A 57401-nucleotide genomic window follows, 5' to 3' on the forward strand; every position below is an offset into this window, starting at 1 on the left:
CCGCCACCGGCCTCACCGTCGAGGGCGCCATTCCGCCCGAGCTGACCGGCCGGCTCATCCGCAACAGCCACAACCCCAAGCCCGGTGTCACCCCCACCCACTGGTTCAAGGGCAGCGGCATGGTCCACGGCATCCGCCTGCGGGACGGCCGCGCCGAGTGGTACCGCAACCGCTGGGTCCACACCCCCGCCCTCGACGGCGCCCCCTACATGACCGAGAAGGGCCCCGACCTCACCGCCAGCACGGCGGGCACCCATGTCATCGAGCACGCCGGCCGGCTCCTCGCCCTGAGCGAAGCGGCGTTGCCCTTCGAGCTGACGGCGGATCTGGAAACCGTCGGGGCCTACGACTTCGAGGGCAGGCTGACCTCTGCGATGACCGCCCACCCCAAGGAGGATCCGGTCACCGGCGAGCTCCACTTCTTCGCCTCCTCCCCCTTCCCCCCGTACCTGGTCCACCACGTCGCCTCCGCCGACGGGAAGGTGCTGGAGAGCCAGGAGGTCCCGGGCGCGAGTGCGGCACTCAAGCACGATTTTGCGATCACCGAGCACTACGTGGTGTTCCTCGAAGGCTCGGTGACCTTCGACCCGGCCGAGCACTCGGGCATCCCGTACCGCTGGAACGACGAGCAGATCTGCCGGATCGGCGTCATGCCGCGCACCACGGCGGGCTCGGGCGGCCGGGCCCACGCGATCCGCTGGTTCGAGATCGGGCAGGGCTACGGCATGCACTTCGCCAACGCCTACGAGGACCCGTACGGGCGGATCGTCGTCGAGGGCCCCTCCGTGGGCCGGGACGGCTGGCAGCGCTCCTGGAACTGGTGGGTCGGTGCCGAGGACCGCGGGGCCGAGCCGAACTGCGGATCGCGTAGCACCCGCTGGACCGTCGACCTGGCGGCCGGATCAGTCAGGCAGGACGTGACCGACGACCTCACCGTGGAATTCCCGACCGTCAACGACGCCTTCCTCGGCATCGAACACCGCTACCAGTACGCCCTGGCCTTCCCCGACGACAGGGGGATCGGCGCCCACACCCTCGTCAAGTACGACCGCACCACCGGCGCCCGACAACTGCTGCCGTTCGGGGCCGGCCGGCTCCCGAGCGAAGCCGTGTTCGTGCCCGCCGACGGCGCGAGCCCGTCGCAGGAGGACGCCGGGTACCTGCTGACGGTGGTCAGCGACGTCAGGGCGAACGCCTCTCAGCTGCTCGTGCTGGACGCCTCCGACCTGACCCTCCCGCCGGTGGCCACCGTCCACCTGCCACGCCGTGTCCCGGCTATGATCCACGGCTCCTGGATCCCCGACGCCGCCTGATCCCGCCCCCTCGGGCAGGCGGCTCCTTACGAAGCCCCGAACGCGCGACCCCGCGCGCTCGGGGCTCGCGGCCGCTCGGGCCCCTGCGGGCCACTCCCCCGACGCCCGCGGGGGTGAGCCGCGTCTCACCTGTGGACCACCGCTTGTCTATGCAACAAATTGCATAGCAGGATCGAAGCATGGCGCTCGAACACGCGATCCTCGTCTCCCTGCTGGAGAAGCCGGGTTCCGGCTATGAGCTGGCCCGCAGGTTCGAACGGTCGATCGGTTACTTCTGGACCGCGACGCACCAGCAGATCTACCGCGTGCTCAAGCGCATGGAGAACGACGGGATGCTGGCCGTCCGCACGGTCCCGCAGCAAGGCCGTCCCGACAAGAAGGAGTATTCGGCCGCGGCCCCCGGCCGGACCGCGCTCGCGCGGTGGCTGCACGAGCCAATCGAACCGGAGAGCCTGCGGCACGATCTCGCCGTGAAGATCCGCGGAGCGGCCTTCGACGACCCGGCCGCCCTCATCCACGAGGTCGAACGGCACCAGCAGGCCCACCGGGACCGTCTCGCCCGCTACCTCGCCGGCGAACTGCGCGACTTCACCGGCCCCGACGCCCCCGCACCGCTCGACCCCGGTCAGGAACTCCAGCACGTCGTACTGCGCGGGGGGATCGCGCAGGAGCGGATGACGATCGCCTGGCTCGACGACGTCCTGAGCACCCTCCACCGGCTCAGCCGGCCGGCACCGCCGCCCGCGACCGCCTGAGCGTACGGCCGTCCCGGGCCCGCCGTACGGTCCGGCGCCCCCTCCGCTCCCCTCCTCCTCCCTCCGCGCACCCGCGCGGACTTCGACCCCGACCCCTCGGAAGGTGATCCGCCGTGTCCGACCCCCTGCTGTTCCACCCGCACACCTACGACCCCGCCCACTTCGACCCGGAGACGCGCAGGCTGCTGCGCGCCACCGTCGACTGGTTCGAGGCCCGTGGCAAGCAGCGGATCATCGAGGACTACCGCACGCGTGCCTGGCTGGCCGACTTCCTCGCGTTCTCCGCCAAGGAAGGTCTCTTCGAGACCTTCCTGACCCCCGCCTCCGCCGCCGGTGAGGCGAAGCCGGACAAGCGCTGGGACACCGCACGGATCGCGGCCCTGAACGAGATCTTCGGCTTCTACGGCCTCGACTACTGGTACGCCTGGCAGGTCACCATCCTCGGCCTCGGCCCGGTGTGGCAGAGCGGCAACGCCGCCGCCCGCGAGCGTGCGGCGCGACTGCTGTCGGAGGGCGAGGTGTTCGCCTTCGGCCTGTCCGAGAAGACCCACGGCGCCGACATCTACTCCACCGACATGCTGCTGGAGCCCGACGGCGCCGGCGGCTTCCGCGCCACCGGCTCCAAGTACTACATCGGCAACGGCAACGCCGCCGGGCTCGTCTCGGTCTTCGGCCGCCGCACCGACGTCGAGGGGCCCGACGGGTACGTCTTCTTCGCCGCCGACAGCCGCCACCCGGCGTACCGGCTCGTGAAGAACGTCGTCGACTCCTCCAAGTACGTCAGCGAGTTCCGCCTGGAGGACTACCCGGTGGCGGCCGAGGACGTCCTGCACACCGGGCGCGCCGCCTTCGACGCGGCGCTCAACACCGTCAACGTCGGCAAGTTCAATCTCTGCACCGCCTCGATCGGCATCTGCGAGCACGCGATGTACGAGGCCGTCACACACGCGCACAACCGGATTCTGTACGGCCGGCCCGTCACCGCCTTCCCGCACGTGCGCCGGGAGCTGGCCGACGCCTACGTCCGCCTCGTCGGGATGAAGCTGTTCAGCGACCGCGCCGTCGACTACTTCCGCTCCGCCGGCCCCGACGACCGCCGATACCTGCTCTTCAACCCGATGACCAAGATGAAGGTCACGACGGAGGGCGAGAAGGTCATCGACCTGATGTGGGACGTCATCGCCGCCAAGGGCTTCGAGAAGGACAACTACTTCGCCCAGGCGGCCGTCGAGATCCGCGGGCTGCCGAAGCTGGAGGGGACGGTCCATGTCAACCTCGCGCTGATCCTCAAGTTCATGCGCAACCACCTGCTGGAGCCTGCCGAGTACGCGCCCGTCCCCACGCGCCGGGACGCGGCCGACGACGACTTCCTGTTCCGGCAGGGCCCGGCCCGCGGTCTGGGCTCCGTACGCTTCCACGACTGGCGCCCGGCGTACGACGCCTACGCCGCCGTGCCGAACGTCGCCCGCTTCCGCGAACAGGCCGACGCGCTGGCCGAGTTCGCCGCCACCATCGCGCCCGACGAGGCCCAGGGCCGCGACCTCGACTTCCTCCTCGCGGTGGGGCAGCTGTTCGCCCTGGTCGTGCACGGACAGCTGATCCTGGAGCAGGCCCGCCTCACGAACCTGGACGAGTCCGTGCTGGACGAGCTGTTCTCGGTGCTCGTGCGGGACTTCTCCCAGCACGCCGTCGAACTGCACGGCAAGGACTCCAGCACGCCGGAGCAGCAGGCCTGGGCCCTCGCCGCCGTCCGCCGCCCGGTCGTCGACGAGGCCCGCGCGGCCCGCGTCTGGGCCCGCGTCGAGGCCCTCTCCGGCGCCTACGAGATGGCGCGGTAGCGGCACCCCGCCGTCCCGGCGGTCCGGACCCCGACACCGTACGGGCCGACCGGGACCTCGCCCGCCACCAGGGCGGCCCGCAGGCCGCGCGGGACCGGCCGTCCCGGCGGGACCCCCGCCGCCGCCCGCCGCGTAGGCTCGACCCCGTGCAAGCCTCTCGTCTCCACCGCGTCGCCGTCCTCGTCCTCGAAGGTGCGAAGCCGCTCGACGTCGGCATTCCGGCGCAGGTCTTCACGACCCGTGCGAGCATGCCGTACGAGGTGCGGGTGTGCGGTGCGGCGCCCGGGCTGGTGGCCGGCGGCGACGGCCTGTCCTACCACGTGACGCACGGGCTCGACGCGCTGGCGTGGGCCGACGTCGTCTTCGTCCCCGGCTACCGCTTCCCGGACCGTGAGGACCCACCCCGGCCGGTCCTCGACGCGCTGGTCGCCGCCCACGAGCGCGGGGCGCGGCTCGCCGCCATCTCGACGGGTGCGTTCGCGCTCGCCGCGACGGGCCTGCTCGACGGCAAGCGCGCCACGACGCACTGGCACTACGCCCGGGCCCTCGCGGCCAAGCACCCGCTGGTCCGGGTCGACGAGAACGTCCTGTTCGTCGACGAGGGCAGCGTCCTCACCTCGGCCGGCGCCGCCTCCGGCATCGACCTGTGCCTGCACATCCTGCGCGGCGACCTCGGGGTGGCGGCGTCCAACCACGCGGCACGCCGCCTGGTCGCCGCCCCTTACCGCAGCGGCGGCCAGGCCCAGTACGTTCCGCGCAGCGTGCCCGAGCCGCTCGGCGAGCGGTTCGCCGCCACGCGGGAGTGGGCGCTGATCCGGCTCGGGGAGCCCCTGACCCTGGAGTCGCTGGCCCGGCACGCCGGGGTGTCGCCCCGTACGTTCTCGCGGCGGTTCGCGGAGGACACCGGGTACACGCCGATGCAGTGGGTCATGCGCGCCCGCGTCGACGTGGCGCGTGAGCTGCTCGAACGCTCCCAGCGCGGCGTCGAGCAGATCGCCGATGACGTGGGCCTGGGCACGGGGGCGAACCTGCGGCTGCACTTCCAGCGGATCCTGGGCACCACCCCGACCGAGTACCGGCGCACCTTCACGAAGGGCGAATAGGCCGGTGGGAGGCGCGCAGGGGCCGTGAGGATCCCGCCACCCCCGTTGGCGAGATCCTTTTGAACAGTGGCGATCACGCCGCTGTCGTGGGTGGGCGCGGGCGGCGAACCTGATGGCGAACGAAAGGGACTCGCTCATGACTCGCATCGCCATCAACGGATTCGGCCGCATCGGACGCAACGTGCTGCGCGCGCTGCTCGAACGCGACAGCGACCTCGAGGTCGTCGCCGTCAACGACCTCACCGAGCCGAAGGCCCTCGCGCGGCTGCTGGCGTACGACAGCACCTCCGGCCGCCTCGGCCGCCCGGTGAGCGTCGACGGGAACACCCTGGTCGTCGACGGCCGCCGCATCACGGTGCTGGCCGAGCGCGAGCCGAAGCAGCTGCCGTGGGCCGAGCTGGGCATCGACATCGTGCTGGAGGCCACCGGCCGCTTCACCTCGGCCGACGCCGCCCGCGCCCACCTGGCGGCAGGAGCGAAGAAGGTCCTCGTCAGCGCGCCCTCGGACGGCGCCGACGTCACGCTGGCGTACGGCGTCAACACCGACGCCTACGACCCGGCCGTGCACACCATCGTCTCGAACGCGTCGTGCACCACCAACGCGCTGGCCCCGCTGGCCGCGGTCCTCGACAAGCTCGCGGGCATCGAGCACGGCTTCATGACGACGGTGCACGCCTACACGCAGGAGCAGAACCTGCAGGACGGTCCGCACCGCGACCCCCGCCGTGCCCGCGCCGCCGGCGTCAACATCGTCCCGACCTCGACGGGCGCCGCGAAGGCGATCGGCCTGGTACTGCCGCAGCTCGACGGAAAGCTGTCGGGCGACTCGATCCGCGTGCCGGTCCCGGTCGGCTCCATCGTGGAGCTCAACACGACCGTGTCCCGCGAGGTGACCCGCGAGGAGATCCTGGAGGCCTACCGCGCCGCCGCCGCGGGGCCCCTGGCCGGTGTCCTGGAGTACTCCGACGACCCGCTGGTGTCCTCCGACATCACGGGCAACCCCGCGTCGTCGATCTTCGACTCGGAGCTCACCCGGGTCGACGGCCGCCACGTCAAGGTCGTCGCCTGGTACGACAACGAGTGGGGCTTCTCGAACCGCGTGATCGACACCCTCACGCTCCTGGCCGCGGGCTGAGCAGCAGCCCCGCCGTCAGTGACCCGCGCTCCGGCCGGCCCCTCGGGCCGGCCGGAGCGTGCCGTTGTCAGCGGTCCCCGTAGCGCATCCGCCCCAGGGCGGTCATCGGCCGGTCGTGGGCCGCGACCGGGGCCGGCAGGCACGTGGAGCCCGTGAGGTAGCGGTCCACTGCCGCGGCCGCCGCCCGGCCCTCGGCGATGGCCCACACCACGAGCGACTGGCCGCGGCCCGCGTCGCCGGCGACGAACACCCCGGGTGCCCGCCCACCGCGGGCGGCGAAGCCGGCGTCCCGTGCGTAGTTGCCGCGCTCGTCGTACTGCAGACCCAGCTGCTCGCACAGGCCGCCCGCCCGCTCGGGGCCGGAGAAGCCGAGGGCAAGGAGGACCAGCCCGGCCGGAATGACCCGCTCCGTGCCCGCCAGCGGGCGGCGGCCCACCGGTTCGACGGCGGTCAGGTGGAGGGCGCGTACCCGGCCCGAGGCGTCCCCCTCGAAGCGCAGGGTGGCGCAGGCGAACAGCCGGGGGTCGCGGCCCTCGCGGCCACGGGCTTCGTCGTGGGCGTGGGAGATCCGGTACGTCCTCGGGTACACCGGCCAGGGCTCGTCGTCGGTGCGGCCCGGTCCGGGCTCCGGGTTGATGTCGAGCTGGACCACCGAGACCGCGCCCTGACGCAGAGCCGTGCCCATGCAGTCGGATCCGGTGTCGCCGCCTCCGACGATGACCACGTGCCGGCCCTCGGCGGTGATGGGCGACTCGGCCCAGTCGCCCTCCCGCACCCGGTTCGCACAGGTCAGGTACTCCATGGCCTGGTGGATGCCGTGCAGCTCACGGCCCGGGACCGGCAGTTCCCTGCGCTCCCCGGCCCCGGTGGCGACGACGAGGGCGTCGCACGCGCCACGCAGCGCGGCGGCATCGGTTTCGGCCGCCGCACCGGTGGCGGCCGCGGGGCCGCTCGTGCCTCCGACGTCGTGGCCCGTGACGAACACCGTCCCCTCGGCGCGCATCTGCTCGATGCGCCGGTCCAGGTGCGCCTTCTCCATCTTGAACTCGGGAATGCCGTAGCGCAGCAGGCCGCCGATCCGGTCGGCCCGCTCGTGGACCGTGACCGCGTGCCCGGCGCGGGTCAGCTGCTGGGCGGCGGCGAGTCCGGCCGGTCCGGAGCCTATGACGGCCACGGCCCTGCCGCTGTGCCGCTCCGGGGGACAGGGCCGCATCCAGCCTCGGCGCAGGCCTTCGTCCACGATGGCCTGCTCGACGTTCTTGATGGTCACCGGCTCCGCGTTGATCGTGAGGACGCAGGCATCCTCACAGGGGGCTGGGCAGAGCCTTCCGGTGGCCTCCGGGAAGTTGTTGGTCGCATGGAGCCGCTCGTACGCCGCGCGCCAGTCGGCGTGGGCGGCGTAGGCGTTCCACTCGGGTATGAGGTTGCCGAGGGGGCAGCCGGTGTGGCAGAAGGGGATCCCGCAGTCCATGCAGCGGTCGGCCTGCCGGGAGACGAGCGGGAGCAGGGCCTGCCCGGCGTGGACCTCCTGCCAGTCGCCGAGCCGTTCCTCGACGGGCCGGGCCGGGACGGGCTCGCGGGGGATCTTGAGGAAGCCGAAGGGATCGGTCACTCGCCGCCTCCCTGGATCGTTCGCGGCGGGGTGTGCGGGGTGCGCACGCCGGCCCCGGCGCGCGCTGTCAGTGGCGGTCCGACCAGGTTACGCCGCCCGTGTCGCGGGCGCCCGAGACCGCGCGGCCCCGGGCGCCGGTCGTGGTCAACCGCGGAGCAGAGCGCAGACGAAGTCCTCCTGGACCTCCCGGACCCGCTCCAGCAGCCTGGGGTTGTCGGTCAGGGACGTCTGGGTGGTGAGGGAGAAGGTCAGCGAGCGCCGGCCGTCGGCCGTGGCGGCCGCCAGCTGTGTGTAGCCGGGTGTGTTGCCGGTGTGGCCGTACACGGTGCCGCAGCGGGTGGCGTAGCGGTAGACGGCGAGGCCCGCCGAGGTGCGGCCGGGGCCGGGGGGCTGGGAGAGCGCGCCCTGGATGAACCGGAACTGCTGGCGGCGGGTGCGGTCGGAGACCAAGGCTCCGCCCGCGTAGCCGCGGATGAAGGCGGTCAGGTCCTGGGGGGTCGACACGATGCCTCCTGCGGCCCAGGCTCCCGAGGCACTCACCGCCTCGCTGACGTCGACGGGGCCGGCCTGCGGGTCGATCTGGTAGCCGTGCAGGTAGGGCTCGGGAAGCCGGTAGCCCTGCGGCAGGCTGGTGGCGGTGAGGCCGAGCGGCCGGTACACGAGCTCACGCAGCAGCGTCTCGTATCGGCGCCCGGTGGTGGCCTCGGCCATCAGGGCGACGGCGATGTTGTCTGAGTTGGAGTACTGGTAGCGGCTGCCCGGCCGGAACGCGAGGTCCTCGTCGGCGACGAAGTCCAGCAGGTGCCGGGAGTCGAAGTGGTGGCGGGGGTCCGCGGAGACGATGTCGAGGAACCCTGGGGAGGCCGAGTAGTCGGGCAGCCCACTGGTGTGGTTCAGGAGTTGACGTAGCGTCACTTTGCGCCACCGGTACGGCTGGGCGGGCAGCACCTCGCCGATCGTGGCGTCCAGGCTCAATCGGCCCCGGTCGACGAGGCTCAGGGCCACCGCACCGCTGAAGGCCTTGGCCACGCTGGCGATCCGCATGTGGTCGGTGGCGCCCGGCGGCCTGCCGCTGTCCACGTCGGCGACGCCTGCGCGGTAGACCTCCGTACGGTCCCCGTCGCGCAGGACGGCGATGATTCCGGGGGGCCCGTCGGGGCGCTCGACGAGTTCCCGGAGCTCCTGGCGGAGGAACGCTGCGCGGTCCGGCGGCGGGTTGCGGTCCGCCGCCTGCGCGGGCAGTACGGAGGCGCCGAGCAGGGCGCCGCACACGGCGGTGGCGGCGGCCAGGCGCAGCAGCCGGCGGATCCGGCGGGATTGGCCGTATGGGCGTGGGGACACGGCGGAACCTCCAGGAGACGACACGGAGCGCGGCGGCCCACGATGGCAGGGGGCGCCGCGGTGCCGGTGCCGACACGGCCGGGAGCGGGCGGCCCGTGGCCCGTACGGCCGTGGCGGGCGTCCTCGGAGCGCGCCCAGGATCGCGTCCGCACCCGCCGGACGGCAGGTTTCAGGCCTCGGCGAGCGAGCAGGCGCCAGGTGACGGAACCCCGATCGAGGAGGCGTGCCGCATGGCGGACGAGGGCAAGGACCAGGACGTGGTCGCGGTGATTCTCAAGGACCACCGGACGATGGAGGAGCTGCTGCGCCGGATGCGCAGCGTCGAGGCCGACCGAGCGGCCGCCCGGGCGCAGTTCTCGGCACTGCTCGTCGCGCACGGCGAGGCCGAGGAGGCCAGGGTCTACGGCGCGCTCAAGCGCTTCAGGGACATCGACGACGACGAGGTGGAGCATGGTGAGGAGGAGCACGCCGAGGGCAACGAGGCGCTCCTGAGGCTCCTGGAGGTCGACGACGTCGGCTCCGGGCAGTGGGACGAGCGCCTGGAGGAGCTGGTCAAGGCGGTCACCCACCACCTGGACGAGGAGGAGCGCACCATCCTCAACGGTGCCCGGGAGAACGTCCCCGACGAGCGCAGGGCCCAACTGGGGGCCGCCTTCCTGGAGGAGCGGGAGAAGCAGCTCGCGTCGGACTGCGGCAGCATCGGCAACGTGCGCAGGATCGTGGGCGGGTAGGATCGGGGACCCGCCGCGCAGGCGGGACGGCCGGCGGAGGAAGGCTCGGGAGGTCCCCCGGAGCCCGCGCGGGGCCGGAGGGTCGTCCACCCGGATGATCCGGCCCGCGCGGCCGAAGGTACCTACGGGCTGGCGCATGTCCGCACGTCGGCGGCGTCCGCCCGCACGGCGAGGGAGCGCGGGGCGACCGGCAGCGGCCCGGGCAACCGGAGCGGGCGGCAGCCCGGGGTGATCGATCCCAGGACGCGGGGGCCGACGGCGCCGGTGCAGCCGGGAGCGTTGCCCGGAAGGCCGTGCAGGGTGAGGTACCCGAGCACCGCGAAGGCGTACGCCTCCTTCGCCGCGGCGGGCAGCCCGAGCTCGTCGGAGGTGCGCAGCGGCGTACCGGCCAGCTCGGCCCGGAGCATCGCCGTGAGGACCGGATTGCGCACCCCGCCTCCGGAGGCGAAGACCTCGGTGGCGCCCAGCGGCCGCAGCGCGTCGGCCACGGTCCGGGCGGTGAGGCGCGTGAGCGTGGCGACGAGGTCCTGGGGCGGGAGTTGCGCGAATTCCGCCAGGTGTGAGCGGAGATATCCTTCGTGGAAGAGTTCCTTGCCGGTCGTCCTCGGTGCGGGCAGCCGGTAGTACGGCTCTTCGAGCATCCGCCGCAGCAAGCCTTCGTGCACCCGCCCGGCGGCCGCGAGCGCGCCGTCCTCGTCGTACGCGAGCCGGCCGGCGCTGAGCTCGCGTACCGCGGCGTCGATCAGGGCGTTACCCGGGCCGGTGTCGAAGGCCACGGGGTCCGCGCGCCGGGGCACGACGGTGACGTTGGCGATTCCCCCGATGTTGAGGGCGGCCGGTACTCCTGGACGGCCGCGCAGCAGCATCAGGTCGACGAGGCCGACCAGTGGTGCGCCCTGCCCGCCCGCCGCGACGTCGCGCGGCCTGAAGCCGGAGACGACCGTGCGACCGGTGGCCTCGGCGATCCAGGCGGGTTCGCCGAGCTGCAGGGTGCCGTGGACCTGTCCGCCCGCCGCCCAGTGGTACACGGTCTGTCCGTGCGAGGCGACCAACTCGGCTCGGCCACGGCACAGTTCGCGGACGGCGCGGACGGCGATCCGTCCGAAGGCCTGCCCAATGCGGGTGTCCAGGCGGCAGACGTCGGCGAGTGTGGTGCGGGCGGGCGGCAGGGCCTCGGCAAGCTCGGCCCGCAAGGGCTCCGGATACGGCTCGCTGACCATGCCCAGCGGGATCAGGTGCAGTGCGCCGTCCGCGGGCCCCTGGACGAGATCGCAGGCGGCGGCGTCCACGGCGTCGCAGGAGGTCCCGGACATGAGGCCGATCACTCTCATCTCAGCGGCTCCCGGTGGTCGTTGCCGCGCAGGCTCAGCAGCGCCGGCACGCTGAGGGCACAGGCCGCGGCGGCGTAGTGGGCGGGTACGGCGGTGTCTCCGGTGCGGGCGGTGAGCGCGGTGACGATGAGCCCGGCACAGCCGGAGAAGACGGCGTTGGCCAGGGCATAGGAGAGGCCGAGTCCGGTGCAGCGGACGCGTCTTGGGAACATCTCGGCGAGCATGGCCGGCCCCGGTCCGGCGAGCAGGCCGACCAGTGCGCCCGCCGTGAGCACGGCCGCGACCCGGGCCGGTGCGGGCGCACCCGGCGCTTGGAGCACATGCAGGAGGGGGATGGCGAGCACGGCGACACCGGCCGCACCACCGAGCATGACGGGGCGCCGCCCGATGCGGTCGCTGAGCAGTCCTGCGGGCAGGATCGCCGCGGCGAAGCCGAGGTTGACGAGGGTGGTGGCCAGCAGCGCGTCCCGGAGGGATGCTCCCCGTGCGGACTGGAGGTGGGACGGCAGCACGACCAGGAAGGCGTACCCGGCCGCCGACCAGCCCATGATCCGCCCGATGCCGAGGACGACGGCGCGGGCCTGCTCCCGCAGGCCGGCCGTCGCGGCGCGGCACGTCGCGACGGGCTCGACCGGGGGCTTGGCCGGCGCCTCCTCCAGCGCCGTACGCAGCCACAGCGCGACCGCCCCGAGGGGCAGGGCCAGCAGGAACGGGATCCGCCATCCCCACGCGTTGAGGGCCTCGGCGGGCAGGACCGCGGCCAGGGCGGCCGCGGTGGCGGCGGCGGTCAGCAGGCCGAGGGCGACGGTGAAGGACTGCCACGCACCGTAGAGGCCTCGGCGTCCGGGCGGCGCATGCTCTGCCATCAGGGACACCGCGCCGCCGAACTCGCCGCCCGCGGAGAGTCCTTGGAGCACGCGCAGCAGCGTGAGCAGCCAGGGGGCTGCGACGCCGATGTCGGCGCGCGTGGGCAGGAGTCCGATCAGCGTGGTCGCCAGCGTCATCAGGCCGATGACCAGGACGAGGACGGGACGGCGCCCGAACCGGTCGCCGATGCGCCCGAACACGAGGGCGCCGACGGGCCGGAAGAAGAAGGCCAGGGCGAACGAGGCGTACGTGGCGACCAGTGCTTCGGCACCGCCCTGGGGTCCCGCTCCCGGGGCCGTTCCCGCCTGCGGGGTGAAGAAGTTGGCGGCGATGACGGTGGCGAAGCAGCCGTAGACACCGAACTCGTACCACTCGACCAGGTTGCCGGCCGAACCGGCGAGCAGGGCCCGGCGGGCCGCGGCGCGCGAGGCCGGCACCGGGAGCAGGTCGGTCGTGGTCACCTGTGCTGCGTGCCCGTTCCGCGGCGCGCCGATACCTGTCGGTGCGCCGATTCAGCACATCGGCGGTGGCACCGCCGCCGAGCCGTGGCCGGTGCGTACATCATCCCTACTTATCATCTCGAATCGAACGCAAAATCGGGACAAATCACTCCGTGTCCGATGCGGCTACGACGGGACGTCCGGGAAAACTGGTCCGCCGTCAGAGCCAAGACGACTGCCACCGAGAACAGGACCAGGCCGCTGAACTGAACTGTCGCCTGCCAACCGATTGCGGAGGTGTCACGATGTCCTGCTCCAGGACCGACTTCCGAAAGGCCCTCAAGGGCACTTGTCCGACGTGCTGTTGCCCGAGAGTGCGAGCCGTCTTCCTCATACTGCTCCTCGCGGCCGGCGCACTGACCGGCCCCACGGATCCGGCTCACGCGGCACCGTCGTACGGCGAGAAGGCCGTCGCGGTGGCCGCCTCCAAACAGGGCGCGCCGTACGCATACGGCGCCACCGGCCCGAAACGCTTCGACTGCTCAGGACTGACCCTCTACGCCTTCCAGAAGGCCGGCAAGCGCCTCCCGCGCACGGCCGAGCAGCAGTACAAGCACACGCGACACATCCCCAAGGCCGCTCGCACGGCCGGTGACCTGGTCTTCTTCCCCCGGGGAGCGACCATGGCACACGTCGGTATCTACGCCGGCGACAACAGGATCTGGCACGCTCCCCGTCCCGGCACGAGAGTGCGTCTGGAGCGCATCTGGAGCGAAGCGGTCCGCTACGGACGCGCCACCTGATCGGCAACCATCCCCGTCCGCGTCCGCGCTCACCGCCGGACCGTCAGTGGCATCCGCACGCGCGCGTGCCGGTCGGCCGTACCCGGGTCACCGGTCCCTTCTCGGTGGTACGTGTGACCCGGAAGCGGGCGACGGCACCGCGCGGCCGCCCGGCACGGCCCTCCCTAGTGCAGCCGCCAGGTGAGTTTCCCGCCGCCGACCCAGCGGACGGCGTCCGGATCGTCGAGGTCGTGGATGGTGATTCCCGCCTCCGCGGCAGCCAGGATCACATCGGTCATGGACGTCGCCATGCGGACCACCTCACCGTCGATCTCGACGATCCGGAAGGGTGGGTCGCCGGGCTGGACCCCCAGGACGGTGACCCGCGGCGAGGACATGTACGGGCTCATGCTCTCTGTCATGCGGAGATCGTTCCATGCCGAGCCCCGTGTCCCGCCGATTGGCAGCGCGTCGGTCGTCCGCAATGACACTCCCGCGGGGTGCGCGCACCGTCGCCGTGCTGCCGGAGTCCCGGGACGGGATCGTCCCTGCCGTACGTCGGGGTTCGCCCCGCGCCGGCCTCTGACCGCGTCGATGTGACCGGCGTCCCCGCAGGTCCGAGGCTCGCGGATGCGCCCTGGGCGATCATCGGGAACCCTTGCCGTGGGGGACGGACGCAAAGGAGACCGTCGTGTCGATGATGGACAAGCTCAAGCAGATGCTGCGCGGCCACGAGAGCCAGGCCGAACAGGGCATCGACAAGGCCGGCGACTACGTCGACGGCAGGACCCAGGGCAAGTACAGCAGCCAGATCGACACCGCCCAGGACAAGCTGAAGGAGCAGGTCCGCCGCGACCAGGGGAACCCGCCGCCCACCGCCTGACTCCCCCGTGCGCGCCGCCGGCCGGTGCCGTGCCGGCCGATCCGCCGCCGGGGCGGACCGGCCCCCCGCGTTCCCCGGGCGTTCCCGGCCCGGCGGCGGGGCTCGCGCCCGGCGGAAACGGGATCACGGCTCCGACCAGGCGGCGGTTCCCGTGCCCAGGCCGATCACGGCACGCGGCCGCATCGGCCCGTCACCCCGACGGGACAGCAGTACGACCTCGTCGACCCGTGCCGCCGTGCTGCCCAGCCGGGCCGCGCAGGCCGCGGCCAGTCCCCGCGGGTCGTGCGTGCGGCCGAGCGAAAGGTGCGGGGTGAACTCCGGGTACCGGCCGCGACAGACGGGGAAGGGCTCCGCCAGGCTCTCGTGGAGGGCCGTCCACGGGGCGAGGCCGCCCGCGGCGGGGTCCAGCCACACGGTGGCGCGGACGCCGTGGCGGAAGGCGCGCACCCCGCTGAGCCTGATGGCGAAGGGCTCGCTGCCGCCCGCCGCCGCGGCCAGCAGCGGGAGGGCACGGTCGAAGTGGACCTCCGGGACGAAGCCGAAGATCAGGTTCACGTGCGGGGGCCAGCGGCGGATCTGGGGATCGTGTTCGGCACGTATGCCCTGGATCTCAGGCCACAGTCCGTCCGGCGGAAGCCACACGACGGCGGTCCGGGGCGTGGGGGCCACGGCGAGGAATCCGAGTGCGGCTCCGGGTCCGCCACCGGCTGTGGCCGAGGACGCGTTCACAGGGCCATGATGCCTCCGAACACCCCCGCAGCGCCCCGGCCCTCGCCCCCGCCGACCGGCCAGCCCCGCTGCCTCAGCCGGTGAAGCGGCCGTGGCGGCCCGCTCCGGCCACGAACCGGTCGGCACCCGCCCGGGTCTCTCCGGCCGTGAGCGGAACGAGCCCGTGCCGGTACTCCGCGGCCAGCCCCTCACGCTCTCCCAGACCGTGCTGTTCCCGGACGGAGAGCCGGTCGTGCCGCAGGCACAGCTGCGGGAATCCGGCCGTCTCGTGCGCCAGGCGTTCCGCCGCACGGCGGGCTTCGCCGGGCGGCACGAGGCGGTTGACCAGACCGATCGCATGCGCTTCGACGGCGGCGACGGGACGGCCGGTGAGGATCAGGTCCAGGGCGCGGCTCTCGCCGATGAGGCGGGGCAGCCGTACCGTGCCGCCGTCGATCAGGGGCACGCCCCAGCGGCGGCAGAACACGCCGAGGACCGCATCCTCCTCGGCCACCCGCAGATCGCACCACAGGGCCAGTTCGAGGCCGCCCGCCACCGCGTGACCGCTGATCGCGGCGATGACCGGCTTGGTCAGCTCCATCCGCGTCGGCCCCATGGGTCCGTCCCCCTCGGCCGACACCCGGTTGCCACGCCCGGTCCCGACGGCCTTCAGGTCCGCGCCGGCGCAGAACGTACCACCCTCGCCCCACAGGACGGCGACGGACGCGTCATCGTCCGCTTCGAACGCGCGGAAGGCCTCGGCGAGCAGGGTCGCCGTCGGCCCGTCGACCGCGTTGCGGACCTCTGGGCGGGCGAGGATCACCGTGGTGACGGGTCCGTCCCGTTCGATCCGTACGGAGGCCGGTTCCGCCGGCGGGGTCGCAGAGGTCGTACCGGGCGGTTCGGAGGTCGTGGGCACGTCGGATCTCCTTGGGACGGGCGGGCCTGTCGGATGCGCGGAAGGTACGGACGACACTCTGGAGCAATCACGGCACGAGCACGAGGGGGCCCGACCCACGGGACCGACACCCACCCGGGGCACACATGTTCGGATCGGGGCGAACCGGGTATACGCCCTGTCCGGACCCGATGAAGCGACCCAGGCGGTGAGACCCGTGATGTCCCAGTGCAAGATCCCCGACTACCGCACCGGCCACCGCGGCCGCCACTGGACCCATGCGCTGCGCAGTGCCCAGCGGGCCGGGGCCGTGATCGTCACCGACGACTCCCGCGAACCGGTGACCTACGCCCACGACGGCACCGGACCCGGTCGCTTCCGGCCGTGGATCACGGCCGCCGGAGACCGCTACGACAGCCACGACGTCCACCCGGAGTGGTAGCCCCGGGGCGGGAGGCCCCTGTCACCGCGTCCAGGCCGCCGCGCTCGGGCCGCCAAGGCTTGAGCGTTCAGGCCCCCGCGTTCAGGCGCGCGACGGTTCGGCCGTACAGGAGGAGCACAGGCCGCGGTAGACCACCTCGACCCCGGACACGGCGAAACCGAAGCGCTCCCGCGCCGGAAGGCCGTCCAGGAGGTCGCCGGTGGGGTGGACGTCGCGGATGAGCCCGCAGCCGGAGCACACCAGGTGATGGTGCGGCCGGTGTGCGTTGGGGTCGTAGCGTTTCGCCCGCCCGTGCGCGGCGAGCTCGGCGACCTCGCCCAGGGCGACCAGCTCGCCGAGGGTGTTGTACACCCCGGCCCGGGAGATCTCCGGCAACCGCCGGGCCGCGCGGGCGTGCACCTCGTCGGCCGTCAGATGCACGTGCTCGCCGTCGAGGACCTCCGCGACGACCCGCCGCTGGGACGTCAGGCGCCAGCCGCGCCCCCGCAGCCGTTCCAGCAGCTCACTCATTTCGGCTCACCAGTTCACGCTCGGCGGGACACAAGGGCTTCGGCGGACCCTGCCACAGGCCCGAAAAGCGAGCTACAGATTACCCGGCGGACCACGACGGCCAATGCTTTCTCGTCGGCGCAGCGATAACGATGATCGTACGATCTCTCCTTTTCCTGTCTTTCCCGTACGGCCTAGATGTCGGGAATGGTGGTTGGGCGGGTATGCCCTGCGTGTTCTCTCAGTCTCCCGGTGCGCGGTGCGCGACCATACGGACGCCGTCAAGAGCGAGCGGTCAGCAGATGGAAGCACCGAGACAGGAAGAAGGACGGACGTGTCCGGCAGCGAAAGCGAGAACCCCGCAATCCCCTCCCCGACGCCCGAGTCCACTCGTCCCAGGACGAACCGGGACTGGTGGCCGAACCAACTGGACCTACAGGTTCTCCACCAGAACTCGCCCCAGGCCAGTCCGATGGGCGAGGACTTCAACTACGCGGAAGAGTTCGCGACCCTGGACGTCGACGCGCTGAAGCGGGACGTCTTCGAGGTGATGACGACCTCGCAGGACTGGTGGCCCGCCGACTACGGCCACTACGGCCCACTCTTCATCCGGATGAGCTGGCACGCCGCCGGGACCTACCGCATCGCCGACGGCCGCGGCGGCGGCGGTTCCGGCGCGCAGCGCTTCGCCCCCCTCAACAGCTGGCCGGACAACGCGAGTCTGGACAAGGCGCGCCGTCTGCTCTGGCCGGTCAAGCAGAAGTACGGCCGGAAGATTTCCTGGGCGGACCTGCTGGTGTTCGCGGGCAACTGCGCCATGGAGTCGATGGGGTTCAGGACTTTCGGATTCGGCTTCGGTCGGGAGGACATCTGGGAGCCCGAGGAAGTCTTCTGGGGGACGGAGGACACGTGGCTGGGAGATGAGCGCTACCGGGGCGACCGGGAACTCACCGGGCCTTTCGGCGCCGTGCAGATGGGACTGATCTACGTCAATCCCGAAGGCCCCAATGGAAATCCCGATCCGATCGCCGCGGCGAAGGACATTCGCGAGACGTTCGGCCGCATGGCGATGAACGACGAGGAGACGGTCGCGCTCATCGTGGGCGGCCACACCTTCGGCAAGTGCCACGGCGCGGTGGACCCCGAGTACGTCGGTCCGGAGCCCGAGGCCGGGCCGCTGGAGCAGCAGGGCCTCGGCTGGCACAACTCGTACGGCAGCGGCAGGGGCGTGGACACGATCACCAGCGGGCTCGAGGGCGCGTGGACGAACGAGCCGACCCGATGGGACAACGGGTACCTGGACAACCTGTTCCGGTACGACTGGGAGTTGACGACGAGCCCGGCCGGGGCTCACCAGTGGACCCCGAAGGATCCTGCGGCCCAGGACACGGTGCCGGACGCGCACGATCCGTCGAAGCGGCACGCCCCGATGATGCTGACGACGGACCTCTCGCTGAAGCTGGATCCGATCTACGCGCCGATCTCGAAGAGCTTCCACGAGAACCCGGACAAGCTCGCCGAGGCGTTCGCCAAGGCCTGGTACAAGCTGCTGCACCGCGACATGGGGCCGGTCTCGCGGTACCTCGGCCCCTGGATCCCGGAACCTCAGCTGTGGCAGGACCCCGTTCCGGCGGTCGACCACGAACTGGTCTCGGCCGGGGACGTGGCCGCGCTCAAGGGCCGGATCCTCGCCTCCGGGCTGACCGTGTCCCAGCTGGTGACCACGGCCTGGGCGTCGGCGGCCAGTTTCCGCGGCACGGACAAGCGCGGCGGGGCGAACGGCGCCCGGATCCGGCTCGCGCCGCAGAAGGACTGGGAGGCCAACGACCTGCCCGAGGTGGCGCAGGTGGTACAGACCCTCGAAGGGATCCAGCAGGACTTCAACGGTCAGGGCGGCGGCACCAAGGTTTCGCTGGCCGACCTCATCGTCTTGGGCGGGTGCGCGGCGATCGAGCAGGCGGCGAAGAACGCCGGGCTCGACATCACCGTCCCGTTCGCGCCGGGGCGCACGGACGCGACGCAGGAGCAGACCGACGTCGAGTCGTTCGCCGTGCTCGAACCGCGGGCGGACGGCTTCCGCAACTACCTCCCCGCGGGCGAGAAGTTGTCGCCGGAGACGCTGCTGCTGGACCGCGCGAGCATGCTGGACCTGACGGCACCCGAGATGACGGTGCTGATCGGCGGCATGCGGGCGTTGGACACGGGCTTCCGGCAGTCCCGGCACGGTGTGTTCACCGACCGGCCGCAGACCCTGACGAACGACTTCTTCGTCAACTTGCTGGACATGGGTACGCAGTGGAAGGTGTCGGCCTCGGACGAGAACGTCTTCGAGGGCCGGGTCGGCGGCGAGGGCGAGCCCCGGTGGACCGCGACCGCCGTGGACCTCGTCTTCGGCTCCAACTCCCAGCTCAGGGCCCTCTCGGAGGTCTACGCCTCCGGGGACGCCCGGGAGAAGTTCGTCCGTGACTTCGTGGCGGCGTGGAACAAGGTGATGAACCTCGACCGGTTCGACCTCGTCTGACGCCGGTGTCCCGGCCGGCCTTTCACGGAGGCCGGCCGGGACACCGGACGGTACGTCAGGGTGCGTGTCAGAGTGCGCTCTTGGACGCGGTGGAGACGACGCACTCCTTGTACTCGCTGCCGTCGCCCTTGGCGGTGTACAGGGCGGTGGCCTCGGTCTGCTGGGACGCGCCGGCCTTGACCTTGAGGCCGTTGACCCTTGCGGTGGCCGCCACCGCGCTCGACCCGGCGGCCGGCTTGAACGTCATGGTGATGTTGTAGGTGTACTCCACCGAACCGCTGTTGGTGACGGTCAGGCGGGCGACCAGGTTCTTGCCGGCACCGTCCAGCTTGCAGCTGTCGATCTTGATGTCGCGCTCGGCCCTGTCCCGGCCGGAACCGCCCGTGGTGGTGCCGCCGGTACCGCCGGTCGTGCCGCTGCTGCTGTGGCCGCTGTCGCTCCCGCCGGTGCCGCTGCCCCCGCTGCTGCCACCCGAGCTGCTGGAGCTCGAGCTGGAGTGGCCGCCGCCGCAGCTCCCGCCGTGGGAACCACGGGCACCGGTGAGCGCGACGATGGCGATGCCGAAGACGGCTATCGCACGGACATGACGAAACTTCACGTTCTACCCCGTTGGAATGTCAGGAAACGAAGAGCGCCCGTTTTGACGAGCACACGTCACCCTAACAGCGCATTCGGACAACCCGATTCCGCCACGCCGACCGCCCTTTCGGACGACGGGACGACCTCAGCCGGGATCGACGACGAGGTCGGCGCGGTGGCGGCCGGGCGCGACGAGGCGGGCGTTCGCCTCGTCGGAGCGGCCCACCCACTCGCGTGCGTGGGCCGGCTCGCTGCCGTACCGCACGTGCCGCTCGACCAGCCGCCGGATCCGGGTGTCCTCGTCCGGAGCGCAGTACCAGGCCTCGTCGAGCAGCGGCCGCACTCCGGCCCACTCCCCCTCGTCGTGCAGCAGGTAGTTCCCCTCGGTGATCACCAGCGGCACGTCCGGATACACGGGAATGCGGCCCGCGATCGGCTCCTCGATGCTCCGGTCGAAGGCGGGCGCGTAGACCGCGGCGTCCCTGGATCCGGGCGTGCGCAGCCTCGCCAGCAGGGACACGTAACCGGCCACGTCGAAGGTGTCCGGGGCGCCTTTGCGGTCGGCCCGGCCGAGCCGGTCCAACTCGGCCTGCGCGAGGTGGAAGCCGTCCATCGGGACCACCACGGCCGTCCGCGGGCCGAGCGCATCGGCCAGCCGGTCGGCCAGGGTCGACTTTCCCGCGCCCGGCGGCCCGGCCACGCCGAGGATCCGCCGACCGCCCCGGACGGCCAGCCGGGCCGCCCTCTCCACCAGCTCCGTGGTCGTCCGCACGGGCGTATCTTGCCCGACCGACACGTACCGCGGGAGACGGTCCGGGCCGGGGGCAGGCGGGAGGTTCGCGACACGCCTCAGGCAGGCGACTTCCAGCCCCAGGCTGTGAGCATGCCCGGCGACAGCCCGGTGCACCGGGACGACGCCAGACAGCGCACCGCTTCGTCCAGCTCTGCGTCGTCGACGAGGCCGGTTCCCACCATCGCCCCGCGGGCCCGTTCCCAGGTGTCGGCCCAGAACCTGCTGATCGGGCTTCCCGGCAGGAGGGGTGGTACGTGGATCTCGGCGGCCACGCCTTCCAGCCCGGCCTCCCGCAGGAGCTCCGGATGCCGCGGCACCAGGGAGACGTCCGTGCCGATGCTGTCGCGCAGTCCCTCCCACATGGCCCGCATGGCACGGGTGTACGGAGTGCGGGGCGCGGAGGCCGTGGTCAGGTCGACCGCGTCGCTGACGACGAGGACGCCGCCGGGGGCGAGGAGGCGGCTGAGCCTGGCGACCATGCGCTGCGGGGAGGGCAGGTGCATGAGGACGAAACGGGCGTGGACCAGACGGAAGAGGCCCGGGGCGAAGTCGCCGGCGGTGACGTCCGCCTGGAGCACGGTCAGTCCGGGCACGGGGTGCGCGGCAAGGAACCGTACGTCACGGTCCACCGCGAGGACCCCGGCTACTTCGGCTTCCGCCAGCAGGCGGCGGGCCACCGTGCCCGTTCCCGCTCCGACGTCGAGGCAGGTCCAGCCGGGGCCCGCACCCAGTGCCCGCAGCCGGGCCATGGTGGTGTCGTCGTAGGCGAGGGCGCCGAGGTCGATGCGGTCGGCCTCGCCCTGCCGGTCGGGCCGGAAGACCTGCTCGCCGTAGCGTCCCCTGCCCGGCGAGCCGGCTCCGTCCGGCGAAGGGACGGTGTCAGCCATGGTGCCATTGTCCCCTCGATCGGCCGCGCCCGCGTGGCGCCCCGGGCCGGCGGGCGAGCGGGCGGTGCATCGCCGCCCACGCTCGTCCGGCCCATCCGGGGCCGGTGTCGCGTTGCCGGGGGCTCCCCGCGGGAAAGCGTCACGGGTGTGCGCCGATCCCCTGCCTCCCTGGCCGTTCTGGCCCTCACTGCCGCCCTGTCCTGCGTCCTCGGACCGGCCGTGCCTCGTGCGGCCGCGGCCGGGACGGTCCGGCTGACGAGCTACAACATCTGCGGCAACATGTGCGCCGCTCCCCCATACGATCGTGCGCGCAGGATCGCGGCCGTGGTCGCCGAGGCCGACCCCGGAGGCTGGGCCGCCGACCAACTCTTCCTCCAGGAGGTGTGCGAACACCAGTACCGCGAGGTCCTCGACCACCTGGGCCCGCTGGGCTACACGGGGTCCCACTCGGCCACCCTGCCCGGCGGGAACCCCGCCGTCTGCGAGGGCCACGCGTACGGGAACGCCGTCCTCGTGCGCGGCACGGTCTCGGACACGGCCGAACTGGTCCTGACGGTGGGTGGCGAGCGTGAGCCGATCACCGCGCCCTGCGTCCTGGCACCCCTCGCGGACCGGCCCACCTGGTCCTGTTCGATCCACCTCTACTGGGACGACGGCACCCTCGCGATGCCGGAGGCGGACGCGTTGGCGGCGCAGGCCCGCCGGTGGCTGGACGACGGGTTCGCCGTCGTACTCGGTGGCGACTTCAACCACTCCCCGCGCACGGACACGTTGTCGCGCTTCTACCTGCCGGAACGGGGTGACGGCGCCCACGGATCCTTCATCGAGGCCGACGAGAGCGATGCGGAGTTCTTCGACCCGGCCGTCTGCCCGCCGACGGCCACCGTCGCCTGCCGGTCGGGCGAGACGACTTTCGGCCCGAAGAAGCTCGACTACGTCTTCCTCAGCGCCCGGCACGTCCGAACGGCGGCGGCCGACGCCCTGCCCCTCGACACGGCGGTCTCGGACCACAGCCTCCTGCGGGCCACGGCCACCACCTGACCCGGAACGGCCGGAGGCGATCCGCCGAGCCGGGGGCGGCGGGATCAGCCGGCCGCTGTCACGGCTGGTCGGGCGACGGTGCCTCCGCCGGGGGCGGGGGCGGGATGGGAGTCGTCGCAGCACCGGCGGCGGTCGGAAGCGGGGCCGGGGGCGCGGCGGCGATCAGGGTCTCCGCGAAGTTCTCCTTGCACATCCGGAGGTCGACGTAGAGCAGCGCGCAGAGCAACGGTGGGAAGCCGAACTGGAAGAGCCCGCTGATCAGGCCGCCGACCAGGATGCAGATCAGGTACACACCGAGTCCGGCGATCGCCGCGCCCGGGTCCGGGTCAGCCCCGCCCGCATCCAGCATGGTCGGAAGGAACGCGGCCATACCGACGAGGGTGAACGGCATCTGGATGACGTAGCCCACGCCCGCCGCCACGAAGTAGCCGAGCATGGTGACGCCGAAGACGCGCCACCAGCCGTCCTTGACCAGGTGTGCGGAGCGCCGCAGCGCGGCGACGGCGCCGAGTTGCTCGCACACCGCGGCGGCCGGCGCGAGGCTGAGGCGCATCGCGAGCCAGACCGAGACGGGCAGGCAGACCAGCACGCCCAGGAACAGCACGAACAGGGCGGCCGGCGGTCCGGATCCGTCGGCGGACATGAGGACGAGCGGGACACAGATCGCGTAGACCAGGACCATCGGCCCCCCTGCGATCAGCCCGGCGAGCAGCACGGTGCCGAGCACCGAGGGCAGCCGGGACCAGCTGCGGCGCCACATCGCGCCGAACGTCGTGGGACGCCCCAGCACGGCCTCCTGGACGACGGCCGGACCGAGCGCGCTGATCAGCGCCGCGCCCACCAGCACCGTGAGCAACAGGAGTACCGCGGCCGGCACGAAGGCGAGGAGCAGGGCGAGCACGTCCTCGGCGGCGACGCTTTCGCCCGGTGCAAGGTCGAAGACGGCGGAGAACCGGTCGGACACGACCACGACCGCGATGCCGATCGCAAGGACCACGAGCAGGATTCCGATGCCCTGTACGGCGAGCATGATCCCGACCAGGGGCTTCCAGTACCGGCGGAACGACGCGAACGCACCCCCCAGCAGGTCGCCCACGCTGAGCGGCTGGAGGGGTATGACCCCCGGTTTCGGCGCCGACGGCGGCACCCAGCCGCCTCCCCACTGTGGCGTGGGCTGTCCCGGGTGGTGTGCCCACCCCGTGTTCTGCGACATCTGTCTCCCCCTCGGATCAGGGGATACCGTAGCCCGCCGCAGGTCGCGGCCGTGCACGGGCCCCGGCCCGGCCGCGACGCATCCCTCGCAGGTCGGCCGGCGGGTCCCGGCTGCCGGAGGCCTCCGCCCCACCCTCCGGCTCGGCGGAGCCTCCGACAACGGGCGCGCGTCCTAGTGGGGGCGCGGCCGGGGGGCGGGGCAGGCCTGCCAGGCGAGGTGGTAGAGCGTGCTCACGCTGGCGTCGGTGGAGTCCATCGTCATGAAGCTGGTGACGGCCTGCGGGTTGGACGTCCCCGCGTTCACCCGCAGTTCTGTGTTGATGTTGAAATTGCGTTTCTCGCCGCACGGCGCCCAGACGAGATCCGCGTACTCCGTCCTGTCGGTCGCCTGCCAGTTGTCATTGAGCGGACCGTTGAACGTATGGGTGCGCTGGGTGGTCGTCGGCATTCCCTGGAAGTAGTAGTTCGCCTTCTCCTGGCCCCATGCGCCGGGTTGGAGGAATGCGAATCCGCGGTAGTCCGCCTGGACAATGGCATAGGTGAATCCCGAAGGAACGTGCACCCGAAGGTTGAGCTGGCAGTTCTTCCGGAATCCGGTCGGCGGTGCTCCCGGCCCCACTTCCGCGAGGTAGTCACTGTAGGTCACGGTGAAGGCCGTGTTGTCGGGTGCGACGGCCACTTCTGCGGTGCCCTCCCGACAGCCTGAGCCGTTCACCGTGGCGAGTTCGATCACGATCTTGTCGGGCGGTGCGGTGATCTGCGGTGTGGGGCCGGCGGCTCCGGCCGGGGTTGCGGTGACCACCAGGGCAGCGGCCGCGGCTCCCGTGAACAGAGCGCGGGGCAAGGAATGGGACATCGTTGTCACTCCTGACCGTGAGGTGCGGGTTGCGAGGCTCACGCCGTGTCAGACCGCAGGACACTCCTTCCACGCGAAGTGGTAGACCGTGCTGACGCTGCCGTCCGTGGAGTCCATGCTCATGAAGCTCAGGGCCTGTGGGCTCGACGTTCCGGCGTACACCCGCAGTTCGCTGTTGACGTTGAGGTTGCGCTCCTCGCCGCACGGCGCCCAGACCAGGTCGGCGTACTCGGTCTGGTCGCTCGCCTGCCAGTTGTCGGAGTAGGGGCCGTTGAACTGGTGCGTCCTGCGGGTGGTCTGGGCCATGCCCTGGAAGTAGTAGTTGGCGCGCTCCTGGCCAAAGGCCCCGCGCTGGAGGTGGGCGTAGCCGCGGTAGTCCGCCCGGGCGATGGCGTACGTGAAGCCCTGCGGCACGTGGATCTGCAGGGCCAGCTGGCAGTTCTTGCGGAATTCGGTCCCGCCCGAGCCGGCTCCGGTCTGGGCGAGATAGTCGCTGTAGGTGACCGTGAACGAGGTGTTGTCGGAGGCAGCGGCGACACTCGCCGTCCCCTGGGGACATCCCGAACCGTTCACGCCGACGACGTCGACGGTGATTCTCCCGGGCGGATACGTGGCGTTGTGGGCTTGTGCCGGCATCGCCAGGGAAGACAGCGCCACCACCGCCGCGCCGACTGTGAGCCTGCGGAGCAACATCCTTCTCTTCTCCATTCATCGGGGCCGCCGATCGTATTTCGGCATGGACATGCCACCACGCGTCCACCGCCGAAGAAAGGACGGGATACGGACAACCGCCCCGGAACCGTGCGCGCAACCGTTCACTGGCTGAATTCCGTTGCGCCCGCGAGGCGCCGGCGCCCACCGCCGCTCCGGTGGCGCGACCATCGACGCAACCTGCCCGCGATGGACCGGAAAGGCCGGTTTGGGTGGAGCAGGCACCGGCCACCCCGGCCTCACCGGGCCCAGCGGACCCTGGAGTTCCACGCCCTCCCGGTCCGCACCCGTCGCCCCGGCCCCGCACCCGCAGCCGGTATCGCGTCCGCCTCCGAGGCGCCGCGACGCAGGTGGGGCGGTGGGGCGCGACGCGGTCCCGGACAGGCCCACCACCGTGCGCCGGGTGCACAACTTGGCCGGACCGGACGTGATGGCGGGCCCGGAACCGGCCCGGCACCGCGCCCGCTCCGGTCGGCGCGGTCCGGAAAACGGGTGCGGATGCCTGGGGCGGCCGCCGGACCGGGTCCGGTCCCCGCGCCGAACGCGCCCGAACCGGTGAGGGACCGCTCCCGCTCCGCCTCCGCGCGGGTGAGCGCCGTCTCGGCGGACGCAGCCGCGGCCACACGTTCGGCGAGCGCGGGCTCGATCCCGCTCCCTCAACCACACTTGAGGTTAAGCGATATGATCATATTGCCGCATGACCATGAAGACCCTCTACCTGCTCTGCTCCGCCGCCCCACCCGTGTTCGACGTCGCCCATGTCATCGAAGACGCCCAGGCCCGCGGCTGGAACGTCTGCCTCGGGCTGAGCCCCACCGCCGCGCACTGGCTCGCGGAGAGCCTCGACGGGCTCGCCGCCCTCACCGGCCACCCCGTCCTGTGGCAGTACCCGCTTCCCGGCGAACCGGAGCAGTGGCCGGCGGCCGACGCACTGCTCTACGCCCCCGCCACCTTCAACACCGTCAACGCCTGGGCGCTCGGCCTCACCGACACACTCACCGTCGGCCTCGCCACCGAGGCCCTCGGCAACGGCACCCCCGTCACCGCCGTCTCCTGCACCAACAGCGCCCTCGCCGCGCACCCCCGGTACGAGACGTCCCTCGCCACCCTGCGCGGCGCCGGGGTCCAGCTCCTTCTTCACGACAACACCCCCATGCAGGCTCCGTCCCATTTCCCCTGGGCCACGGCCCTGAACGGCCTTGGCCACACCGCTCCCCAGCACTGACGGCGCACACCACCACCCGGGGGGAAGAAACGTTCGATCCGCCGCTTGCGGGGCGTCGGCTCCTGCCCCATAGTCCGAGGTATGGACGCGCGCGAGGCCGCGCTCCGGCGGGCGCACGAGCATGCCGTGCGATGGCTCGCGAGCCTGTCCGAACGCCGGGTTCCCGCACGCGCCTCGGTCGAGGAGATCGTGCGCGCGCTCGGTACCGAACTGCCCGACGCCCCCGGCACTCCGGCGGACGTCGTCGACCTGATGGCCGCGGCCTGCGAGCCGGGACTGACGGCGTTCCCCAGCGGCCGCTTCTTCGGTTTCGTGGTCGGTGGCGCGGAACCTGCCGCGCTGGCCGCGGACTGGCTGGTCAGCGCCTGGGACCAGAACTCCGTGATGCGGGCCGCTTCGCCCGCGTACGCGGCGGTGGAAGAGGTGGCCGGTGCGTGGCTGCTCGATCTGCTCGGTCTGCCCGACGAGAGCGCCGTCGGATTCACCACCGGTGCCACCATGGCGAACTTCACCTGCCTCGCCTCCGCGCGCGACGAACTGCTGCGCCGCACCGGCTGGAACGTCGCCCGTGACGGACTGCCAGGCGCTCCGCCCGTACGCGCCGTCGCCGGCCAGGACCGCCACATGGCCGTCGACCTGGCACTGCGCTATCTGGGTCTCGGCGCTCCCGTCCTGGTGAAGGCGGACGCCCAGGGGCGCATGGAGGCGGATGCCTTGCGGGACGCCCTGGCGGACGGCTCCGAGGGCCCGACCATCGTGGTCCTGCAGGCCGGAGACATCCACTCCGGTGCTTTCGACCCGTTCACCGAGGCCGTCCGCGCCGCTCGCGCAGCGGACGCGTGGGTACACGTCGACGGCGCCTTCGGCCTGTGGGCGGCCGCGTCCCCCCGCCACGCACATCTGACCGCGGGCTGCGCACGCGCCGACTCCTGGGCGACCGACGCGCACAAGACCCTGAACGTCCCCTACGACTGCGGCCTCGCCGTCGTACGTGACGCCTCCGCGCTCCGGGCCGCGATGGGACAGCGCGGCGACTACCTCATCCAGCACGAACACGGCGACCCCGTCGACACGGTGCCCGAACTGTCCAGACGAGGGCGGGCCTTCACCGTGTGGGCGGTCCTCAGGTCCCTCGGCCGCTCGGGCGTGACCGACCTGGTCGACCGGCTGTGCCGGCACGCCGCCGCGTTCGCCGACGGCATCGCCGCGATCGACGGCGCCCGGGTGCTCAACGAGGTGGTGTTCACCCAGGTGTGCGCCGCGTTCGGCGACGACGAACGCACCGAGCGGGTGCTCGCCCGGCTGCTCGACGACGGTACGACGTGGATCAGCGGCTCCACCTGGCACGGCCGGCGCGTGATGCGCATCTCGGTGAGCAACTGGTCGACGACCGACGTCGACGTACGGCGCGCACTGGACTCGATCCGGCGCGCCGCGGCCGGAACCTGACCGGAGCCCGTGCCCGGGAACGTGACCGGGAACCCGCACCGGACGGCGTCGCCGCCGCCGCGGCCGGGTGTACGCGTCAGTGGACCACACTGAAGCTCCGCCAGGGACGGGTCCGGGGGGCCGTGACGTTCGAGAGCGTCGTCGCCACGTAGATCTCGTTGTTCGGCTCGTCGGACTGCTTGCAGTCCAAGTTCTGGTAGAGGATGACGTCGACGAGGGTGTTGTTCTCGACGTGGGTGGCCCCGTCGGGGATGGCGATCCGGTGGCAGCCCGTGACGAGGGTGTTGGAGTAGCTGATCTCGACCGGCGAGTCGTGGCCGCGGAAGCTGAGCTGGCCGACGGTGCTCCGCCCCAGACCCGAGCAAGCGGTGCCGCCGAGCAGCAGCGCTGCGGCCCCCGCGATGATGCCGATACGTCGCCTGTGGGACATGGTGCGGTCCTCGTCTGTGCGGTGGTGTCGGTCGGTCCTTGTCCACAGCGTGGCCCGGCGTGGCGCGGGTGGCCCGCTGTGCTCGGCCGACCGGATGAACGCGGGTGCGGGAGGGCCACCGGCGGCCGGCGCACGCCCCGGAAACCGCAGCGTGGAGAGCGCACCCGAGTGCGGCGGCCGGGGAGCGCCTGCGCCCGCCCGGGGCGAGGATGAAGGTGATGAACGGGATCGAGCGCGGCCGCGGCGCGCACCGGGCGAGCGGCCGGCGCGGGCTGCGCCTCGCCCCGGAGCCGCCGCGCGGCGAAGCCGGGTCCGCCCGGAAGGAGCGGGTGCGGGATGCATGAGGAGATGCCGCTGCAGGACCTGGTCAGCAGCGCCGCCCAGGACGCCGGCGGGTGGCTGGGCACCCTCCCGGTGGCGCTCATGGCCACCAGCGGCGACGGAACGATCGTGCGCTGGAACCACGGCGCGCAGGAGCTGCTGGGCTACGACCCGCCCCAGGTGCTCGGACGGCACATCGCGGACCTCCTCCACCCCGGCGCCGACCGCAGCCTGGGCCGTTCGCTCTGGGAGACGGCCGCCACCGGTCACGGGGTGATGGGGACGGTCACCGCCTGGCACCGGGACGGTCACCCGCTGGAACTGGAGATCTGGGCCTGCCCCGTTCCCGACCGCCGCCACGGTGCCTCGGCCGTGCTGGTGTTCGCCGCGGACGCGCATGCGGCGCGCCGGATCCGGGGGGCCTCCGCGGTGTGGGACGGTCTGTTCGCCCGCTCGCCCGTCGGGATCGCCGTCCTCGACACCCAGTTGCGCTTCCTCCAGGTCAATGCGGCGCTGGAGGCGATGAACGGCCTGCCGGAGTCCGCCCACGTGGGCCGGCGGCTCGCCGAGCTGCTGCCGGAGGTGAACGGGGGCGAGATGGAAACGGCCATGCGCCAGGTACTGGAGACCGGCGAACCGGTCCTCAACCGCCGGCGCAGCGGCCGCACCCCCGCCGACCCGGACCACGACCACGTGTGGGCCTGCTCGTACGTGCGGGTGGAGGACCCCGGCGGCCGGCCGATCGGCGTGATCGCCTCCCTGCTCGACATCACCACGCAGCAGCGCGACCACACCGAGGCCGAGGCCGGGCGGCGCCGACTCGCCCTGCTCACCGAGGCCAGTTCCCGGATCGGCGCCAGCCTCGACCTCGAACGCACCGCGCAGGAGCTGGCCGACCTCGCCGTCCCGCACCTCGCCAGCGCCGTCACGGTGGACGTGCTGGACTCGCTCGCTCAGGGCAACGAACCGGGCATGGGGCTGACCGGGGGCGTCGCGCTGCGACGGCTCGGCAAGGCCCCGCTGGCCGGGACCGCGGTCACCCGGATCCTCGCTCCGCTGGGCCGGACACTCACCTTCCCGGCGACCGCGCCGTATACCCAGGCACTCGCGGCCCGCCAGCCCTTCCTGGTAGCCCACCTCGACGCGATGGCCGTCGCGACCGCCGGCCGGCACAGCCCCAAGCCCGCGCAGCTGGTCGAGACGGGCGTGCACTCGTTCCTGAAGGTTCCGCTCATCGCGCGCGGTCTCGTGCTCGGTGTGGCCTCCTTCTACCGCACCCGGCCCTTCGAGTCCTTCGGATCCGACGACGTCGCGCTCGCCGGCGAACTCGCCGCGCGGGCCGCCATCAGCATCGACAACGCCCGCCTCTACCACCACGAGCACGAAACGGCGGTCGTCCTGCAGCGCAGCATGCTGCCCCAGCACGTGACGCCGCCCCCGGGCATCGAGATCGCCCACCGGTACCTGCCGGCCAGTGACGTCAACGAGGTCGGCGGGGACTGGTACGACGTCGTCCCCCTGGCCGGGGGCAGGGCCGGCCTGCTCATGGGCGACGTGATGGGGCACGGCATCGCGGCCGCGGCGGTGATGGGGCGCCTGTCCGCGACCGTCCGCGCCCTCGCCCGCCTCGACATGCCGCCGACGGCGCTGCTCCACCAGCTGGAGGCGACCCTCGCCGATCTGGCGGAGCCGATGCTCGCGACCTTTCTGTACGTGGTCTGCGACCCGGCCACCGGGCACTGCACGATTACCCGGGCCGGTCACCCGCCGCCCGCCGTGGCCGAGCCCGACGGCACCGTCTACCTGGTCAGGTCCCCGCCCGGGGCCCCGCTGGGCGTCGGCGGGGTCACCTTCACCACGACCGAGGTCACGCTCCCGCCGGGGAGCCTCCTCGTCCTGTACACGGACGGGCTGATCGAAGCCCGCAACCGTGACATCGACGAGCGCCTCGGCGAGCTCACCGGTCTCCTCACCGAGCCCCTGCAACCGCTCGACCACCTCTGCGACTCGCTGATCGCCCACCTCGTCCCGGCGTCCGCCGACGACGACATCGCCCTGCTCACGGCCCGTATCGGCACGAACCAGGGGGGCGCCCGGTGAGCCCCGGCCGCGGCACGGTCAGAGGGGGTCCACGTCCAGGAAGGCCGTCAGGACGGCCTCGCCGCCGCCCGCGGTGCCCGGCAGGGCCAGTTCCGCCCAGATGACCTTCCCCTCGGGGGTGTAGCGGGTGCCCCAGTGCTCGCTGAGCTGGGCGACCAGGAACAGTCCGCGGCCTCCCTCGTCCGTGGTGGCGGCGTACCGCAGGTGGGGCGCGGTGCTGCTGCCGTCCCACACCTCACAGGTCAAGTTGTGGTCGCGCAGGAGCCGCACCCGCACGGGCCCGCTCCCGTGCCGCAGGGCGTTCGTGATGAGCTCGCTGAGGATCAGTTCCGCCGCGAAGCCGAGTTCCGTCAGGTCCCATTCCTCCAGCTTCTTGGCGGCGACGCTGCGCATCGCTCCGACGGCGCTCGGTTCGAAGGCCACGTCCCATTGGGCGACCCGGTCGGGCCCGAGGGTCCGGGTCCGGGCGATGAGCAACGCCACGTCGTCGGTCGGCCGGGCGGGGAGCATCATGTCGAGCACGGCCCGGCAGCTGTCATGGGGATCCCGGTCGGGATGGCTGAGCGCCGCCCGGAGCAGTTCGAGGCCCTCGCCGATGTCCCGGGTCCGCTCCTCCACCAGGCCGTCGGTGTAGAGGACCAGCTGGCTGCCTTCGGTCAGCTCCAGCTCCGCGGTCTCGAACGGCATGCCGCCCAGGCCCAGCGGGGGGCCCGCGGGCAGCTCGACGATCTGCGTCCTGCCGTCGGGGGCCACCACGAGCGGCGGCAGGTGCCCCGCACGGGCCATCGTGCAGCGCTGCGACACCGGGTCGTAGACGGCGTACAGGCAGGTGGCCCCGAGCACGCCGCCGTCGCTGTCGTCGGCGTCCCCGTTGTGGTCGTGGTCGATGCGCTGTACGAGGTCGTCCAGGCGGGCGAGGATCTCGTCGGGCGGTAGATCGAGGGAGGAGAAGTTGTGCACGGCGGTGCGCAACCGGCCCATGGTGGCCGCGGCGTGCAGGCCGTGGCCGACGACGTCTCCGACGACCAGGGCGACGCGGCTGCCGGGCAGCGGGATGACGTCGAACCAGTCACCGCCCACCCCGGACTGGGCGGGCAGATAGAAGTGCGCGACGTCCATGGCGCTCTGCTCGGGCAGGGCGCGCGGCAGCAGGCTGCGCTGGAGCGTCACGGCGAGGGCGTGTTCGCGGGTGTAGCGGCGGGCGTTGTCCATGCTGACCGCCGCGCGGGCGACGAGTTCCTCGGCGAGGGACAGTTCGTCCTCGTCGAAGGGCTCCTGCTTCTGCGACCGCCAGAAGTTGACCACACCGAGGACGACGCCCCGGGCCATGAGGGGGGCCGCGATGAGCGAGTGGATGCCGTAGTCGACGATGGCGCGGGCCCGCGGCGGGTCCTGGGCCTGCCAGCCGGGCGCCTGCGACAGGTCCGGGACGAGTTCCGCCCGGCCGGTGCCGTAGCCGCGGGCCTGCGGGGTGGACGGCAGGAAGTCGATCAGCCGGCCGACGGGGTAGAGGGGGTGGTCGGAGCGGATGCCGCTGATCGCCGTGCGGCGCATGTCGGCGCCCGGGGCGGGCTCGTCGCCGTCGATGACCTGGTCGGCGAGGTCGACGGTGACGAAGTCCGCGAAGCGGGGCACGGCGACGGCGGCGAGCTCCTCGGCCGTGCGGACCACGTCGAGGGAGGTGCCGACGTCGCCGCCCGCGTCGTACAGCAGTTTGAGGCGCCTGCGGGCCGTCTCGGCCCGGGTGGTCAGGATCTGCATCTCGGTCGAGTCGCGGATGGTGGCCGCCGCGCCCTCGGGCCGGCCGCGGGGGTGGGTGGGCCGCTGGTTCACGACGAGCAGGCGGTCGCCGGAGCCGATCACCTCGTCGGTGGCCTCGCGGCCGGAAAGCAGCAGGTCCGCCATCCGGCGCTCCAGGCCGGGCACGTCACCGATGTGCCTGCCTTCGGCGTCCTCGGGCAGGCCCAGGAGGCGTTTGGCCTCGTCGTTGGCCAGCAGTAGCTGCCCGTCGCCGTCGGTGATCAGGACCCCTTCGCGGACGGCGTGGAGCACGGCATCGTGGTGCTCGTACATGCGGGTCATCTCCTGCGTGCCGAGCCCGTGGGTCTGGCGGCGCAGGCGTCTGCTGATCAGCCAGGTGCCGACGGTCGCCAGGGCCAGGCCGGTGGCGATGGCCAGGAGGATGACGGGGAGCTGGCGGTCGAGGGCGCCGGTGACGTTCTCGACGGTCAGGCCGGCGGACACCAGGGCGACGACCTCGCCGTCGGGTCCCTTGACGGGGACCACCGCCTGGATCTCCTTGCCGAGGGGGCCGTCCACGCTCTCGGTGTGGACCTTGCCCTGCAGCGAGGGCTCGATGGTCCCGACGAATCGTTTCCCGATGCGGTCCGGCTGCGGGTGGCTGTAGCGGATGCCGTTGGTGTCCATCACCACGATGAAGTCGACCCCGGCGGCCTTGCGCGTCTGTTCGGCGAGGGGCTGCAGGACCGCGGAGGGGTCGGACGTCTTCAGCGCGGGCTGGAGGCCCAGCTGGTGCGCGAAGGTCTCGGCGACGGACACCGAGCGGTTGCGCGCCTCGCGGTCGATGTCGTGGCGCGACTGCAGCACCAGGGCCAGCAGGGACCCGGCTGCGAGCAGGACCACGATCGCCACCTGGAGGACGAATACCTGGCCGGCGACGCTTCTGAATCGGTTGCCTAGAGGTGACCGCACCGACGTGCCCGGCACGGGTGGCGGCGAGGAATGGTCACGAACCCAGTTGTAGCACTTCCGGGCCGCCATGGCTCCCGGCGTGCACAATGCGCGCCGGGAGTGTCACCCCTCGTCCCGGGTCGCCGCTCAGGACGCGCGGGGGGCGCCGGCGGCGCCGGAGGTCCCGGCGGGGGCGGAGTCGGCCTGCGCCGTGCGCGCGGATCCGGGAGCGGTGGGGGCCGTCGGAGCGGCGGGGGCGGTCGGGACCAGGGCTCCCTCCGGCGCCTCCGGGGCGCAGACGACCTCGTCGCGCGGAGTGTAGTGGGTCCTGAACTCCTCGCTGCGGACTTCCCTGCCGCCCTGGACGAAGACCCGGCCGACGGTCACGTCGAAGCCCTCCAGCGGGGTCTGGACCTCGCAGGCCGGGCCGTTCCCGGTGCGCTTCGCGGGCTGCGTGACGTTGGTGCGGGGCCCCTTGGTGGCCCGTATCTCGTCGTACTTCTTGGTCCCGAGGAGCGTTATGGTCAGCGAGGTGTCGGTGGACTCGGCCTGTATGTAGACGGCGTGCCCGGAGTCGTTGATCCAGCGCAGGTCGAGGGTGCCCCACGCGACGGTGGCCTCGCGGCCCTCGGGATAACGCTCGATGTAGAAGGAGTGCGCACCGTGCTCGACGGGCTTGAGGCCCGCGAAGAAGACGGCGTTGTACATGGTCGTGGCGACCGCGGACACGCCCCCGCCCGGCGACTTCACGTACTGGCCGTCGTTGATCATGATGCCGTCGACGAAGCCGTTCTCCTTGGTGCGCTCACCGACCGTGCGGTTGAAGCTCCACTCCTTGCCGGGCTGGACCACGGAGCCGTTGATGAGCTCCACCGCGCGCCCGATGTTGGTGCTGCGGTACGGGGCGGCCGGGAACTCGACCGTGAAGGAGGAGATCTTCTCCTTGATCCCGATCCGGCGCGCCTCCTCGCCGGTCAGCTCGGGCTGCACGGCGACCGTGGCGATCTCACCGCTGCGGGCGGCGCCCGTGCGGGTCAGGAGCGGCAGCACGGCCTTGCCGAGCGCCTCCTCGGTGACCTTCCGGCCGGCACGGCTCTGCTGGGCCATGACCACGGTGCCATCGGGGTTGACGTGGGGCGTCGCGTCGAGCGGCGGCCGGCTGGCCTCCGCGATCGGGCGGGCCACGGCGGGTTCGGCCAGCAGCCCCTTGGAGTCGAGCGCGGGCACGAGGCGGCCCTGGGCGTCGGGCCGCATCTTCAGGTGCTCGCCGAGCACGGCGGGGGTGATGGACACGCGCTCGCCGGCGACGGTGAGCGCGACGGGACCCGACATGGCGGGCTGGGCGAACTGCCTCAGGGCCCGACCGGTCTCCTCGGCGCCGACGGCCGGCTCGGTGGTCTCGACCGGCAGCACGACCGGGGCCTGGTCCTTCCGCAGGTAGGCGTCGCGAAGGGTGTCGAGAGCCCGGTCCGCCACGAGGGCGGTGCCGGGGAGCGGGGTGACGGCCTTCGCCGTGCCCTTCTCGAAGGCGATGGCGCCGTCGCGGGGGGTGCGGGCGGTGTCCTCGGCGATCCGGTCGACCGCGGCGCGGCCCTTCTGCTCGTCCGCGCGGACCACCGGTTCGACGTCGCGCCGGCCGGAGGCGAAGAGGGAGCCGATGACGGTGACGGGGTCGTAGCCCTTGCGCACGGCGCGGTCGACGGTCGCGGTCGTGTCGAGCGACAGTCCGAGCGCGGCCGGATCCGCCTTCTCGACGCGGTCGCCGATCTTCATCGCGACGGGCGCGGCGGCGATGGGGCCGAGCTCCCGGTCCAGTGCCCGGCGGGCCTGCGCGGCGGTCATCCCGCCGATGTCGACGCCGCGCACGCTCGTGCCCGGGGCGATGTCACCGCCGGCCACGAGGCCCGTGACGTAGAGGCCGCCCAGCCCGAGGACGACGGCTCCACCCGCCATCATCGGCAGGGCCGTCCGCCGGTTGCCCGTCCAGCCGCGCACGCGTCCCATGTCACTCCCAGTGGCGCCGACCGTTCCCGGGCGACGCGGGCCGCTCAGCGCGGCACATAGACGACAGATAACGCGAACCATGATTGCCGCAAAAGGGGCAATTGAGGGATGAATGTAACGGTTCTCACGATCTCGCCGCGCCGCCCCGCCCCGATGATTCGGGGTGCGGCCGAACCCGGTCGCGGACCCCTCCCCCGACGGCGCCCGAACGTCCTCCCGCGACCGTCCGCCGGATCCGCGACCCCCTGTGCGGCAGCCGACTGAGAACCTCAACTCCACTACCCAACAGGCTCGTTGCTCTTGCCGGATGATCGGGATAGATTCCTCGGGACCCGTATTCGATCCAAGCAGGGCAGGCGACGTGTGGGACCTGGCGGGGAGCGGAGCCGAGCCGCTGGCGGCGGAGGATCCCCGGCGGATCGGACCGATCCCGCTCGCGGGCCGACTCGGGACCGGCGGCATGGGACGGGTATACCTCGGCGTGCACGAGGGCCGGTACGTCGCGGTCAAACAGCTGCTGGCCTCCGTCGTCGGGGAGGACGAGGACTTCCTGCGCCGGTTCGGGCACGAGCTGGACAACCTCGCCCGGCTGCCGGCCGACGCCACCGCACCGCTGCTCGCCGGCGACCGCACGGCGCGGCCGCCGTGGTTCGCCACCGCGTACCTTCCCGGGATCACCCTGCGGGAGGCCATCACGCTGCACGGTAGACCGCTGCCCGCGGACGCTTTGTGGCTGCTGCTGCGGGAAGCGGCGGCGAGCCTGGCAGCGGTGCACGCGCTGGACATGGTGCACCGCGACCTCAAGCCCTCGAACATCATGCTGACCCTGGACGGGCTGACCCTCATCGACTTCGGTGTCGCCCGGGCCGCCGACCAGAGCCAGCTGACCAGGACCGGCATGGTCGTGGGCACTCCCGCCTACATGTCACCCGAGCAGGCCTCGGGGAAACGGCAGCCGGGCGGCGCCGCCGACGTGTTCGCACTGGGTTCGGTGCTCGCGTACGCGGCGTGCGGCCGTCCGCCCTTCGGGGACGAGTCGGGGCACGGTGTGCTGTACCGGATCGTCCACGAGGAGCCCGACCTGGAGCCGCTGCGGGACCGTGAGCCAGAGCTCGCCGCACTCGTCGCGGCCTGTCTCGCCAAGGATCCGGGCGACCGCCCCGCGGCGGCGGAGCTCCTGGAGCACGCGAGTCGGAAGGGCCCGTTCACACAGCCGCTGTGGCCGGTGGCCGTCGACGAGCGGCTCACCGAGCGGGCCGCCTTCGCCGCGAAGGTGCAGGACGGCGACGTGGCGACGCTCCCGCTCAGCGGCGGGAAGCCGGGCCCGCAGGAGAAGCCGAAGGCGGAAGGGGGAACGGAGCCCAAGGTCTCAGGGCCCAAGGTCGCACCCGCCGCCGGGTCCGGCCCCGACGCCCCCGAGCGGCCCGGGCGGCGCCGCCGCACGCGCGTCCTGCTCGCCCTCGTTCCCGTGGTCGTGGTCTCCGGCGGTACGACGCTCGCCGTCCAGTACCTGCCGCACCTCTCCGCGCCGCAGACCGAGGCCCGCAACGGCCCGACGGCTCCGGTGACGGCCCCGGCCGATCCCGCGACGGTCGCCGGCGGCACCCCGTCCGGTGCGGCCCCGCCCACGCAGCCTCCTGCCCAGGATCCCGGTCGGGCTGCCGGGCAGGCACAGGACGGCACCGGCGCAGCACCGGTGCCGGCGGCCGGCGGCACCGGTGACGGTCCGGGCACGGTTCCCGCCGGCGGCGCCCAGCCCGGATCGGGCGGCTCCGGAGGCCTGGCGAACGCGGGGGGCAGCGGCGGCGGATCCCGCCCGTCCGCCGGAAGCACCCCGACAGCGGCCGCCACGGCCCCCGCCCAGCCGCCCTCCGTGCCCGACACCGGGACCTACCGCTACCGCAACGGCAACAACAGCACGTGCATCACCCAGGTCTTCGGAGCCTCGGACTTCGGCGACTGCGCGAACGGGTCAGCCCGCTGGACCGTGCGGAGCCGATCGGACGGAAGTTTCACACTGGTCAACCAGCAGAGCGGGGGCTGCCTCTACTCCAACGGGCTCGGCCAGGCAGTCTTCGTCGGCGACTGCGCCCAGGACATCGGCCGGGTGTGGCGTACCGGTGCGAACGGCAGCCTCCGCAGCGACCTCGGCGGCGGCTGCCTCGACCTCGGCATGAGCAGCGGCCTCGTGACCAGGACCTGCGGCGGCGAGGCGTCCCAGCGCTGGACGAGACAAAGCTGAAGCCGGTGACCGGTACGCCCGCGGCCGGTGCCGCCTCAAGATCGACGGGGTGGCAGACTGGCCGGCCGTGCAACGAACCGAGAGGACGGACACCATCATGCGACGGCAGCGCAGGCGCGCAGCTCTGGCGGCCCTGGCCATGGCGGTTTCGGTCACGGCGTCGGCCGCGGCGTGCGGGGCGCCGCTGCGGGACCTCGGTCCGCTGCCCCCGCGCTTCTCGGGCCCCCCGCTGACTGCGGACGCCGCGGTGTCGGAGATGACGTCGGCGCTGGCGGCGGAGGGCATCACGGTGGACAGGGAGCCCTCGGGCTCCACGGGCCGGTGCGCCGAACGGCTGACGGGCCTGCACTCCCCCGAGACGGTGGACGCCGCTCTCCAGGCCGCCTTCGCGCGGGCCCGTTCCGAGCACGGCTGGCAGGCCGGCCCCGACGTGGGCGACGGAACGCTGACCCTCACGAAGGGGAACTGGACGGCCCTGTCGGTGCTCCCGTCCCCGGAGCCGGGCCGCGGCGCCGATTCCCTGGTGATCATGTCTCTGAGCTGCGTGGACCCAGGCACCCCCGCCGCGTCCCCGACGCTCACCCCGGCGCCGGGATCCTCCTGAACCCGAGCCGGTGGGGTCCGGGGCAGGGCGCCGAAGCCGTGCGGAACGGCCGGGCAGCGGGACGGGCCGTTGGGCAGCGCCTGCCGGAGCGGGGGTTCCGCTCCGGCAGGCGTCCGGGAACCGGGGCCCGGGTCAGAAGGCCCGCAGCAGGTACTTGGTACGGAAGCCGCCGCTCGTCGAGCAGTCGAGCGTGTTCTGCGTGCTCGTGTAGGTGAAACCGGACGGGACGGTGCACGCCCACAGACCGGTCTTCGGAGTGCGCAGCAGGTACTTGGTGCGGAAGCCGCCGCTCGTCGAGCAGTCGAGGGTGTTCTGGGTGGCGGAGTAGGTGAAGCCGGTGCCCACGGTGCAGGCCCACAGGCCGTCGGAGGGCGGCTGGACCAGGTAGTAGGTGCGGAAGCCGGTGCCCCCGCAGCTCAGGGTGTTCGTCGTCGCCGTGTAGGTGTAGCCGGGCGGGACGGTACAGGACCAGAAGCCGGCGGCCGCGCCGGTAGCCTGGCGGGCCTCGGGGGCGGGTGAGGCGGACGCGGTGGCGGGGGCGAGGGCGGCGGCCAGCATGACGGCCGCACTGCCGCCACTGAGCAGCAGCGTACGCAGTTTCGATCGGATCACGGAATGCACTCCTGGCTCGTTGTTCACCGGACGGAACCGTGCAAAGGGAGGCTGCGGGATCTGCTCCGTCCCCGGGCCTCCGCGGGGCGCGCGCTGGAATGCTGACAGCCGCATAGTCCCCGGGCAAGGGCCGCCCGGCCGCTCCCCGTCCACTTCCGGCCGCCTGGGACAGAGCCCTGACCAGCGTGATCATCAAGAACGGGTGGACCGGGACCGCTGCAAACCGTCCGGAAACTACCCGGGCAGGGGCGGCAGCGGCGCCTCGTAGAGCCAGGCCGAGTACAGGTCGTCCAGCGGATCGGACGCGTAGCGGGCGGCGTGGGCGGTGAAGGCGGCGGTACTGACGACGCCGTGGCGGTGCACGGCGGCCCAGTCCCGCAGCATGCGGAAGAAGGCCTCCTCCCCCAGGGCGCGCCGGACGGCGTGGACCGCGAGGCCCCCGCGCTGGTACAGACGGTCGTCGAACATCAGTTTCCGCCCGGGGTCCACCAGCCGGAGGTCCTGGGGCCGTGAGGTCAGCGACCGGTGCGCGGCGGCCGCCTGCTCGTGGGCGGTCCGGCCGCCGGAGCGCTCTGACCAGAGCCATTCTGCATACTTCGCGAAGCCCTCGTTGAGCCAGATGTGGCGCCAGTCGGCGATGGTCACGCTGTTGCCGAACCACTGGTGGGCGAGCTCGTGGGCGATGAGGCGCTCCGAACCGCGTACGCCGTCCAGGTGGTTGGCCCCGAAGAGGGAGAGCCCCTGGGCTTCCACCGGAACGTCCAGTTCCTCGTCGGCGACCACCACCGCGTACTCGCCGAAGGGGTAGGCGCCGAAGAGCTCCTCGAACAGCTGCATCATGGCCGGCTGCCGGGCGAAGTCGCGGGCGAACCGAGGCAGCAGGTGGGCGGGCACATGGGCGCTCTGCGTCACGCCTCCGGGTCCGGGGGTGCCCAGGAGCACCGTCTGGTACATGCCGATGGACAGGCCGACCAGGTAGCTGGAGGTCGGCGCGGGCTGCTCGTAGACCCAAGTGGTGGTGCTGGCCCTGGTGGTACGGGTGAGCAGGCGGCCGCCGGCCACGACGGTGTAGGCGGACGGTGTGTTGACGGAGATCTGGTAGGAGGCCTTGTCGGCCGGGCGATCATTGCACGGGTACCAGGAGGGGGCACCCACGGGCTGGCTGGCCACGAGCGCGCCGTCGGTCAGCTCCTCCCAGCCGAGACCGCCCCACGGGCTGCGCACCGGCTTGGGGTTACCCGACCAGTGCACGTCGACGGTGAAGGCGGCACCGGCGGGCAGCGGCTTGGCCGGCCGGATGCGCAGCCTGCCGCCCCGATGGGTGTACTGCGGTGCCCGCCCGTTGACCAGGACACGGCCCAGCTTGAAATCGGCCAGGTTCAGGTGGAACTCGGTGAGCGGCGCACGCCCGGCGATCGCGCTGAGGCGGCCGGTGCCGGCCAGCCGATTGGGGCCGGGACGGTAGTCCAGGGCGAGCTCGTACCGGTGCACACGGTAACGGGAGTCGCCGTTGGCCGGAAAGTACGGATCCGATACCGCTGTGGTCTGGCCGCTCACTGCCGCATCCGCTCCCTGCGCCGTGCTCGTACGCCGTGCTGGTGTGCCCCTGCCGATCCTGCTGCCGCTCCCGGCCCGGCCGGCGCCACCGCCCCTCAGGGCCGCCATGCCTCGATCGGGTTGCCCAGCCAGCGGGTGTCGGCGGGGACGGACTCCCCGGCCATCACCAGGGAGGCGGGACCCAGGGTGCTGCGTGCCCCGACCGTACTGCCGGGCAGGACGATTCCGCCCGGGCCCAGAGTGGCGCCCTCGCGGAGGACCACAGTATCCGTCCTCAAGATCCGGTCGTGGAAGAGGTGTGTCTGCAGCACGCAGCCCCGGTTCACGCTCACCCCGTCGCCCAGTGTGACCAGGTCGCTCTCGGGCAGCCAGTAGCTCTCGCACCACACGCCGCGGCCGATCCGGGCACCGAGCCCCCGCAGCCACAGGGTCATCAGCGCAGTGCCCGGCACGGATCCGGCCAACCAGGGGACGGCCAGGACCTCGACGAAGGTGTCGGCGAGCTCGTTGCGCCACACGAAGCCGCTCCACAGCGGGTGCTCTCCCGGCCGGTGCCGGCCCACCAGGAGCCACTTCGCGCCGACCGCAACGCAGCAGGCGGCCGTTCCGGCGGCCAGCAAAACGGCGCCCGAGAGCAGTACGGCGCCCCAAACGCCCAGGCCGCTCCACGCGGTCAGCGCGCTCAGCGCCGCCACGGCCAGTACGGCCAGGGCGGCCGAACAGAACACGGGGACGAGACGGCACAGCTCCACCAGGCCGCGCGCCCACAGCAGGCGCGCCGGCGGGTCGTAGGTCCGGCTGCGGTCGGTGTCGGCGCTGGAACGGGGCAGCCTGACCGGCGGCAGGCCCAGGTACGAGCTGCCCTTCTTGGCCTTCTTCGGTGCCGCGGAGAGCACGCCGACCAGGCCGTCGTCCGGCACCGCGCGGCCGGGCGCGGCCATGCCGGAATTGCCCAGGAAGGCTCGGCGGCCGATCGCGGAGTGTCCGATCCGCACCCAGCCGCCGCCCAGCTCGAAGGGGGCGGTGAGGGTGTCGTCGGCCAGGAAGGCGCCTTCGCCCACCGTGGTGAGGCTCGGCAGCGCCAGTACGGTGGAGACCTCGGCGCCGCGGCCGATCTTCATGCCGAGCAGGCGCAGCCAGACCGGTGTGATCAGCCCGGCGTAGAGCGGGAAGAGGGTCTCCCTGGCCAGGTCCATCAGTTGGGTGACCGTCCAGGCCTGCCAGCCGATCCGGCTGTGCGTCGGATGGTTCCCGGCGCGCAGGCCGAGGCTGAGCAGGCGTACGGCGGCCAGTAGGAGCAGTGCGTAGGCGAGGCCGAAGGCGAGGGCCGCGGGCACCACGGCGCACAGCGCTCCGCGCAGGGCCGCGGCGAGTCCGGCGTCCGCGGGCACGAAGCTGCTCAGCACCAGCAGGGCGGGCACCGTGGCGAGGACCGGCAGCGCCGTGAGGCCGAAGCCGGTGATCCCGTACATGGCCCGCCAGTGGACGGCCCGCGGCGGGCGCCCGTCAGGCCAGTTCCGCTTGGCCCTGCCGAGTTTGGCGGCGGGCGCTCCGGCCCAGCGCTGGCCGGTCGGAACGGTCCCGGCGACGGCGGAGCCCGGGGCCACCTCGGCCCGCTTGCCGATGCGCGCCCCGGGGAAGAGCACACTGCGGGTGCCGACCACCGCTCCGGCACCGACCTTGACGGGCCCGATCTCCAGCTGGTCCCCGTCCAGCCAGTGTCCGCGGAGGTCGACCTCGGACTCGACGGCGCAGCCGCGGCCGAGCTTGAGCATGCCGGTGACGGGGGGCAGGGCGTGCAGGTCGACCTCGGGACCGACCTTGGCACCGAGGGCCCGCGCGTAGCGTTCGAGCCAGGAGCCGGTCAGGGCGGTCGCGCCCGCGTACTCGGCCAGGCGCTCGGCGGTCCAGAGCCTGAGGTGCACGCTGCCGCCGCGCGGGTACCGTCCGGGCCGTACCCCGCGCAGGAGCAGGCGTGCGCCGCCGGCGGCGACGGCCAGCCGGCCCGGAGGGCTGAAGAGCAGGACGGCGCCGACGGCGACGAGCCACCAGGAGGCGGTCGGCGCCCACGGGTAGGGCCCGAACCGGTGCAGCACGTTGCCCAGCGCCAGCAGCGCGACCGTCCAGCGCAGGCCGAGGACGGTGAGCAGCGGGAGCAGCAGGAGCGACTGGAGGGCCTGGGAGTGGAGGGGGACCGGTGCGACGGGGCGGATCGCGCCCTCGTGGGTCACCGACTTCTCCAAGCGGCGGGCCAGCCTGCGCAGGGTGGGCTGCTGGTAGATGTCGAGCACGGCCGCGTTCGGATAGCGGGTCCGCAGCCGGGTGGTGAGGCGGGCGGCGGCGAGGCTGTTCCCGCCGATCGCGAAGAAGTCGTCGCCGGCGCCGGTGACGGGCGCGCCGAGGGTTTCGCGCCACTGCTCCGCGAGCCAGGCCTCGGTGCCGTGGAGCTCTTCGGCCGGGCCGGCGGTCTCCAGGTCGGGCAGCGGCCAGGGCAGCGCGTCGCGGTCCACCTTGCCGGAGGTGCGGGTGGGCAGTTCGGTGACGGGCGCGAGGAGGGGTACCAGGGCGGCGGGGAGTTCTGCGCGCAGCCGTTCGACGGCCGCGGCGCGGTCCCAGCCGTCCTGGGTGACCAGGTAGCCGACCAGCAGCTGGTTTCCGCTGCGCGCGGTGCGGACGGCGGCCGCGGCGCCGGCCACGTGCGGCAGGGCCTGGAGGGCGGCGTCGACCTCGCCGAGTTCGATGCGGCGACCGCCGAGTTTGATCTGCTCATCCGCGCGGCCGAGGAAGACGAGCCCTTCGGGTTCCGCGCGGACGAGATCGCCGCTGCGGTAGGCGCGCTGCCAGCCCAGGGACGGGAGGGGGGCGTACTTCTCGGCGTCCTTGTCGGGGTCGAGGTAGCGGGCCAGGCCGACGCCGCCGATGACGAGCTCACCGCTGCCGCCCATGGGCACCGGTTCCCCGCAGCCGTCGACGACGGCGAGTTCCCAGCCGTCGAGCGGGAGGCCGATGCGGACGGGTTCGCCGCCGGTCAGGAGGGCGGCGCAGGCGACGACGGTCGCTTCGGTGGGACCGTAGGTGTTCCACACCTCGCGGCCCTCGGTGACCAGGCGCTGGGTCAGTTCGGGCGGACAGGCCTCGCCGCCGAAGACGAGCAGCCGGACCTCGGCGAGGGCCTCGGGCTCCCACAGGGAGGCCAGGGTCGGCACGGTGGAGACCACGGTGATCTCCTGCTCGACCAGCCAGGGGCCGAGGTCGGCGCCGCTGCGGACCTGGCTGCGCGGGACGGGTACGAGGCAGGCACCGTGGCGCCAGGCCAGCCACATCTCCTCACAGGAGGCGTCGAAGGCGACGGACAGGCCGGCCATGACCCGGTCGCCGGGGCCGAGTGGTTCCTCGGTGAGGAACAGTGCGGCTTCGGCGTCGACGAAGGCGGCGGCGCTGCGGTGGGTGACGGCGACGCCCTTGGGCCTTCCGGTGGAGCCCGAGGTGAAGATGATCCACGCGTCGTGCCCGGGGCCGGGGCGCGCGGAGCGGTCACCGGCGCCGGGGCGGGGCGCACGGAGGGTGTCGATGCGCCGTCCGGCACCCACGACCGCCCGCACTCCGGCTTCGCCGAAGACCAGGTCGGCCCTTTCGTCCGGGTCCTCCGCATCGACGGGCACGTAGGCGGCGCCCGCGGCGAGGACGGCCAGGATCGCCACGTACAGCTCGTTGGTACCGGACGGGACGCGTACGCCCACCCGGTCCCCGCCGCCGACCCCGGCGTCGGCGAGGGCGCGGCGGCCGCGGTCGACCTCGGCGGCCAGGGCCCGGTAGCTGAGGCGGGTGACGCCGTCGTCCAGGGCCGGTTCGTCGGGGTACGCCCGTACGGAGGCTTCGAAGACGTCGATGAGGGTACGGGGCGGGGCGGCGGGCCCGGCGCGGAACCGTGCGGACTTGCCGGGCTCCTCGTGCGGTCCCGTGCCCGTGGCCGCGGTGCCGTACGGGCCGCCGTCGTCGAGGAGAGCGAGTTCAGAGCGTTCGGGTGTGGCTGGCATCGGCCCTCGCGTGTCGTTCCGGCAGGTGGTCCGGTTCATCGGCGGAGACGCTTTTCACCCTTTTTGTTCCGGTCTGTCGCCGAACAACCCACCAGCGTAGTACGCGGTCGAGGATTTTCTCGTTGAAGCGTCGGGTGTGGCCGGTTGGCGACGGTCGGCGGGCAGGCGCACCCGATCGAGCCGGGCAGGGGCTGCGGGCAGGCCGCCGGAAGGGTCAGGTCGCCGCGATCGGGTATATAACCCGACGGGAAACCCACGACGGCCCCGCTGCGCTCCGGCGCAGCCCCCCGACCCGTCGGAGGACGCTCATGACCCCTCTGTCCCGCAACACCCTGGACCCTGTCCATACCGGGACCCCGGTGGAGGGCATCGACATCCCGGATAACCCCCTCGCCGTCAGCACCGACGACGCGAGGAGCCTGTCCGTGGCGCTCTTCCACCGTCTGCGCTCCCTGGACGAGGGCACGCCGGAGTACTCCTACGTCCGCAACACCCTGGTGGAGCTGAACCTCAGCCTGGTGAGGTACGCGGCCCGGCGCTTCCGCAACCGCAGCGAACCCTTCGAAGACATCGTGCAGGTCGGCACCATCGGCCTGATCAAGGCCATCAACCGGTACGACGTCGAGCGCGGGGTCGAGTTCGCCACCTTCGCCGTGCCGACGGTCACGGGCGAGATGAAGCGCTTCTTCCGGGACACCAGCTGGTCCGTGAAGGTGCCGCGGCGCCTGCAGGAGCTGCGCCTGGACATGGCCAAATGCTGCGACGCGATGGAGCAGGACCTGGGCCGCCGGCCGACCGACCACGAACTCGCGGAACAGCTCGGCGTCAGCGACGACGCGCTGGCCGAGGGCCGGCAGGCCGCCAACTGCTACGTCGCCGAATCCCTCAGCACCTCCGTCGGCCAGGACGCGGACGGCGGCGCGCTGCCACGTTCCCTGGGCAGTGAGGAGGAGGCGTACGAGCGCATCGAGGACCTGGAGACGCTGAAGCCGCTGCTGACCGCGCTGGGTGAGCGCGACCGGCTGGTGCTGCGCCTGCGCTTCGGCGAGGAACTCACCCAGTCGCAGATCGGCGAGCGCCTCGGCATCTCGCAGATGCACGTGTCGAGGCTGCTGAGCCGGATCATGGACCGGCTGCGGGCCGGGATGCTGGAAGACCCCGACGACACCGGGGCGCCCGAGGACGGCGACGACGGCGCACCCTGAGACCACGGCACGGCCCGGGCGGCGCCGGCCACCGGGCCGCCGGTCACCACAACACGGTCTGCGGTCCCCGAGCACCGTCCGGGGACCGCAGCGGCGAGTCGATCTCGGCCCACACGCACTTGCCGTCCGCGAGGGGCAGCGTGCCCCAGCGGCGGGCGATCCGCTCCACGATGAGCAGCCCGTACCCGCCCGGCCGGGCCGGATCCGGTCGTGAGCGCGCCGCGGGGGCGGCGGGGTCGCTGTCGGTGACCTCGACGCGCAGCAGGTCGTCCGTGCACACCAGCAGGAGTGTGCGGGGTCCGCCCGCGTGCAGGCAGGCGTTGGCGACGACCTCGGACACCAACAGCAGGACGTCCTCCGCGTCGTCGCGGGCGTCCGGCATCCACTTCCAGTCGACGAGGGCGTCACGGGTGAAGTCACGGCAACGGGTGACGACGTCCGTCATGCCCGTCAGCAGGATGCCCCGCCTCCGGTCGGGGGACCGCGGCTCCATGACGCGCTCCTCCCTCACGCGTGCCGCGGCTCGGCCAACGCGTGCGCCACGTCGGGGTGTACGGGGAAGATCCCGTCCGCACCGGTGATGCGGAACATGCGAGCCACGGGTGGGCGCAGCCCGGACAGGGCGATGCTGCCGCCGTCCTCCTGAAGCGCGAGCCGACTGTGCAGGAGCACGTTCAGGCCGGTGGAGTCGCAGAACCGGACCCCCGAGAAGTCCACGAGCAGCCTGCGTGCGCCGCCGTCGACGGCGGCGGTGAGCGCGGCCCGCAGGGGTTCCGCAGTGTCGTGGTCGAGCTCTCCGGTGAGCGTGAAGACCAGAACGTCGCCCTCGGGCCGCACGTCCACGGCGAATCGGTCACCGTCCGCCGGCGGGGCCATAGGGGACCACCTCTTCCCACGTCCGCAGGTTCGTGCAGTGCCATCGTCCTGCCGGCCTCCGCCCTCTGCGACCGGCCGGTTCTGCACGGCACCTACCCGGGCGGGCGTGGGTCAATCGGGAACGCGGGGGCGCTCAGGTCCGGGCACAGGCCGGGCACAGACCTCGGTAGGTGATCTCGGCCTCGGAGACGGCGAACCCGAAGCGTTCTGCCGCGGGCAGCGCGGCCAGCGGATCGCCGTCCGGGTGGACGTCGCGGATGAGCCCGCAGCCGGAGCACACCAGGTGCTGGTGCGGCCGGTGCGCATTGGGGTCGTAGCGCTTCGCGCGGCCGTCGGTGGTGACCTCGACGACCTCTCCGAGCGCCACCAGCTCGCCCAGGGCGTTGTAGACGGTGGCCCGGGAGATCTCCGGCAGCCGCCGGGCCGCGCGGGCATGCACCTCGTCGGCCGTCAGGTGCACGTGCTCGCCGTCGAGGACCTCGGCAACGACCCGCCGCTGGGACGTGAGCCGCCAGCCGCGCCCCCGCAACCGCTCCAGCAGGTCACTCATCTCGACTCCCCCCTCAGGTCCGGCGCGCCCGGGGCCCGCCGGCCGGCTTCCGGGATCCGATCGGATAGCGGCTTGGTGTTCATCTTGACTTGGACTGCGTCCATCGTAGGATCGGTTCCGTTGATAGCCAAGAGGCAGGAAGACTCCCGAGCGGCGGGAGTACGGGACGGTGACCACTCGGCGTCGAGTCGACCGGCGAGGCCGAGCCCCGTGCACAGGGACCCCGTGTCCCGCCTGTTCGACCGCATTCGGTCCGGAGCACCGCGATCCCCCTGGTACGGAAGGATTCCCATGTCCGAGAACCACGATGCAATCGTCACGGACGAGAAGGCGCAGGGCGGGGGCGGCTGTCCCGTCGCGCACGAGCGCGCCGCGCACCCCACCCAGGGCGGCGGAAACCGCCAGTGGTGGCCCGAACGCCTGAACCTGAAGATCCTGGCCAAGAATCCGGCGGTGGCCAACCCGCTGGGCGAAGAGTTCGACTACGCCGCGGCCTTCCGGACCCTGGACCTGGCGGCGGTGAAGCAGGACATCGCGCAGGTCCTGACGACCTCCCAGGACTGGTGGCCGGCCGACTTCGGCCATTACGGCCCGTTCATGGTCCGGATGGCGTGGCACAGCGCCGGCACCTACCGGATCAGTGACGGCCGCGGCGGCGCCGGCGCCGGCCAGCAGCGTTTCGCGCCCCTCAACAGCTGGCCGGACAACGGCAACCTCGACAAGGCCCGCCGTCTGCTGTGGCCGGTCAAGAAGAAGTACGGCCAGAGCCTGTCGTGGGCCGACCTCATGATCCTCACCGGCAATGTCGCACTGGAGCAGATGGGCTTCGAGACCTTCGGCTTCGGCGGCGGCCGCGCCGACGTCTGGGAGCCGGACGAGGACGTGTACTGGGGTCCCGAGACCACCTGGCTCGATGACCAGCGCTACACCGGTGACCGCGAGCTGGAGAGCCCGCTCGGCGCCGTCCAGATGGGTCTGATCTACGTCAACCCGGAAGGCCCGAACGGCAACCCGGACCCGGTCGCCGCGGCTCGTGACATCCGTGAGACGTTCCGCCGGATGGCGATGAACGACGAGGAGACGGTGGCCCTGATCGCGGGTGGCCACACCTTCGGCAAGACCCACGGCGCCGGCCCGGCCGAGAGCGTCGGCGCCGACCCCGAGGCCGCCCCGATCGAGGCGCAGGGCCTGGGCTGGGCCAGCACCTACGGCACCGGCAAGGGCGGGGACGCGATCACCAGCGGTCTGGAGGGCATCTGGACCAACACCCCGATCACGTGGGACAACAGCTTCTTCGAGATCCTCTTCGGCTACGAGTGGGAGCAGTTCAAGAGCCCCGCCGGCGCCCACCAGTGGCGGCCCAAGGACGGCGCCGGCGCGGGCACCGTGCCCGACGCCCACGACCCGTCGAAGACGCACGCCCCGACGATGCTGACGACCGACCTGTCGCTGCGCTTCGACCCAGCCTACGAGCAGATCTCGCGCCGCTTCCTGCAGGACCCGGCCGCGTTCGCGGACGCCTTCGCCCGCGCTTGGTTCAAGCTGACCCACCGCGATATGGGCCCCCTCGTGCGCTACCTCGGCCCCGAGGTGCCCACCGAGGAGCTGCTCTGGCAGGACCCGCTGCCCGCTGTGGACCACGAGCTCGTCGACGCGGCGGACGTCGCCTCCCTCAAGGCGCAGGTACTCGCCTCGGACCTGTCGGTGTCCCAGCTGGTGTCCGCCGCGTGGGCGTCGGCCTCGTCCTTCCGCGGCAGCGACAAGCGCGGCGGTGCCAACGGCGCCCGCGTCCGCCTGCAGCCGCAGAGCGGCTGGGAGGTCAACGAGCCGGACCGGCTGGCGGGCGTGCTGCGCGTGCTGACCGGCATCCAGGAGGCGTTCAACGCCGCCCAGGACGGCGGCAAGCGGATCTCGCTCGCCGACCTGATCGTGCTGGCGGGCGCCGCAGCGGTGGAACAGGGCGCCAAGGACGCCGGATTCGACCTGCAGGTGCCCTTCACGCCGGGCCGCGTGGACGCCTCGCAGGAGCAGACGGACGTGGAGTCCTTCGCCGCCCTGGAGCCGGCCGCCGACGGTTTCCGCAACTACCTCGGCAAGGGCAACCGGCTCCCGGCCGAGTACCTGCTGCTGGACCGGGCGAACCTGCTGAACCTGAGCGCGCCCGAGCTGACGGTCCTCGTCGGCGGCCTGCGCGTGCTGGGTGCCAACCACCAGCAGTCGCGGCACGGCGTGTTCACCACGACGCCCGGTTCGCTGACCAACGACTTCTTCGTCAACCTCCTCGACCTGGGGACGACGTGGAAGGCGACGTCGCAGGACGCGAACACCTTCGAGGGCCGTGACACCACGACCGGCGAGGTCAAGTGGACCGGCACCCGCGCCGACCTGGTCTTCGGCTCCAACTCGGAGCTGCGGGCGCTGGCGGAGGTCTACGCGAGCGACGACGCGAAGGAGAAGTTCGCCCGGGACTTCGTCGCCGCGTGGGACAAGGTGATGAACCTCGACCGGTTCGACCTCTCCTGATCACTGATCAGTGATCACCGGGTCCGGGCCCGGGTCGGCACCGTGCGGTGCCCGCCCGGGCCCGGACCGCTGTGCTCAGTCCTGCGTCGTAGCCTCCGGCAGACCGGTGACCTCCCGGACGTGCCGCAGGGCGGGGGCGGCCAGCACGTCGTTCAGCCGCTGGAAGACCTGGCGGGCGGCCACCGCGTTCCAGTCGGCAGGGAGCAGTTCGGCGGGCAGACCGGGATCGAGGTAGGGCAGCCGCCGCCACCGCGTGAGCATCGGCACGTAGTGGCGAAACGCCTCGGCGCCCCCGATGTCGCACCGGTGCGACAGGTCCGCGACGACAGGTGCGTAGGCGTCGGTGAAACCGGCGTACTGCTCCTCGATCGCGGGGAAGTCCCACCACGAACTGACCGTCCCGGGCAGGTCGCTGAAAGCGGCGTAGTCGGCGGCGAACAAGTGTACGTACGCACTGAGTCCGCGCCGCACGAGCATGTCGCGGGCGTCACCGAGGAGGCGGGCCGGCGCCAGCCACACGCCGGGGGCGATGTTCCCGAAGCCCAGCCACATCAGGCGGGTGCGCAGCTGGTAGCGGTACGCGCGCTCGGATTCCGGCACGGAGAAGACGGCCATCGCCCAGCCGTCGCTGAGCTTCGCCGGCTCCAGGCTGCCGAAGATGCGGCGGTCGCCCTCGTCGAAGACGGGGTGCGCGGCGGCGCTGAGCCGGTAGCCGGGGGCACCGCGGCGCTCCGGTTCCAAGACGCCCTTCTTCTTGAGCCGGGAGATCGCCGAGCGGGCGGCCGGGCCCTCGACGTCCAGTTCCGCCATCAGGGTCAGCAGGTCGGCGACGGAGATCCAGCCGCCCAGACGTCGCAGGAACGCCCCGTAGACCGTGTTGATCAACGAGCTGGGCCTGAGGGGACTGTCCGTCATGATCGCCTTCCGTCGGGTGCGGTGGCGATCCTACCGAGCGGGCGGCCGCGGATCCCCGGGAGCGTGCGGCGGCGCGACGATCACGCCCGGGGGCCGAGGGAGCGGCCGCGGGTGACCGCCGAGGAGCGGGCACGACGGGCTGCTTCCTTAGCGGAACGTTAGATCTGCGCGACGGAGCTTGTCCGGGTATCACGGCGGCCACATGCTCTGGATCGTTCCCCCGACCGCGGGGCCGCCCCCTCTCCCGTCAGGGATTTCCCTCTGGAGCCGCCATGTCCCCGTCCGCCGTCGCACCCGGCCCCCAGCCCGGAGACACCCCCGGCCCGACCGCCGCCGCGCCGCCCGGCGAGGAGCGCCGCACGCGCCGCCTCGCGCTGATCGGCGGCTCACTCGGCAACCTCGTCGAGTGGTACGACTGGTTCGTCTACGCCAGCTTCGCGATCTACTTCGCCGACTCCTTCTTCCCCGGCGACAACCCGACCACGCAGTTGATGAACACCGCGGGCATCTTCGCGGTCGGCTTCCTGATGCGCCCCGTCGGCGGCTGGATCCTGGGCCGCGCCGCCGACCGTCACGGACGCAAGAGCGCGCTCACGCTCACCGTCACCATGATGTCGGTCGCCGCGCTGCTCATCGCCGTCGCACCGACCTACGGTCAGGCCGGCTCCTTCGGCGCGCTGGTGCTGCTTCTCGCACGCCTGCTCCAGGGGATGAGCATCGGCGGCGAGTACGCCGCCAGCGCCACCTACCTGACCGAGGCCTCCGCCCGCAACCGGCGCGGCCTCGGCTCGTCCTTCCAGTACGTGTCGATGACCTGCGGGCAGCTGCTGGGCCTGGGCATCCTGATCACCCTGCAGCACACGCTCACCACGGACGAGTTGGAGACCTGGGGCTGGCGGATCCCCTTCGTCCTCGGGGCGCTCTTCGCGGTGGTCGTCTTCTGGCTGCGGCGCCGACTCCAGGAGACCGACGCCTTCCGGGAGGAGGCGGGTGCCGGCGGGGCGGCGCACGACGAGAGTGCGCGCGGCACGCTGAGGGCCCTGTGGCAGTACCGGCGGCAGGCCGGCCTGGTCATGGCCCTGACCCTCGGCGGCACCGTGGCCTACTACACCTACACCACCTACCTGACCAAATACCTGGTCGGCAGCGCGGGCATGGAGAAGACGACCGCCACCCTGGTCAGTTTCACCGCGTTGACCCTCTTCGCCGTACTCCAGCCCTTCGCCGGGATGCTGTCCGACCGGATCGGCCGCCGCCCCCTGCTGATCACCTTCGCGGTGGGCTGCACGGTCGGCACGTACCCGATCATGACGGCGCTCGGGTCGGCGTCCTCGTACTGGTCCGCGCTCGGCCTGTCCCTGCTGGCCCTTGTCGTCATCACCGGCTACACGTCCATCAACGCGGCGGTCAAGGCGGAACTGTTCCCCACCCGGGTGCGCGCCCTGGGGGTGGCCCTGCCGTACGCCATCGCCAACGCGCTCTTCGGCGGGACCGCGGAGTACGTGGCGCTCTGGTTCAAAGACAGCGGCCACGAGACCATGTTCTTCTGGTACGTCTCCGGGTGCGCGCTGGTCTCCCTCGTGGCCTACGTCTTCATGCCGGACACCCGCGACGCGGCCCTCAGCCGGGCCGAGGCCGAGGCGGACGGCGCGGACCGGGCGGGCGACCGGGAAGACCCGGCCGCTGCTCCCGCCCAAGCCGTGCGCTGAACGGCGGCGGTAGCCTGGGGCCGCGGTCGCGCGCGCCGCACCGCCCGTCCGGAGGGGGCTTTCCCATGCACGCTCTCCTCGTCGAGGACGACGACAGGATGGCCCGGGCGCTGGGCACCGCGCTCGTCCGGCGCGGGCACACCGTCCGCCGGGTCGCGCGGGCCCAGGACGCACTGCGCCACGCCCGCGAGGCCGAGTTCGTCCTGCTCGACCTCGGGCTGCCCGACCTGGACGGGATAGAGCTGCTCCGGCGGCTGCGGACCGTGTGCGGCGTGCCGCTGATCGTGGTGACCGCGCGCTGCGAGGAGCGGGACGTCGTGCAGGGGCTGCGGGCGGGCGCCGACGACTACGTCGTCAAGCCCTTCCGGATGGCGGAGCTGATGGCCCGGATCGACAGCGTCCGGCGCCGCACCGACGCACACGTCGACCGCGTCGCCCCGGACACGGGAACGGGCACGGTGCGCCGCGGCGATGTGGAGGTGGATCCGGCGAGCCGCACGGTCACCGTTGCGGGTACCGAAGTACGACTGACCCGGCGGGAGTTCGACGTCCTGGCCCTCCTGGCCGCCCGACCGGACGAGGTGCGTTCCCGCGAGGAGATCCTGGACCGCATCTGGGGCGACGTCTTCCTCGCCGCCTCGCGCTCGCTGGACGTCCACGTGGCCGGGATCCGCGCCAAGACCGGCCGATCCGGACTCGTGCGTACCGTCCGCGGGTACGGCTACCAGCTCGGCGGGGAGCGGTGAGGTGAGGCGCAGGCTCCTCGCCGTTCTGACGATGCTCATGGGGGTCGCGGCGCTGCTCCTGTGCCTCCCGTTCGCCGAGGGGTACGCCCGCGGTCGGACCGAGCATCTGCTGCTCCAGCGGCGCTCCGAGGCCGTGCGCTTCGCCGGCCTCGCGGAGCGGATGCGTACCGAGGCCGACCGGGCGGAGCTGGCGGCCGAGATCGGCCGGTACGCCGAGCTGTACGGCGCGGGCGTGGTGGTGGTCGACTCGGCCGGCGCGACGTCGGCGCGGGCCGGGGCGGCGCCGGGCGCCGGGGTGGCGGAGGCGCTCGGGCGGGCACTGACCGGCCGTTCCACCGACCGGCTCCCGACCCTGCGCCCGTGGGGGCCGGGGACCGTCGTGCTCGCCGAGCCGGTGGGCCGCGACGAGCGCGTCAGCGGCGCGGTCCTGCTGGCGGTCCCCACCGATACCGCCCGCCGGGACGTCACGGTCCGCTGGACGCTCATCGCCGCCGGGGCGCTCGCCGCGTTCGCGACGGCCGCCCTGGTCGCCGCGGGAATCGCCCGCTGGCTGGTGCGGCCGCTCCTGGACCTGGACCGGGCGGTGGAACGGCTGGCGGCCGGCAGCCTGCGGGCCCGGGCCGGATCGGACACCGGCCCTCCCGAACTGCGGCGCCTGCGGCAGCACTTCAACGCCATGGCCGAGGCCGTGGCCGACTCCATCGGCCGGCAGCGCCACTTCGTCGCCGACGCCTCCCACCAGCTGCGCAATCCCCTCGCGACGCTGGTGCTGCAGCTGGAGAACGTCGAACCGCACATCGCCCCCGGACCGGGCCTCGCCGAGCACGCCCGCGCCCTGGACGAGGCGGAGCGCCTGGAGGAACTGCTCGACGGTCTGCTGGCGCTGGCGCGCGTCGAGTCCGGCACGGCCGAGCCGACGGACCAGGACGTGTCGCACGCGGTACGGCACCGGGTGGTGGCCTGGGACCCGGTCTTCCGCGCGGCGGGGCTGGAACTGTCGGCCGCCGGTGTACCGGACGGCCTGTGGGCGCACGCCCTGCCCGACGCAGCCGGCCGGATCCTGGACGCGCTCCTGGACAACGCGGTCAAGTTCGTGCCGTCCGGCGGACACGTCACGGTGGAGGCCTCCCGGCAGGCGGACGGAAGCGCGCTGGTCCGGGTCGCGGACGACGGTCCGGGCGTGCCCGAGGAGCAACTGGATCTGCTGCTGCGGCGGTTCGCCCGCTCCCCCGCGCACCAGAACGTCCCCGGCAGCGGGCTGGGCCTGGCCATCGCCGACGAGATCGCCCGGGTCAGCGCCGGCCGCCTCGAACTCGCCGCGAACGCCCCACGCGGCCTGGTCGCGCGTCTGTGCCTGCCGCCGGCCCAGGACTCCCGGCCGGTGCGCGGGCCGGAGGTGCGGCAGCCCTGATGCCCGGCCCGACGCAGACCCTGGAGCCGGGCACCCTGCTGAGGCATCGCCGCCTCCGCCGGTCCCCGGAACGGAGCGGCCCGGGGAGGTGACGGCCTGGACCGGCCGGGCGCCTCAGCCGTAGACCGCTCGGTAGTACGCAGCCGCGCCCGGGTGGAGGGGGACGCGTCCGGTCGAGATGGCGAAGCGCGGCTCCAGGCGGGCACCGGCGGTCACCTCCCGCAGGAGGTCGCGCCAGCGGTCGAAGACCACCCGCAAGAGGTCCCGCACGACGCCCTCGGCCACGTCGGCACGGGCCAGGAGGTAGTTGCCGACACCGATGGTGCCGACCGGTTCGGTCAGCCCGTAGACCCCGGCCGGCAGCGTGACCGCCGTGTAGACCGGTGCGTGGCGGGCCCGCAGCGGCCCCACGTAGGCGTCCAGCGGCAGGAAGCGCAGGGGCAGTTCGCGTGCCAGTGCGGACAGGGACGGTGTGGGCACGCCCCCGGACCAGAACAGCGCATCGACCGCGCCGTCGCGCAGCGCGACGACCGACGGGGCGAGGCCCAGGGGGCGTTCGTCGGCCGGTGCGGCTCCGCCGGCCGGTGCGGCCGCCCGCAGGACCCGCTGGGCGACCACCCGTACCCCCGAGCCCGGTGCCCCGGCCGCGACCGGGCGCCCGGCGAGGTCCGCCACCGCATGGACCGGGCCGCCGGCCGGGACGGCGAGGTGGGTGTAGTTGACGTAGACGCGGGCCAGCGCCGTCACCCCCGCCGCGGGCGTGGGGAAGGAGTCCCGCCCGAGGACGGCGTCCTCGGCGGCGTCCGCCATGGCCAGGGCCAGCTCCGCGGATCCCTCGTCGAGGCCGCGCAGGTTGTCCACACTCGCCGCCGTACTGACGGGGACGATCTCCAGCGGCAGGCCGCTCGCCCCGACAGCGAGCGCGAGTGCCTTGCCGAAGGCGTTGTACGGTCCGCCCTCCGGACCCGTCGCGAGCCGCAGCCGCCGGACGGGGCGGGGGTGCCGCGAGCACCCGGCGAGCGCCGTCGCGGTGGCGCCGAGCCCGGCGGCCAGCACGGCGCGGCGAGACGGTCGGTTCATCGGCCGGCCTCCGGTGTGTCGTCGGGCGAACGGGGTGGCCCCCATCATGCGCCACACGGCCGGGCGGCCGTTCGGACCGGCGAAGGATGCCCAGGTCAACTGGTCTGTCCGCCAGATGAGTTACTACCCAGAAGACATGGAACGTCGCTCAGAGTTCGGGTACCTTCCATCACGTCGCCGCCACACCCGGGGCACAGGGCCCCACGGGACTTGCGGCGCAAAGGACCCGACCCCTGTTGACGACAGCGACCGAAGTCTTCACAGTCCGGCCATACACCCCGCACTGCCAGGTGATCAACGACGAGGGCGATCACGCCGTCATCGGCATCTCGCCCGGCAACAGCTATTTCTCAGCACAGCGTGTCCTCGATCTCGCCCAGTGGGGCATGCGCAACTTCGCGCAGGTCGACCTCATCTACACCGACATGCACGTCGCGGAGATGTACGAGGCCCTCGGATACGGCGAGGACGAAGCACGCCGCAAGGCGGTGAAGAACCTGCGCGGAGTCCGCGCCAAGGTCAACAACGCCGCCGCCGAGGCCGATCCCACCGGTGTCCGCCTCCGGGCGCGCCCGATGTCCTCCCTCACCGACATCCCGGCGTACCGCACACTCCACAGCCACCTGATCAACCTGCTCGACATCGATGCGGAGTTCCGCGAGACCTGCAACTCCCTTGTCGATGCGTTCCTTTCCTCGAAGGTGCTGAACGGGAAGGCCGCCACCGCCCGTCAGCGCGAGGTCTGCCTGGAATACGTCTGCGCGGAGGCGCCGCTGTTCCTGGACACGCCCGCCATCCTGGGCGTGCCCTCCTCCCTCAACTGCTACCACCAGCTCCTGCCCATGGCGGAACTGCTCTACTCGCGCGGCTCGGGGCTTCGCGCCTCACGCAACCAGGGCCACGCCGTCATCACCCCCGCCGAAGGAGATTCCGATGCCCGCTGACACCCTCCTCGACTTCCCGTTCTCCGCGCGCGGCGACCAGCTCCCGGCCGAGGTCGAGCAGCTGCGGAGTGAGCCGGTCAAGCGCGTCCGCACCATTGCGGGCGACGAGGCCTGGCTGGTCTCGTCCCATGCGCTCTGCAAGCAGGTCCTCGAGGATCCGCGTTTCAGCCTGAAGGACACCTCGGCCCCCGGCGTGCCCCGGCAGTACGCGCTGACGATCCCACCCGAGGTCGTCAACAACATGGGCAACATCACCGGCGCCGGCCTGCGCAAGGCCGTGCTCAAGGCGATCAACCCGAAGACCGGCAACCTCACCGGCTGGATGCGCGAGCAGGCGAACGGCCTCGTCGACGACCTCCTGCGCAGCGGTGCACCCGTCGACCTGCGCGGCCGGTTCACCAATCCGTACGCGGAGAACCTCCACTGCCGCATCCTCGGCATTCCGGAGGCCGACGCCCCGCGCCTGGCCGCAAGCCTCGACATCGCGTTCATGAACTCGGCCTGCCCCGTCACGGGCGCCAAGCTCAACTGGGACCGCGACATGGCCTACATGGTGGAGCGGCTCGACGACCCGGCCACCACCGGCCTGATGGCCGAGCTCGCCGCACTGCGCGAGGATCCCGACTACGCGCACCTGACGGACGAGATGCTGGCGGTCGTCGGCGTCACGCTGTTCGGCGCCGGTGTCATCTCGACCATGGGCTTCCTGACCATGGCGATCGTCTCGCTCCTGCAGAACCCCGACGTGTGGGAGCAGCTGCGCAAGGCCCCGGAGAAGATCCCGGCCGCGGTGGACGAGCTCCTGCGCGTCAATCTGTCGATCGCGGACGGGCTGCCGCGCCTCGCGCTGGAGGACGTCACCCTCGGCGACGTCGAGGTGAAGAAGGGCGAACTGCTGCTCG

49 protein-coding genes (2 of these 49 only partly in view) are annotated in these 57401 nt (G+C 72.6%); 24 read left to right on the top strand and 25 right to left on the bottom strand.

Features of this window, described 5'->3' with window-relative positions:
• From ACFW2G_RS09905 to gap, 5 genes are all read left to right on the top strand, one after another.
• Positions 1–1313 carry the 3' portion of a carotenoid oxygenase family protein gene (locus ACFW2G_RS09905; protein WP_384582198.1) on the top strand. It extends 61 nt beyond the left edge of the window, so only the last 1313 of its 1374 coding nucleotides appear in the window; the start codon falls outside the window, past its left edge; its stop codon occupies positions 1311–1313.
• A 179-nt stretch (positions 1314–1492) separates the two neighbouring features.
• Entirely contained in the window at positions 1493–2068 is a 576-nt protein-coding gene (locus ACFW2G_RS09910) for a PadR family transcriptional regulator (RefSeq protein ID WP_037917485.1), read from the top strand.
• Positions 2069–2181: 113 nt separating this feature from the next.
• Complete coding sequence (locus tag ACFW2G_RS09915) at positions 2182–3906, top strand: acyl-CoA dehydrogenase family protein (protein WP_384582196.1); 1725 nt, start codon at positions 2182–2184, stop codon at positions 3904–3906.
• A gap of 146 nt (positions 3907–4052) precedes the next feature.
• On the top strand, positions 4053–5009 hold the full coding sequence (locus tag ACFW2G_RS09920; protein WP_037917479.1) for a GlxA family transcriptional regulator: 957 nt from the start codon (positions 4053–4055) through the stop codon (positions 5007–5009).
• 136 nt (positions 5010–5145) lie between these two features.
• Positions 5146–6144, top strand: a complete 999-nt coding sequence (gap, locus tag ACFW2G_RS09925) for a type I glyceraldehyde-3-phosphate dehydrogenase (RefSeq protein WP_384582194.1) — start codon at positions 5146–5148, stop codon at positions 6142–6144.
• Positions 6145–6211: 67 nt separating this feature from the next.
• Here the strand turns inward: gap and ACFW2G_RS09930 are convergent, their stop codons facing one another.
• Both ACFW2G_RS09930 and ACFW2G_RS09935 read right to left on the bottom strand, forming a co-directional pair.
• Positions 6212–7756, bottom strand: a complete 1545-nt coding sequence (locus ACFW2G_RS09930; RefSeq protein WP_384446531.1) for a glutamate synthase subunit beta — start codon at positions 7754–7756, stop codon at positions 6212–6214.
• A 144-nt stretch (positions 7757–7900) separates the two neighbouring features.
• Complete coding sequence (locus ACFW2G_RS09935) at positions 7901–9097, bottom strand: serine hydrolase domain-containing protein (RefSeq protein WP_384582192.1); 1197 nt, start codon at positions 9095–9097, stop codon at positions 7901–7903.
• Between the two features lie 230 nt (positions 9098–9327).
• Here ACFW2G_RS09935 and ACFW2G_RS09940 point away from each other — a divergent pair, with 230 nt between their 5' ends.
• Complete coding sequence (locus tag ACFW2G_RS09940) at positions 9328–9828, top strand: hemerythrin domain-containing protein (RefSeq protein WP_384446535.1); 501 nt, start codon at positions 9328–9330, stop codon at positions 9826–9828.
• Positions 9829–9950: 122 nt separating this feature from the next.
• Here the strand turns inward: ACFW2G_RS09940 and ACFW2G_RS09945 are convergent, their stop codons facing one another.
• Together ACFW2G_RS09945 and ACFW2G_RS09950 are read right to left on the bottom strand one after the other, a co-directional pair.
• A complete protein-coding gene (locus ACFW2G_RS09945) occupies positions 9951–11159 on the bottom strand; it encodes an anhydro-N-acetylmuramic acid kinase (RefSeq protein WP_384582190.1) in 1209 nt (402 codons plus the stop codon).
• Complete coding sequence (locus ACFW2G_RS09950) at positions 11156–12487, bottom strand: MFS transporter (RefSeq protein ID WP_384446539.1); 1332 nt, start codon at positions 12485–12487, stop codon at positions 11156–11158. The genes ACFW2G_RS09945 and ACFW2G_RS09950 overlap by 4 nt, the downstream gene beginning before the upstream one ends.
• Positions 12488–12840: 353 nt before the next feature.
• On the opposite strand from ACFW2G_RS09950, the gene ACFW2G_RS09955 reads away from it, so the two are divergent.
• Complete coding sequence (locus tag ACFW2G_RS09955; protein ID WP_384446541.1) at positions 12841–13269, top strand: C40 family peptidase; 429 nt, start codon at positions 12841–12843, stop codon at positions 13267–13269.
• A 164-nt stretch (positions 13270–13433) separates the two neighbouring features.
• Here ACFW2G_RS09955 and ACFW2G_RS09960 read toward each other — a convergent pair whose 3' ends face one another.
• Entirely contained in the window at positions 13434–13670 is a 237-nt protein-coding gene (locus ACFW2G_RS09960) for a hypothetical protein (RefSeq protein ID WP_037917462.1), read from the bottom strand.
• 269 nt (positions 13671–13939) lie between these two features.
• On the opposite strand from ACFW2G_RS09960, the gene ACFW2G_RS09965 reads away from it, so the two are divergent.
• Positions 13940–14131, top strand: coding sequence for an antitoxin (locus ACFW2G_RS09965; RefSeq protein WP_037917458.1), 192 nt, complete (start codon positions 13940–13942; stop codon positions 14129–14131).
• Between the two features lie 123 nt (positions 14132–14254).
• Here the strand turns inward: ACFW2G_RS09965 and ACFW2G_RS09970 are convergent, their stop codons facing one another.
• Both ACFW2G_RS09970 and ACFW2G_RS09975 read right to left on the bottom strand, forming a co-directional pair.
• Positions 14255–14860, bottom strand: coding sequence for a 2'-5' RNA ligase family protein (locus ACFW2G_RS09970; RefSeq protein ID WP_384582188.1), 606 nt, complete (start codon positions 14858–14860; stop codon positions 14255–14257).
• Between the two features lie 73 nt (positions 14861–14933).
• On the bottom strand, positions 14934–15689 hold the full coding sequence (locus ACFW2G_RS09975) for a crotonase/enoyl-CoA hydratase family protein (protein ID WP_384446593.1): 756 nt from the start codon (positions 15687–15689) through the stop codon (positions 14934–14936).
• Positions 15690–15957: 268 nt separating this feature from the next.
• Here ACFW2G_RS09975 and ACFW2G_RS09980 point away from each other — a divergent pair, with 268 nt between their 5' ends.
• On the top strand, positions 15958–16179 hold the full coding sequence (locus tag ACFW2G_RS09980) for a hypothetical protein (RefSeq protein WP_037917453.1): 222 nt from the start codon (positions 15958–15960) through the stop codon (positions 16177–16179).
• 81 nt (positions 16180–16260) lie between these two features.
• Here the strand turns inward: ACFW2G_RS09980 and ACFW2G_RS09985 are convergent, their stop codons facing one another.
• The gene (locus ACFW2G_RS09985; RefSeq protein ID WP_384446545.1) at positions 16261–16689 is read right to left on the bottom strand and encodes a Fur family transcriptional regulator; all 429 of its coding nucleotides are present in this window, start codon (positions 16687–16689) and stop codon (positions 16261–16263) included.
• 313 nt (positions 16690–17002) lie between these two features.
• Between ACFW2G_RS09985 and katG (ACFW2G_RS09990) the strand changes: the two genes are divergently transcribed.
• Positions 17003–19189: a catalase/peroxidase HPI gene (gene katG / locus ACFW2G_RS09990; protein WP_384446547.1), complete on the top strand. Its 2187-nt coding sequence runs from the start codon at positions 17003–17005 to the stop codon at positions 19187–19189.
• Between the two features lie 67 nt (positions 19190–19256).
• On the opposite strand, the gene ACFW2G_RS09995 is transcribed toward katG (ACFW2G_RS09990), so the two are convergent.
• The 3 genes from ACFW2G_RS09995 to ACFW2G_RS10005 all read right to left on the bottom strand — a co-directional run bounded on the left by ACFW2G_RS09995 (position 19257) and on the right by ACFW2G_RS10005 (position 21448).
• Complete coding sequence (locus ACFW2G_RS09995) at positions 19257–19787, bottom strand: hypothetical protein (RefSeq protein WP_037917445.1); 531 nt, start codon at positions 19785–19787, stop codon at positions 19257–19259.
• 126 nt (positions 19788–19913) lie between these two features.
• Entirely contained in the window at positions 19914–20540 is a 627-nt protein-coding gene (locus ACFW2G_RS10000) for a nucleoside/nucleotide kinase family protein (protein WP_384446549.1), read from the bottom strand.
• A 77-nt stretch (positions 20541–20617) separates the two neighbouring features.
• The gene (locus tag ACFW2G_RS10005) at positions 20618–21448 is read right to left on the bottom strand and encodes a class I SAM-dependent methyltransferase (protein WP_384446551.1); all 831 of its coding nucleotides are present in this window, start codon (positions 21446–21448) and stop codon (positions 20618–20620) included.
• A gap of 147 nt (positions 21449–21595) precedes the next feature.
• Here ACFW2G_RS10005 and ACFW2G_RS10010 point away from each other — a divergent pair, with 147 nt between their 5' ends.
• Positions 21596–22489 (top strand): endonuclease/exonuclease/phosphatase family protein, encoded by an 894-nt coding sequence (locus ACFW2G_RS10010; RefSeq protein ID WP_384582186.1) that lies wholly within the window; start codon positions 21596–21598, stop codon positions 22487–22489.
• 58 nt (positions 22490–22547) lie between these two features.
• On the opposite strand, the gene ACFW2G_RS10015 is transcribed toward ACFW2G_RS10010, so the two are convergent.
• The 3 genes from ACFW2G_RS10015 to ACFW2G_RS10025 all read right to left on the bottom strand — a co-directional run bounded on the left by ACFW2G_RS10015 (position 22548) and on the right by ACFW2G_RS10025 (position 25250).
• Positions 22548–23702, bottom strand: a complete 1155-nt coding sequence (locus ACFW2G_RS10015) for a hypothetical protein (RefSeq protein ID WP_384582184.1) — start codon at positions 23700–23702, stop codon at positions 22548–22550.
• Positions 23703–23873: 171 nt separating this feature from the next.
• Positions 23874–24557 (bottom strand): DUF4360 domain-containing protein, encoded by a 684-nt coding sequence (locus tag ACFW2G_RS10020; protein WP_106967518.1) that lies wholly within the window; start codon positions 24555–24557, stop codon positions 23874–23876.
• A 48-nt stretch (positions 24558–24605) separates the two neighbouring features.
• Complete coding sequence (locus tag ACFW2G_RS10025) at positions 24606–25250, bottom strand: DUF4360 domain-containing protein (protein ID WP_037917436.1); 645 nt, start codon at positions 25248–25250, stop codon at positions 24606–24608.
• A gap of 715 nt (positions 25251–25965) precedes the next feature.
• Between ACFW2G_RS10025 and ACFW2G_RS10030 the strand changes: the two genes are divergently transcribed.
• Entirely contained in the window at positions 25966–26493 is a 528-nt protein-coding gene (locus tag ACFW2G_RS10030) for a flavoprotein (protein ID WP_384446557.1), read from the top strand.
• Between the two features lie 81 nt (positions 26494–26574).
• A complete protein-coding gene (locus ACFW2G_RS10035; protein ID WP_384582181.1) occupies positions 26575–27942 on the top strand; it encodes a pyridoxal phosphate-dependent decarboxylase family protein in 1368 nt (455 codons plus the stop codon).
• A gap of 76 nt (positions 27943–28018) precedes the next feature.
• On the opposite strand, the gene ACFW2G_RS10040 is transcribed toward ACFW2G_RS10035, so the two are convergent.
• The gene (locus ACFW2G_RS10040; RefSeq protein ID WP_384582179.1) at positions 28019–28372 is read right to left on the bottom strand and encodes a hypothetical protein; all 354 of its coding nucleotides are present in this window, start codon (positions 28370–28372) and stop codon (positions 28019–28021) included.
• A gap of 218 nt (positions 28373–28590) precedes the next feature.
• Between ACFW2G_RS10040 and ACFW2G_RS10045 the strand changes: the two genes are divergently transcribed.
• Both ACFW2G_RS10045 and ACFW2G_RS10050 read left to right on the top strand, forming a co-directional pair.
• Positions 28591–28716 carry a hypothetical protein gene (locus ACFW2G_RS10045; protein ID WP_384446561.1) on the top strand — a complete coding sequence of 42 codons (126 nt, stop codon included), beginning with the start codon at positions 28591–28593 and terminating at the stop codon, positions 28714–28716.
• Entirely contained in the window at positions 28709–30793 is a 2085-nt protein-coding gene (locus ACFW2G_RS10050; protein WP_384446563.1) for a SpoIIE family protein phosphatase, read from the top strand. The genes ACFW2G_RS10045 and ACFW2G_RS10050 overlap by 8 nt, the downstream gene beginning before the upstream one ends.
• A gap of 18 nt (positions 30794–30811) precedes the next feature.
• Here ACFW2G_RS10050 and ACFW2G_RS10055 read toward each other — a convergent pair whose 3' ends face one another.
• Positions 30812–33445, bottom strand: coding sequence for a SpoIIE family protein phosphatase (locus ACFW2G_RS10055; RefSeq protein WP_384446565.1), 2634 nt, complete (start codon positions 33443–33445; stop codon positions 30812–30814).
• 186 nt (positions 33446–33631) lie between these two features.
• Positions 33632–35488, bottom strand: a complete 1857-nt coding sequence (locus ACFW2G_RS10060; RefSeq protein ID WP_384446567.1) for a VanW family protein — start codon at positions 35486–35488, stop codon at positions 33632–33634.
• A gap of 307 nt (positions 35489–35795) precedes the next feature.
• On the opposite strand from ACFW2G_RS10060, the gene ACFW2G_RS10065 reads away from it, so the two are divergent.
• Complete coding sequence (locus tag ACFW2G_RS10065) at positions 35796–37730, top strand: protein kinase (protein WP_384582177.1); 1935 nt, start codon at positions 35796–35798, stop codon at positions 37728–37730.
• Positions 37731–37797: 67 nt separating this feature from the next.
• Positions 37798–38334, top strand: a complete 537-nt coding sequence (locus ACFW2G_RS10070) for a hypothetical protein (protein ID WP_384582174.1) — start codon at positions 37798–37800, stop codon at positions 38332–38334.
• A 132-nt stretch (positions 38335–38466) separates the two neighbouring features.
• Here the strand turns inward: ACFW2G_RS10070 and ACFW2G_RS10075 are convergent, their stop codons facing one another.
• From ACFW2G_RS10075 to ACFW2G_RS10085, 3 genes are all read right to left on the bottom strand, one after another.
• Positions 38467–38946: a hypothetical protein gene (locus tag ACFW2G_RS10075; RefSeq protein ID WP_384446573.1), complete on the bottom strand. Its 480-nt coding sequence runs from the start codon at positions 38944–38946 to the stop codon at positions 38467–38469.
• Positions 38947–39180: 234 nt separating this feature from the next.
• Positions 39181–40611 carry a M1 family metallopeptidase gene (locus ACFW2G_RS10080; protein ID WP_384446575.1) on the bottom strand — a complete coding sequence of 477 codons (1431 nt, stop codon included), beginning with the start codon at positions 40609–40611 and terminating at the stop codon, positions 39181–39183.
• Entirely contained in the window at positions 40599–44540 is a 3942-nt protein-coding gene (locus ACFW2G_RS10085) for a Pls/PosA family non-ribosomal peptide synthetase (RefSeq protein WP_384582172.1), read from the bottom strand. The genes ACFW2G_RS10080 and ACFW2G_RS10085 overlap by 13 nt, the downstream gene beginning before the upstream one ends.
• Positions 44541–44848: 308 nt before the next feature.
• Here ACFW2G_RS10085 and ACFW2G_RS10090 point away from each other — a divergent pair, with 308 nt between their 5' ends.
• The gene (locus ACFW2G_RS10090) at positions 44849–45745 is read left to right on the top strand and encodes a SigB/SigF/SigG family RNA polymerase sigma factor (RefSeq protein ID WP_384446579.1); all 897 of its coding nucleotides are present in this window, start codon (positions 44849–44851) and stop codon (positions 45743–45745) included.
• Between the two features lie 43 nt (positions 45746–45788).
• On the opposite strand, the gene ACFW2G_RS10095 is transcribed toward ACFW2G_RS10090, so the two are convergent.
• The 3 genes from ACFW2G_RS10095 to ACFW2G_RS10105 form a co-directional block, all read right to left on the bottom strand.
• Positions 45789–46238: an ATP-binding protein gene (locus ACFW2G_RS10095; RefSeq protein ID WP_384446581.1), complete on the bottom strand. Its 450-nt coding sequence runs from the start codon at positions 46236–46238 to the stop codon at positions 45789–45791.
• 14 nt (positions 46239–46252) lie between these two features.
• A complete protein-coding gene (locus tag ACFW2G_RS10100; protein WP_037917407.1) occupies positions 46253–46621 on the bottom strand; it encodes an STAS domain-containing protein in 369 nt (122 codons plus the stop codon).
• Positions 46622–46754: 133 nt separating this feature from the next.
• The gene (locus ACFW2G_RS10105) at positions 46755–47171 is read right to left on the bottom strand and encodes a Fur family transcriptional regulator (RefSeq protein ID WP_384446585.1); all 417 of its coding nucleotides are present in this window, start codon (positions 47169–47171) and stop codon (positions 46755–46757) included.
• A gap of 291 nt (positions 47172–47462) precedes the next feature.
• Here ACFW2G_RS10105 and katG (ACFW2G_RS10110) point away from each other — a divergent pair, with 291 nt between their 5' ends.
• Positions 47463–49694: a catalase/peroxidase HPI gene (gene katG, locus ACFW2G_RS10110; RefSeq protein ID WP_384446587.1), complete on the top strand. Its 2232-nt coding sequence runs from the start codon at positions 47463–47465 to the stop codon at positions 49692–49694.
• Between the two features lie 75 nt (positions 49695–49769).
• Here the strand turns inward: katG (ACFW2G_RS10110) and ACFW2G_RS10115 are convergent, their stop codons facing one another.
• Entirely contained in the window at positions 49770–50609 is an 840-nt protein-coding gene (locus ACFW2G_RS10115) for a PaaX family transcriptional regulator C-terminal domain-containing protein (protein ID WP_384453828.1), read from the bottom strand.
• A gap of 272 nt (positions 50610–50881) precedes the next feature.
• Between ACFW2G_RS10115 and ACFW2G_RS10120 the strand changes: the two genes are divergently transcribed.
• The 3 genes from ACFW2G_RS10120 to ACFW2G_RS10130 all read left to right on the top strand — a co-directional run bounded on the left by ACFW2G_RS10120 (position 50882) and on the right by ACFW2G_RS10130 (position 54475).
• The gene (locus tag ACFW2G_RS10120) at positions 50882–52318 is read left to right on the top strand and encodes an MFS transporter (RefSeq protein WP_384453825.1); all 1437 of its coding nucleotides are present in this window, start codon (positions 50882–50884) and stop codon (positions 52316–52318) included.
• A 65-nt stretch (positions 52319–52383) separates the two neighbouring features.
• Complete coding sequence (locus ACFW2G_RS10125) at positions 52384–53064, top strand: response regulator transcription factor (protein WP_384453822.1); 681 nt, start codon at positions 52384–52386, stop codon at positions 53062–53064.
• 1 nt (position 53065) lies between these two features.
• Positions 53066–54475 carry an ATP-binding protein gene (locus ACFW2G_RS10130; protein WP_384582170.1) on the top strand — a complete coding sequence of 470 codons (1410 nt, stop codon included), beginning with the start codon at positions 53066–53068 and terminating at the stop codon, positions 54473–54475.
• 114 nt (positions 54476–54589) lie between these two features.
• Here ACFW2G_RS10130 and ACFW2G_RS10135 read toward each other — a convergent pair whose 3' ends face one another.
• On the bottom strand, positions 54590–55555 hold the full coding sequence (locus ACFW2G_RS10135; RefSeq protein WP_384453817.1) for a TAXI family TRAP transporter solute-binding subunit: 966 nt from the start codon (positions 55553–55555) through the stop codon (positions 54590–54592).
• 236 nt (positions 55556–55791) lie between these two features.
• Here ACFW2G_RS10135 and ACFW2G_RS10140 point away from each other — a divergent pair, with 236 nt between their 5' ends.
• Together ACFW2G_RS10140 and ACFW2G_RS10145 are read left to right on the top strand one after the other, a co-directional pair.
• A complete protein-coding gene (locus ACFW2G_RS10140; RefSeq protein ID WP_384582168.1) occupies positions 55792–56499 on the top strand; it encodes a tRNA-dependent cyclodipeptide synthase in 708 nt (235 codons plus the stop codon).
• A protein-coding gene (locus ACFW2G_RS10145) for a cytochrome P450 (RefSeq protein ID WP_384453811.1) crosses the window boundary here: on the top strand, positions 56489–57401 show its 5' portion. It continues 272 nt past the right edge of the window; the window shows 913 of its 1185 coding nt (coding positions 1–913); its start codon is at positions 56489–56491; its stop codon lies beyond the right edge, outside the window. Before ACFW2G_RS10140 ends, ACFW2G_RS10145 begins: the two co-directional genes overlap by 11 nt.

Origin of the sequence: Streptomyces sp. NPDC058880 (genome assembly GCF_042742535.1) — a bacterium.
Lineage (GTDB): Bacteria > Actinomycetota > Actinomycetes > Streptomycetales > Streptomycetaceae > Streptomyces.

Bases quoted from the DNA above. Each gene is read 5' to 3' on its own strand.
- ACFW2G_RS09910 (WP_037917485.1), top strand. From the start codon at position 1,493: ATGGCGCTCGAACACGCGATCCTCGTCTCCCTGCTGGAGAAGCCGGGT.
- gap (WP_384582194.1), top strand. From the start codon at position 5,146: ATGACTCGCATCGCCATCAACGGATTCGGCCGCATCGGACGCAACGTG.
- ACFW2G_RS09940 (WP_384446535.1), top strand. From the start codon at position 9,328: ATGGCGGACGAGGGCAAGGACCAGGACGTGGTCGCGGTGATTCTCAAG.
- ACFW2G_RS09945 (WP_384582190.1), bottom strand. From the start codon at position 11,159: ATGAGAGTGATCGGCCTCATGTCCGGGACCTCCTGCGACGCCGTGGAC.
- ACFW2G_RS09960 (WP_037917462.1), bottom strand. From the start codon at position 13,670: ATGACAGAGAGCATGAGCCCGTACATGTCCTCGCCGCGGGTCACCGTC.
- ACFW2G_RS09980 (WP_037917453.1), top strand. From the start codon at position 15,958: ATGTCCCAGTGCAAGATCCCCGACTACCGCACCGGCCACCGCGGCCGC.
- ACFW2G_RS09985 (WP_384446545.1), bottom strand. From the start codon at position 16,689: ATGAGTGAGCTGCTGGAACGGCTGCGGGGGCGCGGCTGGCGCCTGACG.
- ACFW2G_RS10005 (WP_384446551.1), bottom strand. From the start codon at position 21,448: ATGGCTGACACCGTCCCTTCGCCGGACGGAGCCGGCTCGCCGGGCAGG.
- ACFW2G_RS10015 (WP_384582184.1), bottom strand. From the start codon at position 23,702: ATGTCGCAGAACACGGGGTGGGCACACCACCCGGGACAGCCCACGCCA.
- ACFW2G_RS10020 (WP_106967518.1), bottom strand. From the start codon at position 24,557: ATGTCCCATTCCTTGCCCCGCGCTCTGTTCACGGGAGCCGCGGCCGCT.
- ACFW2G_RS10025 (WP_037917436.1), bottom strand. From the start codon at position 25,250: ATGTTGCTCCGCAGGCTCACAGTCGGCGCGGCGGTGGTGGCGCTGTCT.
- ACFW2G_RS10030 (WP_384446557.1), top strand. From the start codon at position 25,966: ATGACCATGAAGACCCTCTACCTGCTCTGCTCCGCCGCCCCACCCGTG.
- ACFW2G_RS10035 (WP_384582181.1), top strand. From the start codon at position 26,575: ATGGACGCGCGCGAGGCCGCGCTCCGGCGGGCGCACGAGCATGCCGTG.
- ACFW2G_RS10040 (WP_384582179.1), bottom strand. From the start codon at position 28,372: ATGTCCCACAGGCGACGTATCGGCATCATCGCGGGGGCCGCAGCGCTG.
- ACFW2G_RS10045 (WP_384446561.1), top strand. From the start codon at position 28,591: ATGAACGGGATCGAGCGCGGCCGCGGCGCGCACCGGGCGAGCGGCCGG.
- ACFW2G_RS10050 (WP_384446563.1), top strand. From the start codon at position 28,709: ATGCATGAGGAGATGCCGCTGCAGGACCTGGTCAGCAGCGCCGCCCAG.
- ACFW2G_RS10060 (WP_384446567.1), bottom strand. From the start codon at position 35,488: ATGGGACGCGTGCGCGGCTGGACGGGCAACCGGCGGACGGCCCTGCCG.
- ACFW2G_RS10065 (WP_384582177.1), top strand. From the start codon at position 35,796: ATGATCGGGATAGATTCCTCGGGACCCGTATTCGATCCAAGCAGGGCA.
- ACFW2G_RS10080 (WP_384446575.1), bottom strand. From the start codon at position 40,611: ATGGCGGCCCTGAGGGGCGGTGGCGCCGGCCGGGCCGGGAGCGGCAGC.
- ACFW2G_RS10085 (WP_384582172.1), bottom strand. From the start codon at position 44,540: ATGCCAGCCACACCCGAACGCTCTGAACTCGCTCTCCTCGACGACGGC.
- ACFW2G_RS10090 (WP_384446579.1), top strand. From the start codon at position 44,849: ATGACCCCTCTGTCCCGCAACACCCTGGACCCTGTCCATACCGGGACC.
- ACFW2G_RS10095 (WP_384446581.1), bottom strand. From the start codon at position 46,238: ATGGAGCCGCGGTCCCCCGACCGGAGGCGGGGCATCCTGCTGACGGGC.
- ACFW2G_RS10100 (WP_037917407.1), bottom strand. From the start codon at position 46,621: ATGGCCCCGCCGGCGGACGGTGACCGATTCGCCGTGGACGTGCGGCCC.
- ACFW2G_RS10105 (WP_384446585.1), bottom strand. From the start codon at position 47,171: ATGAGTGACCTGCTGGAGCGGTTGCGGGGGCGCGGCTGGCGGCTCACG.
- katG (WP_384446587.1), top strand. From the start codon at position 47,463: ATGTCCGAGAACCACGATGCAATCGTCACGGACGAGAAGGCGCAGGGC.
- ACFW2G_RS10115 (WP_384453828.1), bottom strand. From the start codon at position 50,609: ATGACGGACAGTCCCCTCAGGCCCAGCTCGTTGATCAACACGGTCTAC.
- ACFW2G_RS10120 (WP_384453825.1), top strand. From the start codon at position 50,882: ATGTCCCCGTCCGCCGTCGCACCCGGCCCCCAGCCCGGAGACACCCCC.
- ACFW2G_RS10125 (WP_384453822.1), top strand. From the start codon at position 52,384: ATGCACGCTCTCCTCGTCGAGGACGACGACAGGATGGCCCGGGCGCTG.
- ACFW2G_RS10135 (WP_384453817.1), bottom strand. From the start codon at position 55,555: ATGAACCGACCGTCTCGCCGCGCCGTGCTGGCCGCCGGGCTCGGCGCC.